44 protein-coding genes and 1 pseudogene (1 of these 45 running past the window's edge) are annotated in these 57671 nt (G+C 60.7%); 20 read left to right on the forward strand and 25 right to left on the reverse strand.

From position 1 onward, the window contains the following. The first annotated feature begins 199 nt into the window (after positions 1–199). Positions 200–1405: an SAM-dependent methyltransferase gene (locus HV675_RS21360; protein ID WP_175113091.1), complete on the forward strand. Its 1206-nt coding sequence runs from the start codon at positions 200–202 to the stop codon at positions 1403–1405. A 483-nt stretch (positions 1406–1888) separates the two neighbouring features. Further along, the gene (locus tag HV675_RS21365; protein WP_246270454.1) at positions 1889–2470 is read left to right on the forward strand and encodes an NADPH-dependent FMN reductase; all 582 of its coding nucleotides are present in this window, start codon (positions 1889–1891) and stop codon (positions 2468–2470) included. Positions 2471–2536: 66 nt separating this feature from the next. Here HV675_RS21365 and HV675_RS32985 read toward each other — a convergent pair whose 3' ends face one another. Continuing rightward, the gene (locus HV675_RS32985) at positions 2537–2878 is read right to left on the reverse strand and encodes a SymE family type I addiction module toxin (RefSeq protein ID WP_377700536.1); all 342 of its coding nucleotides are present in this window, start codon (positions 2876–2878) and stop codon (positions 2537–2539) included. Positions 2879–3020: 142 nt separating this feature from the next. After that, entirely contained in the window at positions 3021–3731 is a 711-nt protein-coding gene (locus HV675_RS21375) for a hypothetical protein (RefSeq protein WP_175113093.1), read from the reverse strand. 514 nt (positions 3732–4245) lie between these two features. Here HV675_RS21375 and HV675_RS32570 point away from each other — a divergent pair. From HV675_RS32570 to maiA, 7 genes are all read left to right on the forward strand, one after another. Then, positions 4246–4605, forward strand: coding sequence for a YdcF family protein (locus HV675_RS32570; RefSeq protein ID WP_246270455.1), 360 nt, complete (start codon positions 4246–4248; stop codon positions 4603–4605). Between the two features lie 348 nt (positions 4606–4953). Continuing rightward, positions 4954–6357: a KamA family radical SAM protein gene (locus HV675_RS21385; RefSeq protein ID WP_175113094.1), complete on the forward strand. Its 1404-nt coding sequence runs from the start codon at positions 4954–4956 to the stop codon at positions 6355–6357. Beyond that, on the forward strand, positions 6354–7238 hold the full coding sequence (locus HV675_RS21390; protein WP_175113095.1) for an N-acyl homoserine lactonase family protein: 885 nt from the start codon (positions 6354–6356) through the stop codon (positions 7236–7238). The genes HV675_RS21385 and HV675_RS21390 overlap by 4 nt, the downstream gene beginning before the upstream one ends. 10 nt (positions 7239–7248) lie before the next feature. Then, a complete protein-coding gene (locus tag HV675_RS21395; protein ID WP_175113096.1) occupies positions 7249–9129 on the forward strand; it encodes an FAD/NAD(P)-binding protein in 1881 nt (626 codons plus the stop codon). Beyond that, the gene (locus tag HV675_RS21400) at positions 9126–9728 is read left to right on the forward strand and encodes a cupin domain-containing protein (RefSeq protein WP_175113097.1); all 603 of its coding nucleotides are present in this window, start codon (positions 9126–9128) and stop codon (positions 9726–9728) included. Before HV675_RS21395 ends, HV675_RS21400 begins: the two co-directional genes overlap by 4 nt. A 19-nt stretch (positions 9729–9747) precedes the next feature. Continuing rightward, positions 9748–11010: an MFS transporter gene (locus tag HV675_RS21405; RefSeq protein ID WP_175113098.1), complete on the forward strand. Its 1263-nt coding sequence runs from the start codon at positions 9748–9750 to the stop codon at positions 11008–11010. Further along, complete coding sequence (gene maiA / locus HV675_RS21410; RefSeq protein ID WP_175113099.1) at positions 11007–11657, forward strand: maleylacetoacetate isomerase; 651 nt, start codon at positions 11007–11009, stop codon at positions 11655–11657. Before HV675_RS21405 ends, maiA begins: the two co-directional genes overlap by 4 nt. Positions 11658–11704: 47 nt before the next feature. Here maiA and HV675_RS21415 read toward each other — a convergent pair whose 3' ends face one another. Then, a complete protein-coding gene (locus HV675_RS21415; protein WP_175113100.1) occupies positions 11705–12424 on the reverse strand; it encodes an alpha/beta hydrolase in 720 nt (239 codons plus the stop codon). Further along, entirely contained in the window at positions 12425–12736 is a 312-nt protein-coding gene (locus tag HV675_RS21420) for a hypothetical protein (RefSeq protein WP_175113101.1), read from the reverse strand. It lies immediately after the preceding gene. A 152-nt stretch (positions 12737–12888) separates the two neighbouring features. Here HV675_RS21420 and HV675_RS21425 point away from each other — a divergent pair, with 152 nt between their 5' ends. Then, positions 12889–13743: a LysR family transcriptional regulator gene (locus HV675_RS21425; RefSeq protein ID WP_175113102.1), complete on the forward strand. Its 855-nt coding sequence runs from the start codon at positions 12889–12891 to the stop codon at positions 13741–13743. Positions 13744–13806: 63 nt separating this feature from the next. Here the strand turns inward: HV675_RS21425 and HV675_RS32235 are convergent, their stop codons facing one another. The 7 genes and pseudogenes from HV675_RS32235 to HV675_RS32575 form a co-directional block, all read right to left on the reverse strand. Beyond that, on the reverse strand, positions 13807–14574 hold the full coding sequence (locus tag HV675_RS32235) for a carboxymuconolactone decarboxylase family protein (RefSeq protein ID WP_217478196.1): 768 nt from the start codon (positions 14572–14574) through the stop codon (positions 13807–13809). Positions 14575–14666: 92 nt separating this feature from the next. Then, positions 14667–14831 (reverse strand): annotated as a pseudogene (locus HV675_RS32785) (sigma 54-dependent transcriptional regulator); the annotation flags it as partial. A gap of 118 nt (positions 14832–14949) precedes the next feature. Then, positions 14950–15567 carry a hypothetical protein gene (locus HV675_RS21435; protein ID WP_175113103.1) on the reverse strand — a complete coding sequence of 206 codons (618 nt, stop codon included), beginning with the start codon at positions 15565–15567 and terminating at the stop codon, positions 14950–14952. Continuing rightward, positions 15564–16580, reverse strand: a complete 1017-nt coding sequence (locus tag HV675_RS32240) for a DUF2515 family protein (protein ID WP_217478202.1) — start codon at positions 16578–16580, stop codon at positions 15564–15566. Before HV675_RS32240 ends, HV675_RS21435 begins: the two co-directional genes overlap by 4 nt. Next, the gene (locus HV675_RS21445; RefSeq protein WP_175113090.1) at positions 16577–17158 is read right to left on the reverse strand and encodes a PAAR domain-containing protein; all 582 of its coding nucleotides are present in this window, start codon (positions 17156–17158) and stop codon (positions 16577–16579) included. Before HV675_RS21445 ends, HV675_RS32240 begins: the two co-directional genes overlap by 4 nt. Before the next feature lie 4 nt (positions 17159–17162). After that, positions 17163–17783 (reverse strand): hypothetical protein, encoded by a 621-nt coding sequence (locus tag HV675_RS21450; RefSeq protein ID WP_175113104.1) that lies wholly within the window; start codon positions 17781–17783, stop codon positions 17163–17165. A 626-nt stretch (positions 17784–18409) separates the two neighbouring features. Then, on the reverse strand, positions 18410–18700 hold the full coding sequence (locus HV675_RS32575; protein ID WP_246270464.1) for a hypothetical protein: 291 nt from the start codon (positions 18698–18700) through the stop codon (positions 18410–18412). Here HV675_RS32575 and HV675_RS21455 point away from each other — a divergent pair. From HV675_RS21455 to HV675_RS21470, 4 genes are read left to right on the forward strand one after another with little or no spacing between them, the layout of a single operon-like run. Then, positions 18606–26951 carry a hemagglutinin repeat-containing protein gene (locus HV675_RS21455; protein ID WP_246270461.1) on the forward strand — a complete coding sequence of 2782 codons (8346 nt, stop codon included), beginning with the start codon at positions 18606–18608 and terminating at the stop codon, positions 26949–26951. The two genes, HV675_RS32575 and HV675_RS21455, sit on opposite strands and share 95 nt — an antisense overlap. After that, positions 26935–27402 carry a Rossmann-fold NAD(P)-binding domain-containing protein gene (locus tag HV675_RS21460; protein WP_175113106.1) on the forward strand — a complete coding sequence of 156 codons (468 nt, stop codon included), beginning with the start codon at positions 26935–26937 and terminating at the stop codon, positions 27400–27402. The genes HV675_RS21455 and HV675_RS21460 overlap by 17 nt, the downstream gene beginning before the upstream one ends. Next, positions 27383–27763 (forward strand): CDI system lipoprotein BcpO, encoded by a 381-nt coding sequence (gene bcpO / locus HV675_RS32580; RefSeq protein WP_246270456.1) that lies wholly within the window; start codon positions 27383–27385, stop codon positions 27761–27763. The genes HV675_RS21460 and bcpO overlap by 20 nt, the downstream gene beginning before the upstream one ends. A 22-nt stretch (positions 27764–27785) precedes the next feature. Next, positions 27786–29534, forward strand: coding sequence for a ShlB/FhaC/HecB family hemolysin secretion/activation protein (locus HV675_RS21470; protein WP_175113107.1), 1749 nt, complete (start codon positions 27786–27788; stop codon positions 29532–29534). Positions 29535–29766: 232 nt separating this feature from the next. Here HV675_RS21470 and HV675_RS32790 read toward each other — a convergent pair whose 3' ends face one another. The 9 genes from HV675_RS32790 to HV675_RS21510 form a co-directional block, all read right to left on the reverse strand. Next, positions 29767–29895: a DUF8189 domain-containing protein gene (locus tag HV675_RS32790; protein WP_281364094.1), complete on the reverse strand. Its 129-nt coding sequence runs from the start codon at positions 29893–29895 to the stop codon at positions 29767–29769. Between the two features lie 350 nt (positions 29896–30245). Next, positions 30246–31142 carry an aspartyl/asparaginyl beta-hydroxylase domain-containing protein gene (locus tag HV675_RS21475; RefSeq protein WP_175113108.1) on the reverse strand — a complete coding sequence of 299 codons (897 nt, stop codon included), beginning with the start codon at positions 31140–31142 and terminating at the stop codon, positions 30246–30248. Positions 31143–31144: 2 nt separating this feature from the next. After that, complete coding sequence (gene proB, locus HV675_RS21480; protein ID WP_175113109.1) at positions 31145–32272, reverse strand: glutamate 5-kinase; 1128 nt, start codon at positions 32270–32272, stop codon at positions 31145–31147. Positions 32273–32320: 48 nt separating this feature from the next. After that, positions 32321–33547 (reverse strand): benzoate/H(+) symporter BenE family transporter, encoded by a 1227-nt coding sequence (locus tag HV675_RS21485; protein WP_175113110.1) that lies wholly within the window; start codon positions 33545–33547, stop codon positions 32321–32323. Between the two features lie 36 nt (positions 33548–33583). After that, positions 33584–33883 carry a hypothetical protein gene (locus HV675_RS21490; protein ID WP_175113111.1) on the reverse strand — a complete coding sequence of 100 codons (300 nt, stop codon included), beginning with the start codon at positions 33881–33883 and terminating at the stop codon, positions 33584–33586. 256 nt (positions 33884–34139) lie between these two features. After that, positions 34140–36425, reverse strand: a complete 2286-nt coding sequence (recD, locus tag HV675_RS21495; RefSeq protein WP_246270457.1) for an exodeoxyribonuclease V subunit alpha — start codon at positions 36423–36425, stop codon at positions 34140–34142. Then, on the reverse strand, positions 36422–40300 hold the full coding sequence (recB, locus tag HV675_RS21500) for an exodeoxyribonuclease V subunit beta (protein WP_175113112.1): 3879 nt from the start codon (positions 40298–40300) through the stop codon (positions 36422–36424). The genes recD and recB overlap by 4 nt, the downstream gene beginning before the upstream one ends. Then, positions 40297–43884 carry an exodeoxyribonuclease V subunit gamma gene (gene recC, locus HV675_RS21505; protein ID WP_246270458.1) on the reverse strand — a complete coding sequence of 1196 codons (3588 nt, stop codon included), beginning with the start codon at positions 43882–43884 and terminating at the stop codon, positions 40297–40299. The genes recB and recC overlap by 4 nt, the downstream gene beginning before the upstream one ends. 215 nt (positions 43885–44099) lie before the next feature. Continuing rightward, on the reverse strand, positions 44100–44300 hold the full coding sequence (locus HV675_RS21510; RefSeq protein ID WP_175113114.1) for a KTSC domain-containing protein: 201 nt from the start codon (positions 44298–44300) through the stop codon (positions 44100–44102). A gap of 550 nt (positions 44301–44850) precedes the next feature. Between HV675_RS21510 and HV675_RS21515 the strand changes: the two genes are divergently transcribed. Both HV675_RS21515 and HV675_RS21520 read left to right on the forward strand, forming a co-directional pair. Further along, a complete protein-coding gene (locus HV675_RS21515; RefSeq protein ID WP_175113115.1) occupies positions 44851–47025 on the forward strand; it encodes a M1 family metallopeptidase in 2175 nt (724 codons plus the stop codon). 597 nt (positions 47026–47622) lie between these two features. Then, positions 47623–48651 (forward strand): alpha/beta fold hydrolase, encoded by a 1029-nt coding sequence (locus HV675_RS21520; protein ID WP_175113116.1) that lies wholly within the window; start codon positions 47623–47625, stop codon positions 48649–48651. 48 nt (positions 48652–48699) lie between these two features. On the opposite strand, the gene HV675_RS21525 is transcribed toward HV675_RS21520, so the two are convergent. Continuing rightward, the gene (locus HV675_RS21525; RefSeq protein WP_175113117.1) at positions 48700–49065 is read right to left on the reverse strand and encodes an AraC family transcriptional regulator; all 366 of its coding nucleotides are present in this window, start codon (positions 49063–49065) and stop codon (positions 48700–48702) included. Positions 49066–49204: 139 nt separating this feature from the next. On the opposite strand from HV675_RS21525, the gene HV675_RS21530 reads away from it, so the two are divergent. After that, positions 49205–50554: an MFS transporter gene (locus HV675_RS21530; RefSeq protein WP_175113118.1), complete on the forward strand. Its 1350-nt coding sequence runs from the start codon at positions 49205–49207 to the stop codon at positions 50552–50554. Positions 50555–50632: 78 nt separating this feature from the next. On the opposite strand, the gene HV675_RS21535 is transcribed toward HV675_RS21530, so the two are convergent. After that, complete coding sequence (locus tag HV675_RS21535; protein WP_175113119.1) at positions 50633–51502, reverse strand: AraC family transcriptional regulator; 870 nt, start codon at positions 51500–51502, stop codon at positions 50633–50635. A 272-nt stretch (positions 51503–51774) separates the two neighbouring features. Between HV675_RS21535 and HV675_RS21540 the strand changes: the two genes are divergently transcribed. Continuing rightward, on the forward strand, positions 51775–52506 hold the full coding sequence (locus tag HV675_RS21540; protein WP_175113120.1) for an ABC transporter substrate-binding protein: 732 nt from the start codon (positions 51775–51777) through the stop codon (positions 52504–52506). A gap of 79 nt (positions 52507–52585) precedes the next feature. Here the strand turns inward: HV675_RS21540 and HV675_RS21545 are convergent, their stop codons facing one another. Further along, the gene (locus tag HV675_RS21545; protein ID WP_175113121.1) at positions 52586–53623 is read right to left on the reverse strand and encodes a fatty acid desaturase; all 1038 of its coding nucleotides are present in this window, start codon (positions 53621–53623) and stop codon (positions 52586–52588) included. Between the two features lie 317 nt (positions 53624–53940). Here HV675_RS21545 and HV675_RS21550 point away from each other — a divergent pair, with 317 nt between their 5' ends. Beyond that, positions 53941–55341: an ethanolamine ammonia-lyase subunit EutB gene (locus tag HV675_RS21550; protein WP_175113122.1), complete on the forward strand. Its 1401-nt coding sequence runs from the start codon at positions 53941–53943 to the stop codon at positions 55339–55341. Continuing rightward, positions 55338–56138, forward strand: coding sequence for an ethanolamine ammonia-lyase subunit EutC (eutC, locus tag HV675_RS21555; RefSeq protein ID WP_175113123.1), 801 nt, complete (start codon positions 55338–55340; stop codon positions 56136–56138). Before HV675_RS21550 ends, eutC begins: the two co-directional genes overlap by 4 nt. 1 nt (position 56139) lies before the next feature. Here the strand turns inward: eutC and HV675_RS21560 are convergent, their stop codons facing one another. Beyond that, positions 56140–56523: a DUF779 domain-containing protein gene (locus HV675_RS21560; protein WP_175113124.1), complete on the reverse strand. Its 384-nt coding sequence runs from the start codon at positions 56521–56523 to the stop codon at positions 56140–56142. A gap of 62 nt (positions 56524–56585) precedes the next feature. Beyond that, positions 56586–57671, reverse strand: partial view of an aldehyde dehydrogenase gene (gene adh, locus HV675_RS21565; protein ID WP_175113125.1) — the 3' portion only. It continues 435 nt past the right edge of the window; the window shows 1086 of its 1521 coding nt (coding positions 436–1521); its start codon lies off the right edge, out of view — the gene reads right to left on this strand; it ends in the stop codon at positions 56586–56588.

Below are 57671 nucleotides of genomic sequence, written 5' to 3' on the forward strand. Positions count from 1 at the left end.
CCTGCACCATGCGCACTGCACGTTCGCGGACTTCAGCAGAAAACTTGTTCGACTTGTTCATGGCTCCATTCTCTCAAAAGTTGGAGCCTCCACCAAATCCGGGGCGGTTCAAGGCTCGATGTTATTCGGGCCGGTGGACGGTACGGCTATGGACCGACGGGGCGTTCATCGATAGCAATCCAATAAGGAGCAAACAAAAGTGCTGTGGGAAAGAAAGCTAGCGCAATGGGTTAAAGAAGTCCGAACCGAAGCCGACATACCCGTCCGTCTCAAACTCTGGAATGGCCAACATTACGACTTCGGAGGTTTTGCAACTCCGCGTGTCACACTGAAAGTAAATGGCGCAAGCGCATTACCATACCTATTAAACCCAGACCTAAGCAACCTCGGCGAAGCTTACGTAAAAGGCAAGATCGACGTAGACGGCAAGCTCACCGACATAATCGAGTACGCCTACTCTCTCGCCAAAGACACCAGCTCCCGCGCAAGCGCAGGCTTACTAGCCAAACTGCGCAACTTCTACGCTCACACCCGAGCGGAAGACAAAAAGTCAGTCCAAGCCCACTACGACGTCTCAAACGACTTCTACAAGCTGTGGCTCGACGAGAACATGCTTTATTCGTGCGCCTACTTCGAAACCGGCACCGAAGACCTAAATACAGCCCAGCTAAAAAAACTCGACCACATCCTGACTAAAATCCGCGTCCAGCCAGGCCAGAGCCTGCTCGACATCGGCTGCGGCTGGGGTTCCCTGGTCATCCGCGCAGCCGAAAAATTCGGCGCCCAATGCGTTGGCGTCACGCTATCGCAAAACCAATTCGACCTTGCAACAGCCCGAGTCAAAGCAGCCGGCTTGGAAAACAGCATCGAAATCCGCTTACAGGACTATCGCGACGTAAAAGGAACCTTCGACCGTGTCACCAGCGTCGGGATGTACGAGCACGTCGGCCGCGACCACCTGGTCGCCTACTTCGCCAAAATCCGCGACTTGCTCACAGACGATGGCGTCGCGATGAATCACGGCATCACGCTATCCGATCCGGACGCGGCGGAAACGGCGGCCGGTCGGTTTATCGACCGATACGTCTTCCCCGATGGCGATCTGCCGCATGTGAGTCGCGCGCTGCACGCGATGCAGGGCGGCGGCCTCGAGGCGCTCGACGTCGAGAATCTGCGACACCACTATGCCCGCACGCTCGACTTCTGGGCCGACAACTTCGAAGCGCGTGCGCAGGAAGCAAAAGCACTCGTGTCCGACGAGAAATTTCGCATCTGGCGCGTCTATCTCGCGGGCTGCGCCTATGCGTTCCGTCGCGACGACATGGCGCTTTATCAGGTGGTGTGCTGCAAGAGCGGCCGCAACTCTCCAAACCTCCCGTGGTCGCGCCGATACATGTACGAGTAACGTGTGCACCTGCGAGTTTGCGCACCGCTCATGAAGATCGCGTCGGCGGCCTAATGCGTCGGCGCCCTCTCATCAGCGATTCGCTAACGACAACTTTCACCGACCTTCGTATCACCGTCCGTCGTCATATCAGCAATACGCCGACGGGCGGCCGACAGTCGCGACGATCGCTCATCGCTTCCCAGTCACAGCAATCCACAGCGAACGTCGCGCATACCGAAAGTGGGCTATGCGCCCTTACCAAGCGCACGGCTCAACGCCAACATGAAAGCTCTTGAATCGCATTTGCGATGCCAAGCCACTACGCTTACGCCACGCATCGAGACTTCCCCCAGGAGTGCCAATCAGTCTGGAATAAAGCCATTCGATCGGCGTTCTTGAGACGTCGCCCAGTAAACGTGCCGCAATGTTGGACAGATCAAAATCTACGCGCACGGTAGCAACTTGCTGGGCTCTTCCTGCCCTTACTTTAGGAATGCAATCGTGACTAGAATTTCTGTAATCGTCGGCAGCGTACGTCCACAACGCTTCGCCGAGAAGCCGGCTAACTGGATAGCCGAACATCTGCGAAAGCACTCAGCGGTCGATACCCGTATTCTCGATCTGGCTGACTTTCCGATGCCGATGTACGACGACCCTCTCCCGCCTGCGTATCCCGGTCGGGCGCCTTTCACCAACGAGGTCGTCATTCGCTGGACCGCCGAGATCGCCGCATCCGACGGTTTCGTGATCGTGACGCCCGAATACAACCATGGCTATCCGCCCGTGTTGAAGAATGCGCTCGACTGGGTCTACGCCGAATGGAGTCGCAAGCCAGTGGCCTTCGTAGCCTATGGCGAGGTCGAAGGGGCACGAAGCGTCGTGCACCTCAGGGATGTGGTGGCGACCCTCGGCATGGCTTCAATCAAGAGGGATGTGCAACTTCCGTTTTCCGCGTTGATGGCCCACTATCGAGCTGGCGATGTCGCCGCCGAGCTGGCAAAGTTCGACAATGCCGCCACCACCATGGTCGACGATCTCCTTTGGTGGACCAACGCCCTGAAAGAAGCACGTGACAAAACCTGATTGAGGCGCTGACTCTGACGACAAAGCCCGAGGTCGACAAGGACGTTCGGGCTTTGTATCGTCACGCTACCGACGCTGAGAAGCAGACTGCGCGTGATCAAGTTCCTGGGTTGCGGGCGTAATCACCAGCTTCCCCTTCTGAACCTCCACCCGAACCTTGCTGGAAATCGGAAACCCCGCCTCGTTTAGCCATCGCCCCGACAGACGAATCCAGGGCGCAGGCGGATAATCCTCCTTCTCCCACGACGTATAAGGATAGTCGTGTGGTCGAGCCCACGGTTGACGTAGTCGCGATACCGTCAAGTAACGAACCGAAGTGCCTTCTGCTGTTTTATGATTGGCATTAGCCATGGTCAACTCCCGTTTTGAGTTGGTTGTGGTCAGCGGGTCGTATGGGTGGCAGCCCATGCGGCCCGCGCTTCTTCTCCTTCCACTTCTCCTTGTTGCGCCAGATCGTGCTCTCGCGTCGATCCGTTATAGTTAGTGATCCAACGTATTCTCCGTGAATGCGGAGCAAGATGCAATATGGGTGATGGGTGGCTCGTCGGGCCTAGTCGCGGTCCTCGACAGAGAACCGGAATGGTATTTCCGGTTCGGTGAATCGCAGCCGGATTTCGTCGTCGGTTTTTGAGAAGTGTCGATGTTCAAACGTGTAGTACGACAGCAATAGGCCCACGCGAGCCTCGTGTTTGTCGTCGTACAGGTAGCTGCTCTTCGGAAAAGCTATCTTGCCGGCTTTATTCTCCACGACAGCACGGCATGACGAAAGCAAACCGGGCAATTGAAGAAAGGTTGCTTTGCTTTTTGGAGCAAGCGGATCGACGAGTAGATATATTTGCGTATAGCGACCTGCCTCGCCGGATCCGCTACCGTTACCTTGCAAGCAAAGGAGCGCTGGACGGCCATTGGTGCTGGAAGCCTGGAATACGTTAGCGGATTGTGGATAGATAGACGACGGGTGTTCTCCAGGAAAGGTGGTGGCGTTGGCAAACCGATACGTCTTGCCATTTACCGTGATGCGGTCTTCCCAGACCCAGATGCGCAGAGATTTCCCGTCCAAACGGGATTGAAGTTCTGCGAAAACGCCCGGCTTACCTCGGATGGAATACACGACGTCCGAATCGGACTTGATCGGGGCGGCGAACATGGTGTGAGGTTGTGTGGCATAGAACGGGTCGTAGTCTTCGTAGAAGGTAACTGCGAAAACGTTGCGCGCGAAAAAAATCGCCACAACCGCGGCATACCTGACCATATTCTTCATTCGTAGCGGCCAAAGATGTGGATGCTGGCGATGCGGCCAGCCATAACAACGATCGCTCTCAAGCCGATGAAGTCTTTAGCGCTTGCTAGAGAATGTCCAGCGAGCGATTCGAATTTTGACAAAACATAACAAACTGGATGAAGCGGGCAACATGGTTTAGGCGACGCGTTAAGTAAATTCCGCAAGCGTCACGTCGATCGGCCTGAAATTCAGAATGCCATGGCATCCGAAATGATCTTGACGTCTTTCTAAAACGGATCAAACATGCGGTCTGCTGCGAACGACGCACGTGTATATCCAGACAACCGTGAGGATTGGTTTTGAAGCTTTTGAAGTTTGTTGTGTGCGCGTGGCTATTCGTCAGCATTACCTTGACCGTCACCGGTCTGCTGACTCGGCCACAAGTCTCAGACGTCGCTATCGTGTTGGGGAACACCGTGCACCAGGAGGGAAATCCACCACCTCGTCTAGCGGCGAGACTAAACCGTGCCAAACGGTACTACGAAGAACGCCAATGCAAAATCATCTTCGTGAGCGGTGGCACCGGCGCCTCGGGCGTAAACGAAGCCATGTCGATGCGGCGTGGCTCGTCAACGCAGGCATTCCAGCGAACAGCATCATCGTCGACACAGAGGGCAACGACACATGGGCGACGGCGCAACATGCCAGCAACTGGATGCGGAAACATCGCCTATCTAGCGCGATGGTCGTCACGCAGTACTTCCATGTCCCGCGGACCATGTTGGCGCTGAAGCGCTTTGGCGTGTCTGAAGTCAACGGCGCTTATCCGCCTTTCCTGGAAGGCCGTGACGCTTATTCGATCGTGCGTGAAGCACCCGCCTTTCTTTGGTACGCAGTGCGCCCCTTTCCTTGACACGCCCGTGTTCCGCCGTTCGCGGCGAGTTGCTATTCGTACAGCCCATTGGCTCATTGGCTGTCGCTCAATGTCTCACTCCTTCTTGTTCTAACTTCCCCTTCTCAATTTGCATATTCACCATGGGTTCGTTGCATTTCATCAATTGAGAAATAGCGCGGACGAATCACATTAATAACGAACTAGTAGTGTTCAAAGCAGCCAGCTGACTGTAGCTTTGCAACGCTAATTAACTCTTTATCGCCGGCGCAATCGAAAATTAGAACGCCGTCCGCTTGGTTGCTTATATTGCCATCATCGCAATTTTTCATCTATTTCACTTGGCCGTAATAATCCAGGAGTTGAGAAATGCTGAACGATGCAACACTGAAATTCAAGCCGTACACGCGCCAGACGATCCAGCAGGCTCCGGAATGGTCCAAGCTTTCCCGCGAGCAGCAGGAGGCGGTCGACATCGTCGGCCGCGTGTTGCCGTTTCGTGTGAACCCGTATGTGTTAAGCGAACTGATCGATTGGGATCGCGTTCCGGATGACCCTATCTACCGTCTGACTTTTCCGCATCGGGAAATGCTGACGGAAACGGAATATAGCCAGCTTCAAAAGCTGGTGGTCGACGAAAATAAGAAGCACGAGGTGGATGACCTTATCAGATCAATCCGCCTTAGAATGAATCCCCATCCGGCGGGGCAATTGACACATAACGTTCCTCATCTCGACGGCATACCGCTTCCTGGTATGCAACACAAGTACCGGGAGACGGTTCTATTTTTCCCGAGCGCCGGACAGTCTTGCCATGCTTATTGCACGTTCTGTTTTCGCTGGCCGCAATTTGTCGGGATGGACGAATTCAAGTTCGACGCGCGTGAAACAAGCCAACTGGTCGAGTACCTGAAACGGCATCCGGAAGTAACCGATGTGCTCATTACGGGCGGCGATCCACTCGTCATGAATGCGCGGTCGCTCGCGGAATATCTGACGCCCTTACTGTCGCCCGAACTCGCTCACATTCAAAGCATCCGAATCGGCACGAAATCGGTTGCATACTGGCCGCATCGGTTCGTGTCGGACAAGGATGCTGACGATCTTTTGCGAGTCTTCGAGTCGGTGGTCGCGTCGGGGCGCAATCTGGCGCTGATGGGCCACTACAACCATCCCAACGAACTCGAGCCTGCGATCGCCCAGCAAGCGCTCCGGCGAATCCTCGGCACCGGTGCGACGGTGCGCATGCAAGCGCCGCTGATCCGACACATCAACACCGATCCGGACGAATGGGCGCGGCTGTGGACGCTTGGCGTCAAGCTCGGCGCGGTGCCTTATTACATGTTCGTCGAACGCGATACCGGCCCGAGCGAGTATTTCAAGCTACCGCTTGCCGAGGCATACGACATTTTTCAACGAGCATACCGGCAGGTGTCGGGACTTGCGCGCACAGTCCGGGGGCCGTCGATGAGCGCCTTTCCGGGCAAAGTTGTAGTCGATGGGATTGTCGAAATCCGCGGTGAGAAGGTGTTCGCGTTGCAGTTTCTGCAGGCGAGAAATCCTGAGTGGGTGCGACGACCGTTCTATGCGAAGTTTGACCCGCATGCGACGTGGCTCGACGATCTGGTGCCCGCGTTCGGCGAGTCGCGGTTTTTCTTCGAATCGGATGGCGTACCCGCGAGCGATAAACGGCGCGTTATTGCGTTGCATAGGGAGGACGCCGCTCCGTCGCGCGCGCCGGGCATGGCCGAGCAGCTCGAGGCCGCGCAATGAGCAGTCGTGCGCAACCCGACATCGAGCCCTACCACGTCTACGCGCTGCGCTACGCGACACATGAGGGTCGCAGGAGTGCCGAGAACTATCTGGGCCATGATCCGCATGGCAACCGCGGGATGCCGCTCGATTTCTACGTGTGGGTGCTGCGCAATAGCCAGCGCACCGTGCTTGTCGATACCGGCTTTAAGCGTGAACTGGCCGATAAGCGGCGCCGCAAATACTTCGCCGAGCCAACTGACCTTCTCGTCAAACTCGGCGTGGATCCGGCCGCAATCACCGACGTGGTCATCACTCACATGCACTACGATCACGCGGGAAATCTCGACGCATACCCACGCGCGCGCTTTCACGTACAGGAAAGCGAGCTTGCGTTCTGCACCGGTCGATGCATGGAGCACAACGCGTTGAGGGGACCATTTGAGGCCGCGGATGTCGCTCAAGCGGTGTTCAAACTGTTCGAAGGGCGGATCGCGTTTGTCAATGGCGATACTCCACTCTTCCCGGGCATCACCCTGCATCATGTCGGTGGCCACACGCCGGGCCTGCAGGTGGTCCGTGTCGCGACGCCGCGCGGGAATATCGTGCTGGCGAGCGACGCAGCGCATTACTGGGACAACCTGCGCGAACGCCGGCCATTTCCGATTGTGATCGATGTTGGCCGGATGCTCGACGCCCACGCCGCGATCGAGCGTCTTGCCGACGGACCCGACCACATCATCCCGGGCCATGATCCCCTCGTGCGCGCCACGTTCCCAACGCTTGCCGGCGAACCGAACATCGTCGCGTTGCACGAATCTCCCGTCGCCGTTCCGCGCTCGGCCAGCGATGGTGCCGATGCCCCCTTCGTCACCGACGAAGCAGCGTTGGGTTCACATTGAGGAGAGTTCAATGACCGCCACGAACATTACCGTGATCGGCCTCGGCCCGCGCGGAATAAGTGTGCTTGAGCGGATACTCAGGCACGTCGAGCGGCTTCCGGAAGAGGCGCGACTGCATATCGATGTGATCGACCCTGGGGAGGCCGGGCAAGGCTCGCACCCCGAGCGGCAGCCCGATCACCTGCTGATCAATACCATCGCATCTCAGGTGACAATGTTTGCACCCGATAGCGTTGGAGGGGGGGCCAGTTTGCCGACGCTCGTCGAGTGGGCGACGGCGAACGGCTATCGGCGTTTCGGGAGGCGCTTTTTTCGCGTCGGTGACGGATCGGGTGCTGCAATAACGGAATTTGACTACCTGCCGCGCTGCCTCCTGGGAGAATATCTGTCCTGGGTGTATGACTTCGTGACGCGCCAATTGCCGGACCGCGTGACAATTTCCCATCACCGCACCCGCGCGCAGGATGTCGTCCCGGACGGCGACGGTTTCCAGGTGCACCTCGCCAATGGATACGTCGCGCGGGCCGACTATGTGTTCCTGACGATGGGGCACGGCCGCCGGCGACCGACCGGCGATGACCAGCTTGCAGCCGCGTTCGTGGAGCAGCACGTGAACCGCAATCCGGCGCTTGCATTTTTTGGTTCGCCCTACCCGGTCAACACTCTGTCCACAATCTCGACCCGCTCGACGGTGGCGATTCAGGGCTTTGGTCTCACTGCGCATGATGTCATCTCCGAACTGACCGTCGGTCGAGGCGGCCGATTTATTGGACCGGAGGACGCCCTTCGCTACGAGCCGTCCGGGCGCGAACCGAAGTTGCTGATTTTCTCGCGAAATTGCTTACCGTTCGCCGCGCGTGGCGTCAACCAGAAAGGCCTGACGGGTCGTCATCATGCGCATTTCTTTACGCCTGACGCTGTACGGCGACTGGCCGACGAGGCCACTATTGCGAAGGGTGATCGGCGCGTCGACTTTCGCGCGGACGTGCTGCCGTTGATCATCGCCGAGATGGCTTATGCGTACCGGTGCGCGGCATCGCGGACGGCGGTCGACCCCACTACGTTCGTCCCGACAATCGACGAGACGCGAACGATCGAAGCGATTCTGTGGCCGCTCGAGGACCGTCAATTCGCATCGCACGCAGAGTTCCAGGCGTTCTTTGATGAGCGTTTCGGAGATGATTTATCGCACGCGTTTCTTGGCAACTTGTCGAGCCCCGTGAAGGCCGCGACGGACGTCTTGCGAGACGCTCGCGAAGCATTGCGAACCGCAATCGAGTATGGCGCTGCAACGCCTGAGTCGCACCAATTCTTCTGTGAAGAATTCAACGCTATCACTAACCGGATCTCGTTCGGTCCGCCAAAGCAGCGCAACGTCGAATTCAACGCGCTGCGCGCGGCGGGTGTCCTCGAACTCGGAGGCGGCCCCGGCGCACGCGTGCACGGTGACCACGATCGCGCACGCTTCAGGATCGACACGCCCTATAAGGATGGCGAGACACATCGTTTCGCCGATGTATTGATTGCCGCGAGGCTCGATGCATGGTCCCCGCACACGGATGATTCGCCGCTAACCGCGAATCTTCTCGACCGGGGACTGATCCGGCCGTATAAAAACGGCGACTATCACCCTGGTGGTCTCGACATCGATCGACAACTGCGGCCGATCGGACGCGACGGTATTGCGCACCCGCGCATCTGGGCAATTGGATTTCCGGTCGAGGACGCGCATTTTTACACGCACGCCCTGCCGCGTCCGCAGATCGCATCGCGTCAGACGGCCGACGCCGAATGCTGCGCGCTTCAGTTGCTTGACGCCATTGCGCAACGCCGGCCGGCGTTTACCCCCCGTACCGAGACGAGCACCGATGATCTGGAGGCGACGGCATGAGCGCGATCCACGAGCGCAATCAGCATCCAGCGGCGAAATCGAAATCGGCCGTGACGCACGACGGCGGCCTGATTCCGTTTGCGCACTACCTCAGCATTGCTTCGCGCACGCCGCCTCGACCCGCGCACTGGTCGGCAAAAGCGATTGCCGACGCGACCGGGCGATTTCCGCACGGTGAGCGCGGCACCGCAGCGTTGGTGCCGTGTGAAGAGGGCTTTGGAGACCCAGGCAGCGTCGAAGCAGCGCCAGGTATCTCGCTGACACTACAGATAGTCGAGCCTCAGCAAGGCACCCGTCCTCATCGGCACGCGTTCTGGCATTTGTATCTGGTCGTAGCTGGCGACGGAGTCGGACACGTCGCCAGCGAGGGTGACAGGCATGACGCGGCCGCGTATTCCCTCGTAGCAGGAGATGTGCTGTACGTGCCGGCCTGGGCGACACACAGTTTCGTCAATCCGGATTCGACCACGCCACTGATGCTATACGCCCTGCAGAATCTACCGCAATTGGCGGCGTTGGGCACGCTGGTCCGCGAAGCACCAGACGGCGGAATCGAGCACGTGTATCGTGTGTCGTCCGGCGAGTTTCATTCATTGTGATTATCTGAGGGAGCTTTGTGTGAATCCGTCTCAAGCCGAGAGTCGTCTCAGCACAGCGGCGCTGTACACGACCGTGTTTCTGCCATTCGCGTTTGGACACTACGTATCGTTCGTATTCCGTTCGATCAACGCCGTGCTCGCGCCGTATCTCGTCGATGCATTCCAGTTCAGCGCGGCGCAGCTTGGCCTGTTGTCCAGTGCATATTTCGTGTCGTTCGGCATTGCCCAGCTCCCGGTCGGGATGGCGCTCGACCGCTACGGGCCGCGCCGCGTGCAGCTCGTGTTGCTCGGCCTCGCGTCGGCCGGCTCGCTGCTGTTCGCCGCGGGTAACGGCTTTTGGCCGCTCTTCGCCGCCCGCGTGCTGACCGGCGTAGGCCTGTCGGCCTGCTTCATGGGGGCGATCAAAGCGCTGTCATATTGGGTCGAGACGCACAAGCTGCCGTCAATCCATGGGTATCTGCTCGCGGCGGGCGGACTCGGCGCGATGTCGGCGACGCTGCCGGTTGAGCTCGCCGTGCAGCATATCGGCTGGCGTGTACTGTTCGTCGTGCTCGCCGGCATCATACTTATTCCAGCGCTCGCCATTTTCTTTGTCACGCCACGAGAACCGCTCGCGCACCGCGTCGCGCGCTGGCCGACCTTAGCCTCGCTGATCGAGGTCTATCGCAACCCCGCATTTCGACGCACGATCTCACTGCTGCTGCCGGCGCACGCGGTCGCGTTCGGGCTGCAAGGGTTGTGGATGGGGCAATGGCTGCAGGACGTCGGTGGACGCAGCACGCAAGACATCGCGGCGCTGCTGTTTGTCGGTATGGGAGCGATCGTGGTCGGCTCGCTTTCCATCGGCAATATCACGGAATGGGCGGGACGACGGTTTGGCGCAAAGCCGCTCGATGTCGCGGGCGTAGGTGTCGGGCTGTTTCTACTCGTGCAACTGCTGGCAGTCTTGAACATCGTCGCGTGGATTCCGGCACTGACCATAGCCTTCACGCTGATCGGTACCATTGCGGGCCTGGAGTATACGATCGTCGCTCAGAGTGTTCCGCCTGCATTGACGGGCCGCGCCGCAACTTGCCTTAACCTGCTGATCTTCTCCGGCGCGTTCATCGTGCAAAGCGGCTTTGGTTTCGTCATCAGCGCATGGAAGCCGGATGCCGCTCGCCACTATCCGGCCGTCGCCTATCAGACGGCCTTCGCTATCGCGATAGCGTTTCAACTTCCGGGGTTTGTCGGTTGGCTGCTGCGCGCCGCGACGCGTCGCTCGAGGCAGGAGGCCGTATGACGACACTGCATGGCTTCTATCGTTCATCGGCATCATTCCGCGTGCGGATCGCACTGAACCTGAAGGACATCTCCTACGACACAAGGTCGTACGACATTCCATCCCTCAAGCATCAAGATCCGGCTTATGTCGCGATCAATCCCCAAGGGTTGCTTCCCACGCTTGCAATCGACGGCTATCTGCTTACCCAGTCGCTGGCGATCATCGACTATCTGGAGACGACGCGCCCGACACCGCCGCTCTACCCAGCGGATTCAGCAGGTCGGGCGCGCGTCCTGAGTCTGGCCATGAACATCGGCGCGGATATCCATCCGTTGGGTGTAGCGCGTACCGTGCGCTATCTGCGCAATACCGCTGGACTCGACGAGTCGCAGTCGACCCAGTGGCAACGGCACTGGATAGAAAACGGCTTCACTGCACTCGAGGCGAGCTTGCGCAGAGGCTCGGAAGGCCGTTTCAGTCATGGCGATAGTCCCAGCGTCGCCGATCTTTTTATCGTGCCTCAGGTATTCACAGCGCGGCGTCTAGGTGTGCATGTGGAGCGATATCCAACGATTGCCTCTATCGTCGAAGCATGCTTGATGTTGCCGGCTTTTCAGAAGGCGCTTCCGGACCAGCAGCCGGATAGTCAGCAGAATGTGCCCTGACATGACCTGCATATCCGCCTCGCCATCCGGTACCTGGAGTCGCCGTATCAACAGATAGGCATTCGGCCCATGATGATGCAGTCGGCAAGGCGGTCGCACAGGGCGGCATCGCGTTGCGACTGCGCGATAACGTGGTGGTCCTGTCCTGTTAGATCGACGATGCGTTTTCGGCAGGCGCTCCGCGCATGATGTTCGATCAAGTCCGCGACGGAATGTGGGATCACATGATCATTGGTCGCTCTCACGATGGTGAGCGAACCGGTGAACGACTCGATCGCCGTAAGTGCGTCGGACTGGCGCCAGCTCTCTGGCTGTCGGATCACGTCTGAAAAGGCTTGACCGAAAGGCACCTCAAAAGCGTTGCGATGGTAGATGGCGGCTGCCAGCAGCACCAGATGTACCTTGGCATCGCGTAGGGTTGCGGCGAGGCGGATGGCGATCTCGCCGCTCATGCTGTTGCCGACGACAGTGTGCACAGGATCCGGTAGCCAGCGTAATACCGCTTCAGCCTCGACCAGGCGCCTGGCTAATGATCCCGGGCTGTTGTTGCTGCTTTCGCCATGACCTGAGAAATCGAAAGCGGCACTGCTAAAGCCGCGTTTTGCGAGGCTTACGCGCAACGGAGTAAAGCCAGAGCGCCAGGCTGCAGCGCCGTGCAGAAGCAAGGTGCCGACGCGGCCGTCAGGTGTCATCCTGTCGAGCGCGAGCGATTCTGGCGGGACATTGAGCAGTTGGCGGTAGGGTTGGAATCGCGCGCAGGGCGACATTCAATATTCCGCCAGCTTTCCGGATGCTGGTTCAACGTGGAGCAGCGCATCAAGGATCTGAATGCGCGGTGGCGACCCGTACATCGTTTGCACCATCTGCCGGTATTCCGCGCCATGCCAGCGCTCGGCTGCTTCTCTATCTTTCCAGATGTAGACTCCGCCGCCCAGTGCGCGCTCCGGGTCAAAGAAATAGTACTTCTGTATCAAGTCGGGATTCGTTAGCCATTTTTCAGCCGTCTTTCTATACAGCGCGAGTACGGCTTCTCGCGTGATGTCCGGCGGCAAGTCGAAGAAGACAAGTTCAGTAATCACAAGCGGCTCCTTAACGATGGACCGACGCAGCCCGTTTCATGACTTCTGATTGGATAAATCGCCCACGAATAGCTTGCATGCTAACGCCATTGTTACTTAACAGACAGTTATGCTAGGATATTTCAATCATAATTAACCATTATTAATAGACCATGCGTGACTATCTGGATGTTTCGGCAGTCGAGGCGTTCGTGCTGGTAGCCGATCTGCGAAGCTTCACGCGCGCAGGAGAGGCGCTAGGATTTTCACAGGCGGGAATTAGTATGAAACTGCGCCGCCTTGAGACGTCGCTTGGCCGGAGGCTGCTGGTGCGCACGCCGCGTCGGGTACGTCTAACGGAGGAGGGTGATGCGTTCTTGCCGCGTGCCCGAGCTTTGCTGGGCGCACACGAGCTCGCTGTTTCTTCCGCCGGGCAGCCCACCCGGCGGCTGACATTGGGCATTAGCGAACACGTGGCGGGGCCGGAGTTGCCAGACATTCTGGCCAAGGTCAAATCGTACGACTCGGGCCTGTTGATACAGGTACGAGTCGACTCTTCCGCCACACTGATTGACGCCTTTGAGCGCGACGAACTGGATGTAGCAGTCGTGCGGCGTCAGCGCCGGCGACATGACGATGACGTATTGTTTCCCGATAGCTACGGTTGGTTTGGCACATTGAAATACGAGACGCTGTCATTGCCGCTGCCGTTGGTCAGCGTTGAGGAGGCATGCGGCGTTCGTTCGATCGCGACACGCTTGTTGACGCAAGCGAAGATCGAATGGCTCGATGCGTTTATCGGGGGCGGGATGGGAGCTGTGCTGGCCGCTGTCAGCGCGGGTATAGGCGTTGCGCCGCTGCCGAGACGGCTTGCTACGACAGGGCTGATCGATGTTGGCGATCGATTTGGATTGCCACCGTTGCCTAAAGCCGACGTGGTGATGCTCTCTCATCCGACGCACGCTCAGACAACGGCGACTCTGCGAGTGTTAGGTGCGGCATTCCGCAGCAGTGTCGCCGAAGAATGACTAGCGGTCATCTGCGTGCCTGACGCGCGAGAACCGACACTTAACGGTTCAAAGTTAGGCCGGCTAGGGCTGAGTAACTACCGAGCGAAACGCATCGTGTTGCCACGGTGCCGGGAACGGAGGAGTCACTCCTGTGGGCAAGGGCGTTCGAGCGACATTGAGTTCTTGAGCGAGCAGACTGAAATAGCTGTCGATGCCGACGAGATCCACAAGACCCTGTTCGCCGAATCGCGAAGTGGCGCGTGCAAAGGTCGCATCGCTGACGTTGTGGTCGCGATGAAGTTCGCTAAGCACGTCGTAGACTATCGCTTCGTCCGCGCTCATGTCGGAAGGGCGCTGCCGATTCGCCAGTGCCTGGACGATCGAAGGTGCCACGCCAGCGCGCAGCGCAATCGGCTCGTGGATGTACCACACATAAGGCGATTCCATCGCGCGGCCCGATATAAGGACGGCAAATTCACGCAGTTTGGGCGGGAGGTTCGCGTGGAAACGCAGGTACTCTCCTAGCAATTGCGCGCGCGTGAGGAGCTCTGGGCTGCGTAGCAGGACATCGAACGGTCCGAAGATGCAGCCGCGTGGACCGGCAGCAATGCGCGCTGCCGCCTCTCGTTGCGCGGCGGTCATTTTATCTTGCGTAAGCCGCGGCATTCGTTCCGCCGCAGCATCGCGCTTCGCCACGCCGGTGTTGCTGCATTGACTTGACCAGCTCAGCGCGTCGCTGGGAGATGACTGCGTCGCCCAACTGACGCATGCCGTGCATGTCAGCGCGAAGGCAGCGCCAAGACGCATATATCGAGAACGTAACCGCGCAAATCGAAGCGTCGTCGCCATGAAAGCCATTGTTTGTCAGGGGACCGCTACGTTAGCAGCCGCGGCGAGTTATTTCCAGAGCGTGTTAGTACTTTCAGTTAAGCCTGGTATCCCGTAATCCGCCCTGCGTCCGCCAACGTAGCCATCCGCGTAACCGACGCCGACAGCTCCCGAAAATTCCCCGTCCACGCCGCGCGTGACGAGGTAGCAAACGCCACATACTTCCGCTTCGCCTCAACGTTAAACCGCACCTGCTCGCCCTCCTCACGTCCGAAGCGAAAGTGATGCATACGTTGAGACAGGTGGCGTGTGTGAAAGGGTCGTGTGGCGCGCGGCCAAGGGCAAGAGTGGCCGCGCGCAAAGAATGAGGGAATTGCCCTACCGAATCCAACGGCCTCAATGATCCGCTCCCATGCTGACATCAATCAGATAGCGCGATTTCTCATTTGGCGCGGGACTACACTCAATCCAGCACTTGAAGTTGAAATACATCACGTATTTGTGCGGCACCACCAGCTCCCGCGTGCTGCCCCGGCGAAGCCTGGCGAGCCCGGCGGCGGACGCGGTGTCGAACCACGACGGCGGGCGTTCGCCGGATCGTTCGATCGGCTCCCACCCACCGCGCCTGAAGTCGACCTGTAGCCGGCTCACCAAAGCAATCGCGTCATCGAAAGGCAACGCCTCAAGCATTGGCGACGTGGTGATCGTTAGGACTTTGCCGTCTAGAAACGTAACGCCAGCGAATTTGGTCGGCGGAAGTGTAAAACCGTGGTCAGGATCGTTGAAAACGATAACTACCGCTGGCTTATCGACATCGATCGTGCCGAAGCCGTTGCCCGGAGGCATTGAGTTCTTCGCGACTGGATAGGTCGACCCCTTTAGTACATCGTCGTAAGTTTCGCCTACCCCAACGGAAAGCGTCGTCGTGGTCGCAAGGTAGTCGCGCTTCGTCCATGCGACCACCGCCAGGACGGTGACGGCGGCAACCGCCGACCAGGCATAACGGCGCTTCACGAGATACCACCGCCAGAGCCAATAGCCTGGATTGATCTTTCTACCTCCGCACGCTGCTGCCCGTGAAGAAGCACCTTGAAACGATTTGCGGCACGTATCACGAAAGCCATTCGTTGATCCTTGTCTGCCAGATTCGCGCTGAGGGTACGAGGGAAGTTTTCGGTCATGCTGGATACGGGACTGCATTGCGCCGACAGAGTTAGCTGGATATCCGCAGCGATACCGGACGGCATGTCGATTACCCACTCTGCCTGATTGGCCCGTAACAACGCCTGCATGTCTGCACGGTTGTACATGATTGTCTGAAGTACATTGAGTTGTTCGTGTCGCGCAATTATCAATACGCTATCGCTAACTCGTCCTTGGTCAATCAGTTCGAAACCCTGGAGAGGTTCGTCGAACGGATAACCGAATGGCAACAGTTTCTGGTCAACCGGCCACAGCACTTTGCCCGCCAGGTTTTGACGGTCCTTGAAGCACGTCTTGAAACGCTCGATACCATAGCGCTGGTAGAACAGATGCAGCGGATAAATATCGAGAAACAACGCGGTGTTGCCTAGCGCCAGCAACTCGAACATCTCTCCCGAAGACGCCGCAATCGCGTCGTACGCGAACGACGCCCCAACGTCCCCTCCGGATACCCGATCGTACTGGCGCGCGCGTTGTGAGAGTGTGTTCGCATGCAGCAGTCCGCAGCCGACCTGCTTCGACGCGAACGCCGCCAGCCCTGCCCACTGGAAACGGTTATCACTGAGCCAGAGTTTCGCATAGGCCGAGTTGATACGCGCGTTACGTGCCCTCGGGTCAGCGATTAGCCGACCGCCCGGCGCGACGATCGCTTCGGCTTCTTTCTGCACTTCAAGCCAATGGTTCGCGCAGGTCTTGACAATGACTTCCTTTGGCGTCGTGTCCGTGGTCGGAGTCGTTTTGCGCGTCGCGACATAGAACAACGTTTCGCCGCTCGGGCCTTTGATGGTTTTCGGAACGCCTGGCGGTGGATTGATGTCGCTCATGCTGCACTTCCCACGTAGATATGAATGTCTTCCTGGCTGGCGGCTTTCGCCAGTAGATGCGTATGACCCTGGTCGTCGGTCGTGCCGCTTTCCGACGCACCTTGACCGCGTCGGAGCGTATAACGCGTGTTACGGATTGGCATTCCATATCCGTCGTGCAGCACATAGTGGTCATCGAACGACTGGTCAGTCTGCTGCGCGCCACTGGCCGCCGCTGCCCCGTCTGTTGCTGCGCTCGCGCGCCCGCCCCCGCCAGTCTCGATCACCCAGCTACGGCCATAACGCGCGATGACGACCGGACGCTGTGCGCACTTGCACATTACGAGGTCGCCGCCCAGGGCCTGCGACGCGTTTAGCTCTTCGTCGTACATCCGGTCGGTATCTGGCGAACCAGGAGCGGCCACTATCACGCCAAGACTCTGGCAGGCGTCGCACCAGGCCCGCTGGCCCAAGTAGGTCTGCGGCCGTTCGCGCCCGTCCTCGCCCTCAATCGTGCTGCCTCGCCAGCCCTCGATAACGCGGCTGTTCCCACCCGTGCTGAGCGGATCATCTTTGACCACGCTGTAGAAAATCGCCATTGCGTTATCCTTTGGCCGCCGCGACGCTGGCCGCGCGTGCGACGTAGATGTGAACGCTCCCGGCGCGGCTGGCGGTGGTAAGCCGTTGTGCGGGTCCGGCAGTACAGGTCCGTCCGTGCACGGATGAATCCGTTTCACGCTGGATCGAATAGCATGCGCCAAGGTTTGGTCGGCCAGTGCCGTCGAGTACTGCAAACTGTTCGTCGAACTGTTTGCCTGCAGATGGCGCAACAGTGGATTGCGCCGCTCTGCTCGCGCTTGCTGAATCGCTGTCGTCCTCGTAGAAGCAGCCGGGATTGAGGCCAGCCAATACACGACTCTCGCCGCACAGATACGGCACACGATCGCTTTCGACAACGCCTGCCGTGTCCGTGATGGTGTCGCCGTTGCACAGGCGGGAGCCGACCAAGGCAAATGGCGTGTTATCCCACAGGGCAGCGGAGGCTGCACCGTCAATGTTGGTGGCCTCGGTGCCGTCGTCGGGTGTGAGGGTATCGCCCACACGCGCCGGCGCCATTCCGCGATATTCAGCTTTGGTCGCGACGTGGCTTGCGCGGCCGCCGCGCATGGTGCGCGAACCGGTCACGAAAAGATGCTGTGTTCGGTCTGCTGTCTGCCGCTTCATGTTCGACTCTCCAGTTGGGTTAACCGCTAGCCCAAGCTACTAAAAAGCAGGGTGCGAGTAAATCAGACAAGTATCAAGAAGTGTCAATCGCCGGTTTCTTCAACTAATCAGCGCTGTCCAATGGGCGAGGAGCCGGGAGCGGAGAAATCCGTCGAAAGGAAGATTGCAGTTCCCTCTTCCACATTTCTGCTATCCGACTTTGCATGTCTATCGGCGAAATGTCTTACGCTGATAAGCACGACCATCAATTACCCGTGCCGGCCAAAGCGATACCGGCACCTATGCGAACGTAGGCCCGCATTACCGACTACTTGATCTATGCGTCGCAGTTCCAGGCGTATTCGTCAAGGAGGCGCTTCTTAACCGACGCTGATGTTAGGTCTGAATTGAAAGCCTTTTTTGAAGGTCATTGAGATCCCTCCCCGGTCGCTGTTTTGAACAGATAACCGGAGCGATATTTTCGATTCTGTAAGCCGCCTATTCCAATGCAGGACTACCGACATTTACCGCCTTCATCAACAAGGCAACCGGCTTTCTCTAAAGGATCGCCGGACAAAGCCGTTATCTACTAAATCAGGATGTCGATTCACGCAGCCTCCGAATCCGGATATTCAATTCAAATAATTTCAATGCGCATCGCATGAAATCGCTTGATAGAACACCTCCAATCCTGCAAAACCGTCGTATTCAATGGGCAAATTAACAATCGTTGACTGTTCCTGGTCGCGTTTTCGAAGAAGATCAGCGGCAAGAGATTTCGCTGGACGAACAAAGAAAATGAATAAGAGAACGTACCGGCTGGTATTCAGCCGTGTAAGGGGTATGTTGGTCGCGGTCGAAGAAACAGCCACCGGGACGGCCAAGGCAAATCGGGGAGAATCCAGCGCTATCGGGCAGACGCCAACCCCGTGGCGCATGCCAGGATTCACGCAACGTCTGACGGCCATTGCCGTTATGTTGCTGTTCGGCACCGCATCGACATTGACCGATGCCCAAGTGGTTGCAGGCGGCTCACATGCACCCTCGGTCATCCAGACCGCCAACGGCCTGCAACAGGTCAACATCAACAAACCCGCCACCGCAGCCGGTGTTTCCGTCAATACGTATTCGCAGTTCAACGTCCCGCAAGCCGGGATCGTGCTGAACAACTCGTCTGTCCTGACGAACACGCAGCAGGCCGGCTATATCAACGGCAATCCGAACTTCGCTTCAGGCCAGTCGGCAAAGATCATTGTCAACCAGGTCAACAGCGCGTCGGCGAGCGCGATCAATGGCTACATCGAGGTGGCAGGCGCCCGGGCCGAGGTGATCGTGGCGAACCCCTCGGGCATTTCCGTCGATGGTGGCGGTTTCATCAACACCTCGCGCGCCATCCTCACCACCGGCACACCCAACTATGCCGCGGACGGCAGCCTCGCGAACTTCAGCGTCAACAGCGGGACCATTACGGTCCAGGGCGCGGGCTTCAATGCGTCGAACGTCGATGAGGTCGATCTTCTCGCACGTGCCGTGCAGGTCAATGCATCGCTGTATGCGAACAACCTGAACGTGATCACCGGCTCGAACCAGGTCGATCACAACACGCTCGCCGCTACTCCGATCGCAGGCAGCGGTCCCGCTCCCGGCTATTCAATTGACGTGAGCCAGCTGGGCGGCATGTACAGCGGAAAGATCGTGCTGGTCGGCACCGAACAGGGCGTGGGCGTTTCGAATGCGGGCGTGATCGCCGCACAGGCGGGCGACCTGACACTGACGAGTTCCGGTCAACTCGTCCAGAGCGGCCAGATGAGCGCCAGCGGCAACGTGGCGATCAGCGCGGCGAGCGTAGCCAATAGCGGCACGATCTACGCGCAGCAAACTGCGTCAGTCGGAACGTCGGGCACGCTGACAAACAGCGGCACGCTTGCGGCACAGCAAAACACCGGCATCAACGCAGCGAGCGTGGCCTCCACAGGCACACTCGGCGCTGGCGTGAACAACGACGGCTCGGTTGGCACGAGCGGTGACCTGTCGGTAGCGGCATCCGGCCAGTTGAACGCGACCGGCGAGAACGTTGCAGGCGGCAACGCGTCATTCTCGGGCAGTGGCGTGAGTCTCGCCGGTAGCCAGACGGCGGCCAGCGGCAACCTGTCGCTGACTGCAACGGCAGGCGACCTGAACCTGACTGGCGCGACGACGAGTGCAGGCGGCGCCGTCAATGCGCAGGCGGCAGGGACGCTCACCAATGACCGCGGCACGCTCACGGGCGGCGGCGTGACGCTCACCGCAGGCAACCTGTCGAACCAGGGTGGCGAGATCTCGGCACAAGGACCGCTCGTCGCGCAGGCGTCGGGGCAGATCGCGAACCAGGGCGGCGAGTTCGTCTCGCAGGGCGCGATGCAGATGCACGGCGGCGCCATCGCGAATGACCAGGGGACGTTGCAAAGCGCGGCTGGTCTGTCGGTATCCGGCACTTCGCTCGACAACACGGCAGGGCGCATCACGTCGTTGAACGGCGATGGCCTCACGGTGACGACGACCGGTCAACTCACGAATGTTGCCGGGACCACCGCGGCCGGCGCGCAGGGTGGCGTGATCGGCGGCAATGGCGCGGTCACGCTGCAGGGCGGAAGCATCGTCAATCAAGGCGTCGTCACTGCGCAAACGGACCTTGATGTTGCCGCACAGTCGATCGACAACAGTGGCGGATCGCTCCAGGCCACGGACAATGCAACGGTCAACGCGGGTGCGCATCTGACCAACAGCGGCGGCACGATTGCCGCGGGCCAGACGGCCTCGGTGACCGCGACGACGCTCGACAACAGTGCGGGAACCACGCAGGCCGTGCAGCTCTCGCTGAACGCGACCAACCTCGTCAATCACGCGGGCACGATCACGCAGACCGGCAGCGCAGCGATGAATGTGGCGGTGTCAGGCACGCTCGACAACTCGGCGGGCGGCACACTGCAGACGAACAGCACCAACCTCACCCTTGCGCCTGTCACGCTCGACAACGACGGCGGCACAATCCTCGACGCCGGAACGGGCACGCTGACGATTGCACCGGGCAACGGCGCAGGTTCGATGTCGAACGCCGGCGGAGAGATCATTGCGGCAGGTCAGATCGCCGTACAGGCGGCCAGCCTGAACAACGCGACCGGTGTGCTGGCCGCAGACGGCAATATCGCGGCGAACGTTGCGGGTGACATCAACAACACGCAGGGGGCGATACGTTCGCTCGCGTCCCTGTCGCTCAGCAGCGGCGGCGCGCTGACCAATACGAACGGCCAGATCCAGTCCGGCACGGGTGCGACGGGCGATGCGAGCACGCTCGCCATCCAGGCTGCTTCCATCGACAACACGGGCGGCCTCATCAGCAACCTCGGCGCGGGCAACACGACCGTGCAGGGCGGCAGTCAGACCGTCAACAGCGGCGGCCAGATCACGGGCAACGGTAACGTGAGCGTCGTTACGTCGACGCTCTCGAACACGCAGGGCGCGCAGCTGAGCGGCGCAAACGTCGCGGTGCAGGCGAACACGGTGGACAACAGTGGCGGCCGGATCGGCAACATCGCCAGCTCGAATGGCGACGTCACGATCACGACGACAGGCGCCATTGCCAGCACGAACGGCGCGATCGGCGCCACGCACGACCTGACCGTAAATGCGGCGACGCTCACGGGCGGCGGCGCGTACAGCGCGACCGATAGCGCGACGGTGAACATGCAGGGCAATTTCGCGCCGACCTCCGGGTTCCAGTTCAATGCCGGGAACAATCTGGCCTTCACGCTGCCCGGCACTTTCACCAACAGCGCGCTCCTGGAAGCGGCTGACAACCTGAGCGTTACCGCTGGCGCTATCGCCAACAGCGGCGAGATGATGGCCGGCGGTACGCTCACCACGCATTCGAACACGCTGCAGAACACAGGTTCGATCGTCGGCGGCAGCGTGTCGCTCAACGCCACGCAAAGCCTGTTGAATGTGGGGCCGGCCGCGCTTATCGGCGCGACGAACAGCAATGGACTGCTCGAGCTGCTCGCACCTGATATCGAAAATCGCGACGACACCACGATGACCGATACGCAGGCAACGACCGCGATTTTCGGTCTCGGCAGTATCATGCTGGCGGGCGGCAAGGATGCGAACGGCAACTACACCAACGCGAATCTGATCCGCAACCAGTCGGCGCTGATTCAATCGGCGGGCAACATGACGCTCGACGCGAGTCAGGTCACGAATACGCGGACGACGATGACGACGACGGGCTTCAACCAGCCGGTTGATCCGTCGCTGCTCACGCAGCTGGGCATCAGCCTGTCCGGATGCACAGCGGTCACTATGGCGGCCTGCTCCGGCCAGTATGTGGGCTGGTCCGATGCGACTCCGGATATGATCGGCGGCGTCGATACCGAACCGCCGCACGGCGGCCAGTGGAACAGCGGCTACCAGTACACGACTTATACGGGCGTGGCGCTCGCTAACGAGATCGCGTCGATCAGCCCGCAGGCGCAGATGATCGCGGGCGGCAACCTGGATGCGTCGAAGGTGGGCCTGTTCCAGAACTACTGGAGCGCGGTCGCGGCGACCGGCAACATCGCCACGCCGGTCACGCTGGACCAGAACAGCTGGCAGGGACAAACCGCGCCTGAAGTGCAGGTGACGTACTCCGGCTACTACCACTACACGAACTACGACCACAGCATCGGAGACTGGACGCTGCCGTTCGGCGACGTCCCGTTTGTCGGCTCCAATCCGGGCGGCTACGCGCAAGCGGCGCCAGCCGATATCCGCACTTACGCGCTGCCGGCCTATGAGTCCACCTTCGTCGCGGGCGGCACGCTCTCCGGTACGGGCGTAAGCATCAACAATACCGCGGGCAATGCGGGCATTCCGTCGCTGGGTCTTACCGCCGGCCAGTCCGTGAGTGGCGTGAGTGCCGGCGGGGTCAAGGGGAGCACGGGGCTCATCGATCCGATCATCGCGGCGGCGACGGCGGTGAATGTGCTGAACAACCTGACGATTCCGCAGGGCGGACTCTTCAAACAGGCTACCGCACCGGGTGCCGAGTATCTGATCGAGACGAATCCGGCCTTCACCATCCAGACGTCGTTTGTCTCGAGCGACTACTACCTGTCGCAACTGGGCCTGAATCCGCAGACGACGGAAAAACGTCTGGGTGACGGCTTGTACGAGCAACAACTGGTGCAGGATCAGATCACATCGCTGACCGGAAAGTCTGTGCTGGGCCCCTATACGGACACCCAGTCGATGTACCAGTCGCTGCTCGCGGCGGGCGCGTCGCTCGCGCAGTCGCTGGATCTGCCGCTTGGAGCGAGCCTGTCGGCTGCCCAGGTGGCGGCGCTCACCACTAACGTGGTCATCATGCAGACGGAGGTGGTCGACGGACAGTCGGTGCTGGTGCCGGTCGTTTATCTCGCGCAAGCCAGCCAGCAGAACGCGCAGGGGCCAGTTATCGCGGCAACCAACGTCGACTTGCAGAACACGCAGACCTTCACGAACAGCGGCACGGTGCAGGCCAGCAATACGCTGTCGATTCAGGGCCAGCAGATCGACAATGCGCTCGGCACGTTGCAAAGCGGCGGCCAGATGTCGCTGATCACCACGGGTAATGTCGACCTGACCTCGGCGACGGTGAACGCCGGGAGTCTCGCGCTGAACGCGGGCGGTAACCTGATTCTCAACACGGCGGTGAATACCGTTAGCCAGGTTAGCGCGAGCGGCGCCACGCGAACCACGACCACGCTCGGGGCCATCGCGAATCTGAACGTGACCGGCGACGCAGCGATTACGACGGGCGGCAACTTCGAGCAGAACGCGGGTGACCTGAACGTGGGCGGGTCGCTGGGCTTGAGCGTCGGCGGCAACTGGGATCTCGGCTCGGAGCAGAGCGGCGAGCATCAGGTGGTCGAGCGCGCGAACGGCGTGTCCAACACGAACATCAACACCTCGACCGGCAGTTCGGTGACGGTTGGCGGCGTGTCGGAAATCGGCGTGGGCGGCAACCTGACGGCGACAGGCGCGAATATCAATCTTGCCGGCGGGGGCGTGATTGCGGCGCAGGGGGATGTGACGCTGCAGGCGGCGACTACGACCTCGACGGTTGACAGTAGCAGCTCGGGTAGCGATGGCCACGGTAGTTACTCGGAGTCGTCGCACACGTCGGACGATGCGCTGACTGGGACGACGCTTAATGCCGGTAACTCGCTCATCGTGGCAGCGGGTAACGACATCAACGTGATCGGTAGCACGATCAATCTCGACACGGGGACGGCGACGCTCGCGGCAGTGGGTAATGTGAATATCGGTGCGGCCACTGGAACGCATGTCGATGATTCGCAGGAACAGCACAGCCACAGTGAAGTGGTGAGCGGCAAGGAGGTATCGAGTTCGAGTGACACGACCACGACGCTTTCGCAGGGCAGCCTGATTTCCGCCGATGCCGTGTCGATTTCAAGCGGCAAGGACATCAATGTGGTGGGCAGCGCTATCGTCGGCACGAACGCGGTATCGCTGGGTGCTGCACACGACGTGAATATCACGACCTCGCAGGACACCATGCAGTCGTCCGGCAGCTACCAGGAAAAGGATTCAGGCTTGGGGACGAGCGGTCTGAGTGTCACTATCGGCAGCAGGGAAACGGCAACGACCGATCAGGAGTCGAGCGTTACGAACAACGCGAGCATCATTGGCTCATCGACCGGCAACGTTTCTATCACGGCGGGACACGATCTCGGCATCACGGGCAGCGAGGTTGTAGCGGGCGGTAACGTGGCGTTGACTGGTCAGAATGTCACGGTCAATGCTGCCTACGATACCTATAACGAATCCCAATCGCAGCAAGTTAGCCAATCAGGGCTGAGTGTGGGTCTGGGTGGCGGCCTTGTGAGTCTTGGGGAGTCGATGGCAAATTCGGTTCGCCAGGGTGCGGAGTCGGGAGATTCGCGCCTTGCAGCGGTCCAGGGCGTAGCAGCGGCCGAAATGGCCTATCAGAATCGCGGCGCCATCGGCAATGCGGCCAGTGGTCTCGAGAACGGTGACGCCAGCTCGGCGACGCAAGGTGTCCAGTTGCAGATCAGCATCGGGTCGAGCCACAGCAGCAGCAATTCCAGCACGTCGATTACGACCGCCAAGGGTTCGTCCATCATCGGTAACGGCAATGTGACCGTAACGGCGACCGGCGCGCCCGATGCGAACGGTAGCGCGCAGGCGGGCACGGGAAACATCACCATGACCGGCGCAACCGTGACGGGGAAAAACGTTACGCTGGATGCGAATAACGCGATAACGCTGCAAAGCGCGCAGAGCACCGAGCAGGATAGCAGTTCGAATAGTTCGAGCGGCTGGAATGCGGGTGTGGGAATTGGTGTGGGCAAGAGCACCGGGATAAGCGTTTTTGCCAGCGGGTCGAACTCGCACGGCCAGGGTAACGGTAGCAGCGTGACGCAGAACAATACGACCATCGCAGCGGGCGACACGCTGACGATGAAGTCTGGCGGCGATACGACGCTCGCGGGCGCGCAGGTTTCAGGCAATACGGCCAACGTGGATGTAGGCGGCAACCTCACAATGACGAGCCTCCAGGACACATCAACCTACGGGAGCAACCAGCACAGCAGCGGGTTCAGCGGTACGCTGACCTATGGCTATGGCGGTAGCGTCGATGCCTCGATCAGTCATACCAGCATCGACAGCAACTATGCATCCGTCAACCAGCAGACGGGGATCGTGGCGGGCACAGGCGGCTTTGACGTGAACGTGGCTGGCCATACACAGCTTAACGGCGCAGAGATAGCAAGTGCCGCCCCCGCGGAAAACAACAACCTGACTACGGGAAGCCTGGGCTTTACCGACATCCAGAATACGATGTCGTATTCAGGTTCGTCGGAGGGCTTTTCGCTATCGGGTGGCCCGAGCTTTGCGCAAACAGGTGCCAGTGCGAGCGGTACGACCTATGCGGCGGTCAGTCCAGGTACGATCACTGTAAAGTCCGATCAGCAAAGCGGTACCGACAGCACGGCGGGCCTGTCGCGCGACACGGCTAATGCGAACCAGACGGTGCAGAACACGTTCAATCTGCAACAGGTTCAGAATAACCTCGCGTTTGCACAGGCATTCGGCAAGACCGCAACCTACGCGGCGGGACAAATCGCGGACGAGCTTGAAAACAGCATCCCCGCGTTTGCCGAGGGTGGCGTCGCGCGCGATGCGATGCACGCGGCAGTCGCTGCCATCGGTGCGGCGCTTTCGGGTGGAAACATTGCGGGTGCTATCGGTGGTTCGCTTGCGGGCGATGCGTTGCAGTCGCTGGCGCAGCCGCTCATCGAGCAGGCTGTCGCGCAGGTACCGGTGGAAGATCAGACCGCTCTGCGCAATGCGCTGAATGAAATCGTGGCGGCGGCAGGAGGGGCCGCAGGCGGCGCACTTGCTGGCGGCGGCTCGTCGGGAGCAATCGCCGGTGCGGGTTCTGCCGCGAACAACGAGGTTTATAACCGTCAGCTTGACGATAGCGAGCGGCAGTGGGCTTCGAACAATGCAACGGCATTTGCCCAGTTCTACGAACAGCAGACCGGCCAGACCATCACGACAGACCAAGCGCAGCAAATGTTGCTGGTCAACGGCTATATGATGGTGGATGCCGCTGCCGCGGCGGGTGGCTCGGGCTATAACGCTACCGCCGCGCAGTACATCAGTGCCAAGAGCAATGGCCTGTTCGTCGCGACACCCGCTGACTACAATAATCCCTTCGCAAACGGTAGCAGCAGCGGGCTTTCGCCAGAGCAGCTTGCGATGCCGGGCGGAGTGCCCGCAGTGCCATCGCCGGACTATGTGTCCGCTAACGGCTCAGGAATGACAATGGCGTATGGAACTGCGCTCAACCTGCACGATGGGCAAATATATCTTAATCCTGGAGCGAATTTGCCATTTGCACCTTCTGGATCGATTTTATGGGGTTTTATCATAGGTAAGGGTGCCGATGCTTCGAGCGCGACGAATAGTTTGTTGAATGGCGGCGCTTACGTTGGCGGCGGGTGCTTTCTCATATGCGTCGGACTTAATCATTCAATCGGCGGCAACACTGCAATCGAGGTTGGTTTTGGCTTGCCAGGCGCTTCCGTCGGTACATCCGTTGGTATTCCGATTGGAGGCCCGCATGGGAAAATTCAATAATCTCTTGTCGCTTGCCGGATTCATCCTGATAATTTGCGTAGTTGCTTTAATTGTTCGGACATGTGCTAATGAACCGTCAATATCGCCTGAGCGGTTCACATCAACCTTGGTGATGATGCGTGCCGACATGAATGCGGCTCTGGCTGTCGGTGGTGTCAAGATTGCATTTGACAATAATAGAAAAACGCAAATAAATAGAGTATCAATTTCGGCATCTATCCGAGGGGATACATGGAACATAAACTTGCAAAATGAGTACGTCCGAACTCTGTCGCAGAGAGGTTGGAGGGTGATCGATGATTCGAACGCCCCAATCTTGATGTGCAAAAATGGAGCATTGGCGACTATTGCACGTGATACCGCCCGTCGCGGCATTCATTCCGGAGATGGATATATCACGATGAGTCTTTCACCGGCGACGATTATGCAGTGTGACCACGCCGCTCATTAAAACTGATCTGAAACCTTCAGCCTGTCGAATTAGGCCGTGGCTAACTGGCGACTTAACAGATCAGTCGCGGAACGTCAGCAAGATGGCGGCATATTGCCAATCATGTTTGGCATTTTTCCACTATCAATCACCTCAAAAACAGACCGTTAAAACAATGCGCAATTTATATCCGCTTGCAACGCTCATGCTGTTGACGGCGTGTCAGAACCTGCCGCCTGGTGCGCCGCCCATGCCGCCGCCAAAACCTGAAATGCAGCCAGTTCTAGCGCCTGATTCCAACTCGTTCTGGGTCATGGGCTACTGGAAATGGAGCGGGACGGAGTGGGTCTGGATTCCCGGGCATCTTGCTCCGAAGCCGTAGAACGAAACCGCCATAACAATAAATGAAAATCCACGCGCACCTTGTATTGCTGTTGGTTGCGTTGCTTGTGCCCTATGCCGTAGTCGCTCAGCAGACCCCGCCGGATGCAGCAGCGGCCGCCCGCGCGAACGCCGAACAGCAACAGCAGGTCCAGCAACAGCTCGACGCGCAGCAGCGCGCAGCGGCCGTTGCCGCGCCCGCTGTGCGTTCAACCACGCCTAAAATCACCGGCTGGCCAGCATTGCCCGTTGAGCAGCCGTGCTTCCTGATCCGCTCGTTTGCGCTCGATGTGCCGTCAACGTTGCCCGACTCAATACGCAAAGAGGGCGCATCCGCACTTCCGCAGGACCGCTTCGCATTTGCACGAGAATGGCTTGACCACTACAGCGGCCAATGTATCGGCATCAAAGGCCTCGACACACTCATCAAAGGCCTGCAGCAGACCATCCTGAGTCGCGGCTACATCACCACGCGCGTGCTGCTTCCCCAGCAGGACTTGTCCGCCGGCACGCTGAAGCTCGCCCTCGTACCGGGCGTCATCCGCAAATTGAAGTTCGCAGATCCAGCAACGCGTGGCACATGGAAAACAGCATTTCCCGCCCGTGACGGCGACCTGCTCAACCTGCGCGATCTCGAACAAGGCCTCGACCAGATGAAGCGCGTCAGCAGCCAGGATGCGGACATGCAGGTGATGCCAACCGATGTGCCCGGCGAAAGCGATGTGGTCATCACCGTGAAGCGCACGAAACCCTGGAGCCTCGTCGCGTCGGTCGACAATTCGGGACAACGCGCCACCGGCAAACTACAGGGCAACCTGAGCCTCGGCCTGAACAACCCGCTCGGCCTGAACGACATTCTCAGCCTCAGCGCAAACCAGGACCTGGAATTCGGCGACAAGGATCTCGGCTCGCACGGCTTCAACGGTTCTTACTCGGTGCCGTGGGGTTACTGGACAGCGACACTCTATGGCAGTACGAACACGTACTATCAGCAGATCGCCGGCGTGAACCAGACATTCGTATCGAGCGGCAACCAGCAGACGGTCGGTGTGAAACTGCAGCGCGTGCTACGCCGCAGCCAGGACGACATTTTTGGGCTGGAATTCCAGTTATCCAAGCGCTGGGGAGCAAGTTTCATTGATGACACAACCATCCCGACACAGGACTACAACAACACCTTCATCGAAGGCGGTGTCACCGATCGGCACTATTTCGGCGCTGCGCAGTTCGACGGCACGCTGGCTTACCGCCAGGGCATTGGGGACCTCGGCGCAACACCTGACCCTTACCCCACCGGCCCGACCTACCGGTTTCACATGGGCGTGGTGGATGCAAACCTGTCGGTGCCCTTTGCAGTAGGCCAGCAGCCGCTGCTGTTCGTGACGACCCTGCATGGCCAGTACACTGGCGACGCGTTGTTCTATGTCGATGATCTCGCCATTGGCGGCCGTTATACGGTGCGCGGTTTCGACGGCGAACAGATGCTCGCGGCCGAGCGCGGTTTCTACTGGCGCAATGAATTGCAGGTGCCGATCGGGCACACGGGGCAGATGCTTTACGTGGGGCTCGACTACGGCCACGTGTTTGGTCCGAACACGGAGGTGCTCGCAGGCACGCAGCTAGCCGGTACGGTGATCGGTATCCGCGGTGGCATCCCGACGCGAATTGCGGGGCTCTCCTATGACCTGTTTGCAGGCACACCGATCTACAAGCCCGCTGGATTCGATACTGCGCGCGTCACGCTCGGCTTCCAGGTGACGGCGCAATTTTGATGAGCCTTGAGTCAGTGACGCGCTAATTGGGCGCCTTCAGTGAAGTGATGAGAAACTTCTTCGGATTTTGATGCCACCACTGAAATGAAAACATTTGATCTTGAGAAATCGAAAAAAGCTCGTGTTTGGCTTAACGAACTTCCTGAATGCGAATATGCTTCGTCGCAAATTTTGATACACATTACCGGGTTGCGGAAGCACCGAATTTTCCAACGCTTCCGCTCCACAGTGATCACGTCAACTTGTTCCACCCACTCCACGACCCCGCATGCGGCGCGGTCTGCCAGTTGTTGTACGCGGCGTTATCCGTGCCGATGCTGAAAATCTCGAGCCGGCAATCAGGCCTAATCGCAACCCCCATATCGGCTCCATCGAATCTGTTCCCACCGCGGCGAACGCTGAACGCTCAGTAGCCAGTCGAGTGCCGCGCGCCCGCGCGCCGTAATGCACCAATGCAAATGCACCCCGTCGATACCACCACCAGCGCAATCACCCTGCTCACAGGCAAGCAACCCGCCGCATCCACATTCGATAAATTCCCGTCGCACCAACTCCGCAAAAACCCTCGCACGAACATGCGCTTCCGGCTGACGAACACAAGCAGCCCGAAGCGCGTCGAGCACCTCCGCATGGGTCGCAACCTCGGGCGGTGCAAAGCATTGAACGAACGTGTCGGACATGAGCGGCGGCCAATCCCGATCGAGCAGCGGATCAGTAAATGCCCCTGCGCAACGGAAACCGTTCATTCATCAAGCGTGAACCGATATAAAACCTCTGCATCTTCTCGCAATGCTCGACGAGGTCTTGCCGTCGAGTCATTTTCGCGACCTCCGTCAAATTCTTGTAGATATCGCTAACCGGCGATTCAAACCGCAGATGCACCTTCGACAGTTTGACGAGGATATGCTCCGCGTCATCCTTATCGTTGAAGGACGTCGACAGCAGTTCGAGGTAATCCTGCAGATCCTCAGCCTCGAGCTTCGTACGTGACACGAGTGCCGGCCTGATCGATTCATCGCGAATCGACGGGTCCTTGAAGATCAGCGAGTAATGCGGGTTCAGTATGTCCGCATACTGAAAGTCCAGACTCAGAATGCGGCGGTTGTCGGACGTAAGGTTGAGCGCACCATGCGGCAGCGTGGACTCCAATATCCAGATGTCGCCTTTGCGCATCCGGAACACGCCAAAATTTTCCTCCGTGTGATACGAATCGATGCATGTTTCAAGCGGAATCAGAATTCGAATATACCTGTCCTTTTCTTCGGATAGCTCGAGGAAGTCGGTGTGCGGAATGACCAGCCCATCAACGAGGTTGCGCACGCGAGCCATGCGCAGATGCTCGATATCGAAACATTCCTCGATGATCTTGCTGAGGTACGGCGTCGCAGCCCCTGCTTGCGTGCGGATCGCGGGATGGTCATAGTCCGAATACTGCGTGTCGGTCCATTCTCCGGTTCGGTTCCACAGCGAATGATTGATCCATGTCCCCGAACCGAACTCGTCATATTGCTCCCTCAGAAGCGGCAGTTCGGACAGCACTTTCAGGTCCTGTTTCAGCAGCGCATCATCGAATTTGACGCGTCCTACGAGGCGGGTCGCCGTCACCATGTTTATGTCCTCCTGTTGTAAAAGTCCAGAACGATGTTTCCGCGATTCACCAACTCGGTAACGTGTTGATCGGGCGGGGCGGCGTGCGCAGATGCACTCCAGCGGTCAACGATGCGACTCATCTCCCGTGCGCTGTAATTGCTGATACCCTTCGCCAGCACGCGTTCATGCGGATCGGTGATCTCGATGACTTCATCTCGTTCGAACGTGCCGCGCACCCGCAGGACACCATTGGGGCGCACGCCCCGGTGGCGCCGCACGACCGCGTCCGCGGCTTCAGCATCGAGCACGATCGTGCCGTGTGTGACGAGCTGCCCAGCGAGCCAACGGTCGGTTTCGACAAGGCGTTGTCGGCCAGGACGCAACTCTGTGCCGACAGCGACGCCAGATCGAATCTTTCCGAGCACGCCGTCGATATGCCCGCATGCGAGGGTCGTGATGCCACCGGACAGCGCGAATAGTCTTGCGGATTTGACCTTGCTCAACATCCCGCCAGCACTTGATCCAGCTGCCGCAACGCCGCCGGCGATACCGAGAAGAGCGTCGTCGTCCACGCAGGCCTCGCTGATCAATCCGGCGCGCGGCTCGGTCCTGGGATCGCCGCACAGCAGACCGGCCTGGTCCGTCAGAATCACAAGGCGGTCGGCCGCGACCATGTTGGCGACGAGCGCGGCCAGCATGTCGTTGTCGCCGAAGCGGATTTCCTCGGTGCTGACCGTATCGTTCTCGTTGATGACGGCCATCGCGCGCATCTGGACAAGCTTGCGCAGCGTGGCCTGCACATTCAGATACCGCTGGCGGCTCGCGAAATCTTCATGGGTGAGCAGAACCTGGGCCGCGCAGATCCGCCGAGCCCGGAAGCTCGTTTCGTATGCATGCATCAGACCCATCTGGCCGATCGCGGCCGCGGCCTGCAAAGCGGAAATATCGCGCGGCGTCCTGCACCATCCGAGCCGGCTCATGCCTTCGGCCACTGCGCCGGACGAGACGATGACGATTTCCAGACCCGCATGATGCAGTTCGGCCATCTCGTCCGCCCATCGGGCAAGCGCCCGATGGTCAAGCCCCTTGCCGTCGCTGGTAAGAAGGGCACTGCCGATTTTGACGACCCACCTGGTCTCATTTGGCATGATGTCTGGAACGTCATCCGTTTCGAGGTGCGGTGCGATATGGCACGGTCACGTGCGTTCTGATTGAACCGCCGCGGCTTCGCTTTTCGACGGCGCCACCGGGGTCAAAGCCGGCTTCTTCGCAAGGGCAAGTGAGAAAACCACGCCGGCAACGAGTCCCCACAGTGCAGACCCGAGACCGAAGAACGACATGCCGGACACCGTCACCACGAACGTGATGACGGACGATTCCCGATGCTTTTCGTTTGCGACAGCTGACGAGAGGCTGGAGACGAGCGTGCCGAGCAGCGCGAGGCCCGCAAGGGTGCTGGTGAGGCCGTCAGGCAATTGGGCAAAGAGTGCGACGACGGATGCGCCGAACACGCCGATGCACAGATAGCCGATGCCGCAGACGACGCCCGAAATGTATCGGCGCCGCGGGTCCTCGTGACACTCCGGGCTCGCACACATCGCACCGACGATTGCCGCCGGGTTGATGCCGGAGTTCCCGAAAAGGGACAGCGGGATGGACATCAGCCCACTTGCCCCCACTACCGATCGTGGCGAGATCGCGTATCCCGCGCTACGAAGAATATGGATCGATGTCGCGTATTGGGTAAGCGCGAGCAGAAGCAGCGGCAAGCCCAGGCCGATCAGCGATTCCGCGGAAACAGTGGGAAGGGTGGGCTCGGGCGTCACGATGCTGAGGTCGAGCCCATGCCGGCTGAGATGAGCGCCTGGAAGCGCGACGATCACGCCGGCCAGCAGCGCGAGCGCGACCGCATAGCGCGGGATGACTCGCCGGCAGACGACGTACACGACGACGACGGGCAAGACGACGGCGGGCGTCGATTCAATCGATCGGAAAATGCCTGCGCAGAATTCGAAGAGCACGCCGGCGATCATCGCGGAGAGCAGATGTGCTGGCAGATGCTCGATCAATCGCGTGAAGAGGCCGGACAGTCCCAGCGCCGCGACGATAATCGACACCACCAGATAGCAGCCGACTACATCGGTGAACGGATAGTGAGCAAGGCCCGTGATCAACAAGGCGACGCCAGGTGTCGACCATGCGCCGATCACGGGCATGGTGTGCCGCAGGCTGAGCCAAAGACCGAGTAGACCGGCGCCGATGGAGACCGCCCATATCCAGGTGGACAGCAGATTGTGCGAGAGATGCCCCGCCTGCGCTGCCTGCACGACGATCAGTACCGGGCCGCTATACGTTGCGACAAGGGCGATCAGTCCTGCAATGGCGGCGGATGCCGAAAAATCTGCGCGTATTCTGGCGAACATCGTATCTCTCTCCGACAGCGCGGTACGACGGAGTCGTCAGATTCGGAAGTCGAGCCGCAACGAGATGTGCGGAAATGGCTGACTTGTCACGCTGACAATGACGTCGCCGGGTTTGATCCAGGCCCCGCGTTCTTGTGTGGAAACCAGTGCTTCGACGCTGGAATCGATGGATCCGGCAGTGGTCACGCGTCGCGCCGACATACTCAAAGCGACATTGAGCCGATGAGAAGGATTCCGTATGGACTGGAATACCCGTTTGCCACCATCAATCGTGCCGAGGCATAGGCCAACGTCGAAGCTGCGACGATTAGACCCGAGATGGTTTTCGAGATACACGTGTCAACCGGGGAGGTTGTTAAGAGATATCGATGTGATACGGGTGCGCGAGTGCTCAAATTCAGTCTCGGGGCATCGCTGAGTTTGGCGACGGCACCGGACGAACGAGATGACAGGATGGGATCAAGACGGGGTGCGTCGATCGAAATCGTGCGTGTGTGGCATCACGCCGGACGGCGTAAAGGTTCCGGCGATTCTTGCTTGTCGCGTACATGGCGCCGGCGGCCCGCGATGGCTCGAAATATCACTATCGCGGTTAGTACGTGGAGCCGGCGGTCGGGTCGCGTGTCTCGAATGCCGCCAGCAGTCCGCTCGCCCGCTGCACCTTTGCCGTCACCGCTTGTTCCAATACGGCCTTTCCTTCCGGTACCGCGAGCGTCAAAAACGTCCTGGCCCGCGTGACGCCCGTGTACACGAGCTCGCGCGTGAGAATCGGACTAAACGAATCCGGCAGCACCAGTGCCGCATGCGCAAACTCCGACCCTTGCGACTTGTGCACGGTCAACGCAAACACGGTTTCAACGGCCTGCAACCGGCTCGGCAACACCCACTTGATCCCACCCGACCCATCGCCGGAAGGGAACGCCACACGCAACGCGCCACGCCCGTTCGCCTCGCCCGGCACAGCAAGCGTGATGCCGATGTCGCCATTCATCAGCCCGAGGTCGTAGTCGTTGCGGGTGACGAGCACCGGCCGGCCCGCATACCATTCGCCGTGCGCATCGATCAGGCCTTCTTCATGCAGCAGTCGCGCTATCCGCTTGTTGAGTCCATCGACGCCCCATGGGCCGCGGCGTACTGCACATAAGATCTGGAATGCGTCGTGAGCGGCCAGTACATTCGCTGCCCATGCCGCGAATGTGGCGGGATCGGCGTCGTGAGCGGGCTCGCCGCCGCGCATCGTCTCGAGATAATGACGATAGCCATGCCGCGCCGCCGGCGACGAGCCTGAAGTCGAAGCCGCACGCCGGCCAACAATTTCGCCCCCAACCTGCCCATCGATAACAAGCGCCTTGAACGCCGCGTCGTTACCCGCTGAACAAGCCAGCAATCCGAGATCTGCGCGAGATTCACCCAACACTCGCTCGACGCCTGCCGCGTCCCCTTCATTTACCCGCTGCGCCAACTCGCCGATTCCGCTCGCCGCGGAAAACCGGTGGCTGTGCCGCAGCATCGCGATCGCCTGGTCCAGCGCGGTGCCGTGCTCGTCGAGCATCGCTTCATCAATGCGCTCTCCCGTCGCCGCCTGCAACCAGTCGCGCGTTTGCGGCGTGTAGTGGCCGCCAGCTGCGCGTTCGCACAATTCGCCAAGCACCGCGCCCGCCTCGACGGACGCAAGCTGATCCTTGTCGCCAAGCAATACCAATCGCGCTGACGGCGGCAATGCTTCGAGCACAGCGGCCATCATCTCCAGATCGACCATCGACGCTTCATCGATCACCAGCACATCGACTGGCAGCGGATTGCGCGCGTCATGGCGAAAGCGGCGGCTATCCGGGCGCGTCCCTAGCACGCGATGCAGTGTCATGACGACGGTTGGAATCGATGCGAGTACGTCCGCGCCGCGAGCCAGGCTATCGATGGGCAAGCTCGCAATCGCGCCTGCGATGGATTCATTCAACCGCGCAGCAGCCTTGCCGGTCGGCGCAGCGAGCTTGATCCGCAACGGTCGAATGCGCCGCGTTGCCGCAGCGGCGTCAGCACCAGCACCAGCACTAACGCCCACGCCCTTACCCTCACCCAACGCAATCGCCTGCAACAGCGCAAGCAATCGCACGACCGTCGTCGTCTTCCCCGTCCCCGGACCACCGGTGATGATGCTGAACGCACTACGCGCAGCCAGCGCGCACGCGAGCTTCTGCCAGTCCGCGCCGCGCTTTTCCGCGTTCCGCGGCGGCGGAAACAGCGTATCGAGCGTAGCCCGTACCGCATCCGTATCCAGCGCGGCAGCCTGCGCTTGCGACATACGCAATCGGCGTTCGATACCGGCACACACATCCTGTTCGTATTGCCAATACCGCCGCAGGTAAAGACGCGTCCCAACAAGCACGAGTGGCGTATTGCCTGCTCCCGCATCGACAAGCGCCGCGTGATCGAGTGCAGCGAGCCAATGCTCGAGCGTGACGCCGGCGAGCAAATCGGCAGGCGAGCGCATCGGCGCATCGATAATCCGCTCGATCACATCATCGGGTGGAAGAGACAACACGAACGTCGGATCATTTAACGCCGCGTGCAGATCGAGACACGCGTGTCCACGGCCGAGCTGATGGCTGGCCAATGCGGCGGCGAGAATCACCAACGGCGCGACGTCCGACGATTCACGCGCGAGAAAACGCGCGAACGCCGCATCGAGCGGTCGCAGCCAGCCGCGCTTCACCCAGTCGTCGAGCACGCCGAGCATCGAGTGCACATTGGTGATCTCGCCAACTTCGACAACCTCGGCGGATACGCGAGGCGTCGCCGCATCATCGAGCCCGGCAAACAAATCGCCAGTGGTATCGTCACGGGCTTTTCTGGACCCAGTGACACGGGCTTTCGTCATGCGATCTCTCCCGCCAATTCCATCCCATCCGCACGTTTAGCAAAGAGCGCATCCAGTTGCTCAATCAACTCGCGCGGCGGCCGGTCGACATGCAGCCCCTGGCTTTGCGCATGACTGCCGCGCAGAAACAGATACACCGCACCGCCGACGTGCCGGTCATAGTCATAATCAGGCAGACGCGTCTTCAACAGCCGATGCAGCGCGAACAGATACAACACGTACTGCAGTTCGTAGCGCGAATGCAGGATCTGCGCGCGCATCTTCGCCGGCGTATACGCGGCGTTATCGGGGCCGAGCCAGTTCGACTTGTAGTCCGCAACATAGAAGCGGCCGTCGTGCTCAAACACGAGATCGATAAAGCCTTTCAGCATCCCGTTCAACTGTGCAGGCTCCAAAGCGGGACGTGCCGCTCCATCGAGCGTCATCTCGCAGACCATGCGATCAAGCGCTTGCGCATTGACGTTATGCGTCGCGACCCAAAACTCCATTTCGGGCACATACGTCTTCAACGCGGCAAGCGTGACGGGCCCAACCGGTTTTCCGCCAGCGACCGACGATACTGACGAAATTCGCAGCGGCTCTTTCAACAGATGCAGCAACCAGTCGGACAACGGCTTGATCCACCGCTCCCAGCCGCGCACACTGCAGCGGCGCGCAATCGTGTCGCGTAGTTTCTCCGGTTGATCGACGATTTCGGCAAAACCTTCGTTCGCGGCCCACTCCATCAACTCATGGATGAAGGTACCGGCATCCGCGCCGCGTGGAAGAGCATGCAGCGTCTGATCGATCTGCGCACTCGCATGGTCGCTCGTCGATGCCTGCGCTCGTTCCCAGGCGGCTTCGGAAGACTCGTCCGGCGTCTCGGCGCCCGCGAGTTCCTGATAGACGTCCTGACCACGCGTGTCCGGCGCCGGATGCTGCTCGCCCGTGCCGGCCGCGGCATAGGGGCTCACAGCAGGTTCCGCGGCGGCAACACCGCCAATTACACCGTCGACCTTGCGCAAGCTCGAATAACTGGCAATCCACCAGTGTTCACGCACCACGCGCGACAACGTCCGCGCCGCACCGCGCACAGCATGCGAGTCACGCGACACGAATATCTCATTGCGCGGCGCCGGCGCTTCAGCCACGCTGATATCCGCATTGCCCTCACGCAGATGTTCGAGCAATTCGCCGAGCGCGTCCGGCACGATCGCATTGCCACCGGAGAGCAAATACCCCAGCGCGCTCAGTTCGATGCTCGCGATAGGCGCAATCCCCACCCATGTCGCGTATCGCGCACGCGTAAGCGCGACATAGAGTTTGCGCAGATCTTCGCCCAGCCGCTCGCGATCAACCTGTGGCAAGACGTTCAAGTCATCGAGCGTCACATGCAGTTGGCCCGCGTCGTCGTGCCATTTGAGCGGCATGTCTTTCGCATTGGCCGGCCGGTAGTTGCCGGCAAACGGCAGAAACACGAGCGGATATTCGAGCCCTTTCGATTTATGAATCGTCACCACCTGCACGAGGCCCGCGTCGCTTTCGAGCCGGATCTGCCGCGCGTCGCCGCCCGCACCGCCGGCTTGATCCGCGAGTTCTTCGTCGACGTAACGAATCAGCGCGTGCTCGCCGTCGAGTTGCGTGCTCGCCTGCTGCAAGAGCTCGGCCAGATGAAGCAGATTCGTCAGCACGCGCTCGCCGTTCACCGGCGCGCCCGCCGTGCGTCCGATCAGCCGCTGCGGCACGTGAAAATCGTGCAGCAACTGACGCAGCATCGGCAGCACGCCCTTGCTGCGCCAGCTATCGCGGTAGCCGCGAAACTGCAGCACACGCGTTTCCCACGCGATTTCATCGTGCGTCAGCGCATCGAGGTCGGCCCAATCGAGCCCGAGCGTCGTCGTGGCGAGCGCGGCGCGCACGAGGCGGCCGTCGTCGGGTTCCGCGCAGGCGGCGAGCCAATGACGCAATTCGATCGCCTGCTCGGTCTGGAACACCGAATCGCGGTCCGACAGATACACGCTGCGTACGCCGCGTTCGGCAAGCGCCGTGCGGATCGCGCGCGCCTCTTCGCCGTTGTTGACGAGCACCGCCATATGCGCGGGTTGCAGCGGCGTGAAGCCGCGCGCACTAACAAATCCCGCATTGTCTGCCTGGCCGGCGTTCAACAGACGCACCATCTCCGATGCGCAACTCGCGGCCATGCCGCGCATGTAGGCGTCCTTGCTTAGCGATATGCCGCTTTGAACCGGTGGCATCCACCAGGCGTTGAGCGCAGGCAATTCGCGGCCTTCCATCTGAAGCGCTTCATCGCGGCCTTGCGCATCGGCGGCGACGAACGGCAACGGATTCTCTCCGTTGTCGGGATCGCGGAACAGGAACGCGCCCGGTGCATCCGGCCGCGCCTCGGCCGCTTCAAAGCAGCGATTGACCGCGCTCACCATCGCGACTGTCGAGCGAAAATTCTTCTTGAGCGTAAAGAGCCGGCCCGCGCATGCGCGGCGCGCCGCGAGGTACGTGTAGATGTCCGCGCCGCGAAACGCGTAAATCGCCTGCTTCGGATCGCCGATCAGGATGATCGCCGTCGCCGCGTCGTTCTCTTCAATCCGATAGACGGCGTCGAAGATTTCGTACTGCACCGGGTCCGTGTCCTGGAACTCGTCGATCAGCGCGACCGGGTATTGCTTGCGGATGATGTCGGCGAGGCGCTCGCCGTTTGGCGCGCGCAACGCGTCGCGCAGACGCGTCAGCAGATCGTCGAAGCCCATTTGCGAGCGTTTCTTCTCCTCGACGGAGAAGCGCCGTGCGACCCAGTGCGCTGCGTGGCACAGCAGATCGTAGTAAGCGGTCGGTTGTGCCGCGAGTGCTGCGGGCAAGGCTTCCATTGCAGTCAGTGCCGGATGCGTCGGCGGATCGCCGACCTTCCAGATTTCCGCAAGCCCGGCGTGCGTTAGGCGGGTCCATACGGCCGCCTTATCGTCGAACGCAGGTCTGGCCATCAACGGATCTTCGGCCCATGCGCGCAGCTTGTCGAGCCACGCCTGACAGTTCGCGCGATTCAGGCGCTGTGCGTTGAACTGTTTCTTGTCGCGCGCTTCATCAAGGATCGCCTGAAGTTCGTCGCACCACGTCGTCCAGTTCTTTTTCAGGCTGGCAAGCTGCGCGCGTTGCTTTTCGCGGGCTTCCTTTAGCGTGAACTCAGGCGCCAACGGTTGCGGCAACAGGTCTTCGTGAGGGAGTAGGCGCGCGACCTTTAACTGCAAATCATGCGGACTCGCAAACCATTGACGCACTTCATAAGCCGACTCCGCATCGAGCGGCGTCAGAAACGTTCGCCAGTAATCGCGCACGACTTCCGCGTGCAGCGCGCTTTGATCCGTTTCGAGCGTTTGCGAGAACAGGCTGTCGCTATCGAAAGCGTGCTCGCTGAGCATGCGGTTACACCAGCCGTGAATCGTCGAAACGGCGGCCTCGTCCATCCATTCGGCCGCCAGTTGCAGCCGGCGCGCGCATCCGGGCCAGTCTTCGGGCGCATAGCCGGCGCGCAAGTCGTGCAGCAGGTCTTCGCCAGCGGGACGCTCGGCGTCGACCTCGTCCTGCTCCGCGCGGAAATAGTCCGCCGCTTCCACGAGACGTGCGCGAATCCGCTCGCGCAGTTCTTTCGTTGCCGCATCTGTGAATGTGACGACGAGAATCTCCGGCGGCGTCAACGCACGCGCGGTGGTGTCGTTGTCGTCGCCGCCGCCGTGCCCAAGCACGAGACGCACGTACAGCATCGCGATGGTGAAGGTCTTGCCGGTGCCCGCGCTCGCCTCGATGAGGCTGCTGCCGCGCAACGGAAACCGCAGCGGATCGAGTGCCTCAGCGGTCGCGGCGGAGTTCGCCAGATTCTCGCTCATTGAGCCTCTCCGTCATCTTTCGCGCTGTTCTTCTGCCGGGTGGTCGATGGAATCGCAAGATGGAGCGGCAGCAGCAGTTCGACCGCGAATCGTTCGAATTCGCCGCTCGCGGTTAGCGCATCGAAGTCCGGGTACACGCGATACACATACGCATTCATATCGCGCTCGCCCGGCTGCCACGACGTGCCGTCATACGCAGCGCGGGCGGCGTCCCGTGCCTCCGGTTGATCGGCGCCGGGCTCCGGCGTCCGCTTGCCTAGCCATGCAAACGCAGTATTGACCGCGAGCGGCAACGGCCGGCGCATGCCATCATCCCATGCGCGCAGCAACGCGAGCAGATGCGCGCGAGCGTCTGCTTCCGCCAGCGGCGCCAGTTCGACGCTGCCTATCTTGCTGACGACAACCGTCGTCAACGGCCCCACCGCCACCTGCGCGGCCAGATGGGCGACCCAATGCGCAATCATTCTGTCGCGTCGATATTTGTTGTCCTTGATGAGCGTGCTGGCTTCAAGAACCACGCGGCCGAGCGCACCGTCCTCATTCGTGCGCACGTCACCGATCCAGTCATCCATCGAGCGCACGCGCTCGTCTATTACATCCTCGACCAACAGTTCGTGCTGTTGTTCGTCAAGCATGTGCGGCCAACGCGCGAGCGCTGCCCTGTAACGTTCGAACAGGTCCGGCATCGGCTCCATCAGTTCGTTGCCGAGCAGTTCGCCGAAGCCGCCGGTCGCGAGATCGCCGCTGCGGTGCATGCGCGTGAGCCGGGCCTGCGCCGCGGACGTCAAATCTTCGTCGCCGCGTTCGAGTGCCGCGGTTTGTGCGCGGATCAACTCGTTTTGCAATTGCCAGGACCGCAAGCCGTCGAGATCGAACGGTTCATCGTTTTCGCTTGCCATCGCGTCGGTTTCGAACGCGACGCGTAGGCGCTGACGGAAGAAGGACTTGACCGGATCCCTCAAAAAGTCCGCAAGCTCGCGTATGGATAGCGGTTCATCGCGTTCAAGCGGTGGCAACAGCGTGGTGGACAAATCAACTTTCGTTGTATCTGCAACCGTCGTGGCTCGCCATTCGTCCGCGAACGTGAACAGCTTCGACCCATCCGGATCGGTGGGGAAGTAATCGGCGCTGAACGGCTGCAACCGGTGAACGACAGTCAGCTCATCGAGCAACGCATGCGGCTTGCCGCTTTCGTCGCCGTCGAGACGCCAGCCGCCCGCCAGATGCTCGCGCAACTGCCCGACCAGCACCGACGGCGGACGGGGCGTGTTATCCGTCACACTGCGGCCGACCCACGACACATGCAGATGCTCGCGCGCCGACAGCAGCGCTTCGAGGAACAGATAACGATCATCCTCGCGGCGCGACCGATCGCCGGGCCGGTAGTTTTGCCGCATCAGGTCAAAGTCGAGCGGCGTTTGCGTGCGCGGATAGTCGCCATCGTTCATGCCGAGCAGACAGACGCGGCGAAATGGAATCGCGCGCATCGGCATCAGCGTCGCGAAGGTGACGGCGCCCGCGAAAAAGCGCTGCGACAGACTGCCTTCCTCGAGTTGCGACAGCCAGTGGTCCGCGACGATCGACAACGGCAGCTCGCCGGCCAACGCCGCATCGTCGCATGCGTCGCGCCATGCTTCGAGTGCGTTGTCGAGACGGCCGAGCGTGTACGCGTCGTCGCTATCGACCGGCGCGAAGAACGTGTTCTTGAGTTCGCGCAGACGCTTGCACCATTCGTCGACAGTGGCGGGCGTACGCAGCGTTTTCCATGTGTCGTCGAGCGCGTCGATCAGGCGCGTCAACGGCCCTAACAAGGCCGCATCGAGGCCGCCGATCTCCGCGTACGGCTCGATGTCGCGCCAGGCGTCCGACTTGTCGCCAACCGCATAGCCGAGCATCATCCGGCGCAAGCCGAACGCCCAGCTATTCGGCGCATCGTCGTTGCCGGCTTTCGGCAAGTCGAGACTCGCGCGCTGCTCGCCATGCAATCCCCAGCGGATATTCGCGCCGCCGATCCAGTTGTGCAGCTTCGGCAAATCGTCTTCGGCAATCTCGAAGCGTTCGCGCAATGCGGGTACTTCGAGCAGATCGAGCACGTCGCTGACGGTCACGCGCGATTGCGGCAGCGCGAGCAGCGTTTCGAGCGCGCCGAGCAGCGGATCGAAGTCGCGTTGACCGCGGTCCGCGACGCTGAACGGGATATAACGCGGATCACTCGCGTCGAGCAGGCCGAACACGGCCTGGATATGCGGCGTGTAGGCTTCGATGTCGGGCACCATCACGATGACGTCGCGCGGACGCAGCGTTGGATCGTCAGCAAAGGCGGCCAGCAGCTGGTCGTGCAGAATCTCGACTTCGCGCTGCGCGCTGTGTGCAACGTGGAAGCGGATCGAGTGGTCCGCGTGCGGATCGACCTCGGGCCACGACTCGCGTGTTTCCTTGAGCGGCCGCAGATCGCGAATATCGTCCTGCAACTGCTGCAGCATCGTCTCCGTGCCTTCGGCTTCGAACAGATCGATGCGCTGGCCGATGTTCGCAAAGCGCGACGCATAGCTGTCGCGCGCGGTATCGCTATCGTATTCGTCGAGCAGGCCGATAAAGTCGCGGCCCTGCTTGCCCCATGCGGCGAGCAGCGGATGCGCGTACAAGTGCAGTTCCGCTTCGTTGACGATCGCCGGTGTGCCGGCGCGGCGATGCTGGCGTTTGCGTTCGGCGCGCAGCAAGTCCTGATCGGCGACGATGTCCGCCCAATAGTGCGCGCAAGGGTTGTGCACGCACATCAGCACCTGCGTGAAGCGGGCCAGGGCAGCAAGCACTTCCAGCGATTGCCGCGGCAGACTCGAAATACCGAACACGATGACCCGCTGCGGCAAACCCTTCGGCCGCTTGCCTTCGGGCAGCGCGGCGGCGTGCTGCATGAACGCTTCATGCACGGCGGCGCGGCCGGCCGTCGATGCGGAGAGGCCGACACGGCCGACGCGGCCGTGCGTGGCGACGTCGTCGAGCAGCGCGCGCCACAACGCCGCCTGCCAGCGATGCTCATCCGGCAGCGGCGTGCGGCCGTCGCGCGCGTCGATCAGCACGTCGTTGCCTGCGGCCCATTGTGCGAGCCAGTCCGCACGATAGACCTGGTACTGGTCGAACAGATCCGCGACGCGCTGCGCCAGCTGGAACCGCTTGCGCTGGTCGTCGTCATGCGCCATGAAGCGCTTGAGCGGTGCGTAGTCCGGTTGATCGAGCAGCTCGGGCAACAGACGCGTGAGCCGCCAGACGAGGCGCGATTTATCGAACGGCGAGACGGCCGGCACCGCGTCGTTGCCGAGTACGGCGCGATAGACCTGCCAGAGAAAACGCGCAGGCAAGGACAGATCGAGCGCCGCGGAAATGCCGCAACCGCCATCGACGGCGTCTGCGGCGAACGCGAGCTTCAGCCACTGCGCAATGCCGTTGCTCTGCACGAGGATCACTTCGTTTTCCAGCGGCGCCAGCGGATATTGCGTGATCCATCCGATCATCAGGTCGCGCAGGCGCTCGGGCTGGTTGCCATGCACCAGCATCAGCCCGGCGGGAAGTGATGGTGTCGTCAAGCGAAGCTCCATCGAGAGGGCACGGGTTTCGTCATGGTCGCGGATGGGGTCGGTGAAGGCGGTTGGAACGGGGGCGCATATTGGGGTGGTATTCGGCGGAGGCTGGACCCGTACTTATCTTGAATGATACAAGCAGCGGTTGATGGGCTGGTCGTAAGACCGGCCGCGGACGCATGGCTTCAGGGCAGTAGTGATGCTTAGCCGTCGAAATGCGATTAACAGGGGTACTTGTCTTTGATGTGTGCGTTGTAGTAACTGCCTTTCGAGTGAGCGTTCATCAATCCGCGATAGACGTGCACTGGAACTTGGCAAAAGTCGTAGAAATGTCCCTGATGGAAGAGTATTCGCATACGCATACTGCCGGGATCGTAACCGACTGCTCGAATCGCACTGGATGTCACTGGAGTCATTTCCATGTGTGTCTCCCCCTCGCGCCCTCGTCAAGTTATGACCTATGGTACTCGGGAGAAGTGCGGTCCAATCTATCGAATGTGCCACTTCGAAAGTGATGCAATTGGACTCATGCGTTAAAGAATGCAATTTCAATAAATCCGAATCGAATGCCAATAATTTACAAAGCATAATTCAAACAAAGCATCGAAATATTTTGTAACTATCCGTTGACACGCTAACGTTTGCCCAACTAATCTACCGCCATCGTAAGCTGGTAGTCATATGAAGAAAGGGCGTTTGAATTCATGCGTCCTCAGCCGGCCTGCGAGTCTGCTCGCACACGGTAGCCCCCCCGCCGTGTGCCAGATAGTCACGCCGTAGCGATCCTTAAGTTCACGTCTTGAACACGGCAATATCGGCAATTCGAGCTGAGGCTCGCGTTCGCCCTTTTTATTGTCGTTTTTCATTCGCCTTCAGGCGCGTGAGGAGAGATTTTTTCTCAATTTTTATTCAATAGCGACGAAAGGCGTAGCCCCACATTTTCAAAGCTGCTTTATCCGACAGGGAACAACAATGCGTACACATTTTCGGTTAAAGATGCAGTGCCTGTTGTTAGCCGGCACGCTCGCGTTGAGTGCGTGCGGTGGAGGAGACGATGCAGGCCTCGGCGCCAGCAAAGCGGCACAGGTGGGCGCAGCGGCCGGGGCGCCCGCGTCGCAACCTGCCCCGCTCGCACCGGCCGCGCCGGTCGCCGCGGACAAGACCATCAAGAAAACGGTAAAGCCCGTCGAGCTGCAGGACACCGTGCAGCCGGTCAACTACCGGCTATGGTTCCGTCCGAACCCCGACCTGTCAGCATTCGACGGTCGCGCGGACGTCGAGATTCAGGTCAGGAAAAGCGTCAACCATATCGAAATCGCCGGCCATCGGATCAAGTTCCTCAGCGGCAAGATCATCCTGCAGCCGGGCAATATCCAGCTGATCGCGACGCCGCAGGACGACGGCGACTTCTATCAACTGCGTCCGCCGAGCGGCCAGATTCCCGCCGGCAACTACTCGCTGCATATGGAGTGGACCGGCATCATCAACTTCAAGACCTATGACGACCCAGCGACGCAAACCGGCGGCAGCTGCGGCGACGATCCGTACCCCGGTTGCTCCGCAGCGGAAGGCGTGTTCCGCGTCGACCTGAAGGCGACCGACGGCACGACGAGCGGCGCGATCCTCACGCAAGGCGAAAGCAACCTCGCGCGCCAATGGTTCCCGGGCTGGGACGAGCCCGCATTCCGGCCGACCTATGAAGTGTCGGCGGAAGTGCCGCAGAACTGGCGCGTCGTATCGAACGCCGCCGAACTGCCGCCCGTTCCCGTCGATAGCGGCTACAAGCGCGTGTCGTTCGAGAAGACGCCGCCGATGCCGTCGTACCTGCTGTTCTTCGGCGGCGGCATGTTCGACACACTGGAAGACGACTTCGCCAGCCCGCTGCCGGATCGCAAGGGCCTGCATCTGCGCATTTTCACGCCGCCCGGCATGCGTGACTGGGCCGTGCCCGCGATGCAACAAACCAAGCAGGCGCTCGACTACTACTACCGCTACACCGGCATTCCGCTGCCGCTCACGAAGTTTGACACCGTTGCCGCGAATGATGCATTCAAGGCGCAGAAGGACCTGAACTTCGGCGGCATGGAGAACTGGGGCGCCATTCTCGAGTTCGCGGACGACATCCTCCCTGCACCCGGCACGACGATGTCCGATTACGGCGTCACGGTGCTCACGCATGAAGCCGCGCATCAATGGTTCGGCGATCTCGTCACGCTCGACTGGTGGGATGACGTCTGGATGAACGAATCGTTCGCGACGTTCTTCGAGAACAAGACGAAGATTCTGTTCTTCCCCGATCGCTTCAGCTGGGTCGACGAAGTGCGGACCAAGTACGCCGTGATGTCGCGCGACTTGCGCAGCACCGCGTTCCCGATCCAGCCGAACTTCAACGACTGGGCGTCGAACGACTTCGTGCTGAGCGCAAGCGCGTTCACGTACGACAAGGGCGGCATCGTGCTGAAGACGATCGAGAACTATCTCGGCGAAAACGTGATGCGCAAGGGCCTGCAGTCGTATCTGACGGACTACTCGTTCGGCAACGTCACGCCCAAGCGTCTGTGGAAGGAACTGTCGAAAGCGAGCGGCGAGCCGATGGAAGCGATCGGCGACAGCTACGTGCGTCAGACGGGCGTGCCGCTTATTTCGCTCGACACGCAGTGCGACCTGACATCCAACCAGACCATTGTCACGCTCAAGCAACAGCCGTATCCGAGCCAGAACCAGTACCCCGGCATTCAGTGGACGGTGCCGCTTACGCTCGCGTTTGGCGATGGCTTGATGAAGCGCAAGACCGTGGCGCTGGCGGATACGCAGATGCAGGTGCGGTTGAACGGATGCTCGGGCGTCGTCGCGGATCCGAGCGGACTCGACTACTACGTAGTCAACTATGGCGACAACGCATGGAGCCAGCTGCTTGCACAGAGCCGGTCATTCACCGACCCGGTGTTGCTGACCAACCTGCAGATGGAAGCGAAGATGCTCGTGAACTCGGGCCTCGCGAATCCGTCGCGCGCCACGACGATCGGCTCGATCATGCCGCCGACCGTCACCGCGCGTCAGCTGATGACGGTGACGCCGCAAGCGCAGACGGTCCGTCCGGTGCTGCGCTTCCAGGGCAAGCTGAAGCCGCGTAGCCAGACGGAGTAAGCGGTAGGAGTGGCCGGCCCGATCGTGCACGAAGTTGTTGATCGATTGGGACGGCCACCGCAATAAATGAATCTTCCATTTCGCGCGCGGCGTGCTCGACTCAATGACGCGCCACGCGTCTCGTCCTTCCTGCACCGCAACAGCCGCAGCCCGCGCAAACACCGGCAAACGCTCCCCACGTGATCCACTCGAACGGTCCTGCCGCGATCGCCTGTCCTTCTTCCTCCACGCGTAGCCTCGTGCGCGTTCGCTGAAACGCGCATCAGCTAGCCGTCCGTGAAGTTCCAATACGCGGCGAACCCAGTCGGATCGGGTCGCGTCGCGCGTCCTTTAATTGAAGGCGTACAGATCGCACGTTCAAGTTCAGTCGCGCCGCCAGGCAGCGGCCCGGATTTTTGTGTCCAAGGATTGCGCAGATACATTGGGACATAAACTGAGCGTGTCTTTTCGCTATAACCCAAGGTTTCTGCCCACCGGTTCGATCGACTTCATCAATCATCGACGGTCGACCCGGTTCGGGCGAGCAGCTGATTCTGATCGAAGTCCAGGACGCGTCGATCGCGGCGCTTATCCAGCAACTTGAAAAGAGGAAGAGTCATGTCCGACACTGTGAATGTCCGCCGTCGCCGCCTGCTCGGCACAACCGTCGCGAGCCTCAGTTTGCTCGAACTGGGCTTGGGCGATCTCGCGCACGCCGCGCAGCCGAAGCAGTCCGCCGCGAGCAGCGCGTCGTTCGACGAGATCAAACAGATCGACGCCGGCACGCTTAACGTCGGCTATGTGGACGCAGGCCCGGGCAACGGTCCGGTGGTGATTTTGCTGCACGGCTGGCCGTACGACATCTACAGCTTTGTCGATGTCGCGCCGATCCTCGCGTCTCATGGATACCGCGTGATCATCCCGTATCTGCGTGGCTACGGCACGACGCGTTTCCTGTCGGCCGATACGCCGCGCAATGGACAGCAGGCGGTCGTCGCAGTCGACATCATCGCGCTGATGGACGCGTTGAAAATCGACCAGGCCGTGATCGGCGGCTACGACTGGGGCGGACGCACTGCCGATATCATTGCGGCGCTGTGGCCGGAGCGCTGCAAGGCGCTGGTGTCGGTGAGCGGTTATCTGATCGGCAGCCAGGAAGCGAACCGCAAGCCGCTTCCGCCGAAGGCCGAACTCGCGTGGTGGTACCAGTTCTACTTCACGACCGAGCGCGGTGCGGCAGGCTATGCGGCGAACACGAAGGAATTCAACAAGCTGATCTGGCAACTGGCGTCGCCGAAATGGCACTTCAGCGATGCGGTCTACGACCGCTCGGCGAAGGCATTCGACAACCCGGATCACGCGGCGATCGTGATTCACAACTATCGCTGGCGTTTGGGGCTCGCGCAGGGCGAGTCGAAGTACGACGACCTCGAAAAGCGTCTCGCGGCATTCCCGACCATTTCCGTTTCGACCATCACGATGGAGGGCGACGCGAACGGCGCACCGCATCCGGAGCCGTCCGCCTACGCGAAGAAGTTCACCGGGAAGTATCAGCACCGCACGATTAACGGCGGCATCGGTCACAACCTGCCGCAGGAAGCGCCGAAGGCGTTTGCAGAGGCGATCCTGCAGGTGCAGCATATTTGATTGATGCGGGTGGGGGAGACGGGCGGCGGGTGATGTGCGGTGTTCGTGTCACGCATCATCCGCCGCCACACCACTCACCCCATTCACCAGATGTGACGGCGAAAACCCCAACGCATTCCTGAATATCGTCGTGAGTGCGGGCGGGTTCGCATAGCCGTCCTGACGCGCCACTTCGGCGAGCATCACGACCTCGTGCTCGACGCCTGGCGGAATCCGCACCGCGCGGTAGCGCGGCTCGATCCACATCATGCCCGCGACGCTGATGCGAATGCTGCCTTTGCGAGGACATGCCAATTGCCCCCATGCATGCGTGTGCGAGCGGATCACGCCGTCACGCTTTTCGTCATATACGTCACGGCTTTCAGGTCGAAAGTCGGTATATGAATGCGCCTGCGCGATGTGCGAACGCAACATTCATGCGGCACGGATCGCACTCACGTTTTCCCGCATGAAACACGCGATCGACTTCTATCGTAAGCGTTCAAAGAGTAGTCTCCTCGTTTAGACATCCGAACTCGTATCCCCACTCGATCCCAATTCGGAGGAGACACCGATGGATCTTGAAGCTCGCACCATGAAGCGCGTGATGTCCCGGCTCGTGCCGTTCCTGATCGTCTGTTATTTCGTTGCGTATCTGGACCGGGTCAATGTCGGGTTTGCAGCCTTGCAGATGAACAAGGATCTCGGTTTCTCCGCGTCGCAATTCGGCTTTGGCGCAGGCGTTTTCTTTATCGCTTACTTTTTCTTCGAAGTCCCGTCGAATCTGCTGCTCGAGCGCTTCGGCGCGCGGCGATGGATTGCGCGGATCATGTTCACATGGGGTATCGTCGCCGCGGCGATGGCCTTTATTCCGCACATTTCCCGCTATACGGGCATCCCGAACACCGAGGTGTTTTACGGACTCCGTGTTTTGCTTGGCATCGCGGAAGCAGGTTTTTTCCCCGGCATTATTTTCCTGCTGACGCTGTGGTTTCCCGCGGTCTATCGAGGGCGCGTGGTCGGTTATTTCATGGCGGCGATTCCGCTGTCGACGGTGATCGGTGCGCCGATTTCCGGTGCATTGCTATCGCTGGACGGTCGCGCGGGACTCGCGGGCTGGCAATGGCTGTATCTGCTCGAAGCGCTGCCCGCGTTGCTGCTCGCGTTTGTCGTGTACTTCTATCTGACCGACAAACCGAAGGATGCGCACTGGCTGGCGGCGGATGAACGCGACTGGCTCGTCGCGCGCCAGGCCGACGAACGCAAGCATCGCGAAGCGGTGCACGCGTTCAGCGTGAAGGAAGCGCTGGTCAACCCGCGTGTTCTCGCGATCGCGCTGATCTATTTCGGTGCCAATGCAACCAATTACGGCTTGAGCTTCTTTCTGCCGCAAATCGTCAAGTCGTTCGGCCTGAGCAATGTGCAGACCGGTTTCGTCACGTCGCTGCCTTATATCGTCGGCGTGATCAGCATGGTTGTGTGGGCGCGTCATTCGGACCACAAGCTCGAACGCAAGCGCCACGTCGGCATTGCGCTGTTCGTCGCGGCCGCCGGCATCGCGGCGTCCGCGGCACTCGACAATCCGGTGCTCAAGATGATTGCGTTGTCGATCGCAGGCTTCGGCATCTTCGGTTGCCTGCCGGTGATCTGGACGTTGCCCGCAGCGTTTCTGTCCGGCGCGGCGGCGGCCGGAGGCATCGCCGCGATCAACTCGTTGGGCAATCTCGCCGGCTTCTTCGGTCCGTATGCGATGGGTTGGATCAAGGACAGCACCGGCGGATTCGGCGCGGGTCTGATTTGCCTCGCCGGCGCGGGGTTGATCGGCATGGCGGCGGCGCTGTTGCTGCATCACGACCGGTCGCTGGAGGTCGCTCTGCACGGCGACCTGGACACGAACGGCGAAGCGAGTGTCGTGCGGCCCTGACTGATGGGTGGGCGCACTGTCGGCGGTAGTCGCCCGGCGCGCCCGTCCTTTCTCGTGCGTTGTGACGGATGGGCTTGCCTACGTCGCGACATGCTGCGCGAGCGGCACATAAATCTCCGTCAGCAATTCGGCTGGCGCCGTGTGCTTCGGATCGTTCAGATATTCCTCGAACACCGGCGCGTCGGCCGGCTCGTGTCCCGACTTGACGAGCCATTCGCCGAAGAGCCATTCGTAAGCCGCGTGCATATCGGCATACGGTCCCTTGTGCCGCAGCACCGCATACCGGCCGCCTCGCACCGGCGTCATGTCAAACGGCGCCGCTACGTCGACCCGCCGCGGCAGCAACACGCCGGCCTTCGCGCGCAACTGCGCTTTCTCGACGACACCCGGGTCGTCGTAGTAGATGCCGATCATCCGCATATCGGCGCTCAACAGATTGCGCGCGGCGAGCCACGCTTCGAGCGCATCGAACGCCTTGCCGATCTGCATATAGTCGCCGACGTGTGCGATCGACACGACTTCCATCGCGGGCACATCCCGTATCTCCACATCCCGATGTTCCATTTCAGCGTCTCCTGAAATTGCCGGTCGAAACCGGCGATGACTGCCTTCCTTGCGATACCGCGCGGGCGGCGTCCCATACACCGCGCGAAACGTCCGTGTGAACGACTGCAGGCTGCTATAGCCCGATAGCGCCGCGATGTCGGCGATCGGTTGCGTGCCGTTCGCCAGTAAGCCCGCCGCGCGATGCAGCCGCAGACGCCGGACTGTCGTCGCGATCGTCTCGCCGTACAGGCCCTGGTAGATCCGGTGCCAGTGATACGGCGACAGGCAGGCGATCCGCGCAAGCCGGTCGATATCGAGCGGCTCGTCGAGATGATCGTAGATGTAGTCCAGCACACGCTGCAGTCGCGCAAGGTAGCGGGACCGATGGCTCAGGTCGTTCATCGGAGTTCCATCAACGTAATCGCGTTGAAAGCAAGGTAGCACGGGTCGCTTTAACAAATCCTGCGGAGTTGATGGCGGTGAGAGCGGCCCAGGAGCGGCGCCGATGTGTGCCGCGCCTGAGCGGGCCGCCAGAAGCGCGGGTCGAATCGCGCACTCGTTGGACGAATCGGCAGCAAGCGGGACGGGTGACGTAACATCGGGCGTGTGCTGTCGTCGAAGCCGTTGCTGTTGCGCGCAGCGCGTCCCCTTCCCTTACGAACCGCATTCGATCCATGAATCCAGATACCGTCCGTTCCGCCTTCGCGCCGCAAGGAAAACTGCGCGCGTCGATCAACCTCGGCAATCCGATCCTCGCGAATCGCAATCCGCAGACGGGCGCGCCCGGCGGCGTCTCCGTCGATCTCGCTCGCGCACTCGCGCAGCAACTGGGCGTCGAGCTTGAACTCGTCGTGTTCGACACGGCTGGCAAATCTGTCGAAGCGGTATCCGGCGAACGCGCCGATGTCGGTTTTTTCGCGGTCGACCCGGCGCGCGGTGCGAGCATCGCATTCACCGCGCCGTATGTGTTGATCGAAGGTTTTTACCTCGTGCGCAACGAATCGCCAGTTCGCCGCAATGAAGAGGTCGACGTCTCGACGCATCGCGTCGCGGTGGGGAACGGCAGCGCATACGATCTGTTCCTGACGCGTGAATTGCATCACGCGACGATCGTGCGCGCGGCGAGCTCGCAGGCTGTCGTGCAGACGTTTCTCGAGCAGGGGCTTGAAGTCGCGGCGGGGGTGAAGCAGCAACTCGAGGCTGATGCCGCGCGTACCTCAGGACTGCGTCTGCTCGATGAGCGCTTTATGGTGATCCAGCAGGCGATGGGTTTGCCGAAAAGTCGCGGCGAGGATGCGGCCGGTTTTCTTCGGGCGTTTGTCGAGGAGCAGAAGCGTTCTGGTTTTGTTGCGGCGGCGCTTGCGCGTCATGGCATTACCGGTGCGTCGGTCGCGCCGGCTGCGTAAGCGCGGCGCTCGCAATTTTCCGCGGTCGGTGTGCGGCGTTGCTCACCCGTTCGTCACCACGCGTTTGCGTGAGGCCGTCTTACCCGGAAATCGCGTCAGCGCCTGCATGGCTTGCGGCACGATCCGGCCCGCGAAACTGCCGCAATAACGCGCGCAGATATCCACCGCCATCGCTCAGCACGCTTGCATCCTCCGCATCGGCCGCGAGCCGCGGCAATGCCGACCACGGCAAGGTCGGATGCAGATGATGCAAGCAATGCAGATGATGATTCATGACGACGGTTTGCCACGCGCGCGCGAGCTTGAAATTGCGCGCGCGGCCCGGACGGTCGAGCTCGACGCCGTAATGCGGCATGTTGTCGGCAAGCGAGATCCACGCGCCGCGCAGGTAGCCGATCAATAGCAGCACAGGCCACCAGCGCCCGTACAGTGCACATGCCGCACCGTACATCGCGAGCGTCGCCGCGAAATCACGCCGCGTCTGCTTGCGGCGCCGCTCGGACCCGGCGAAATCGACAAAGCGCCGGCGAATCTGGTCGCCGTGCTCGCCGTCCGCATTGAACTGCTCGTTCAATAGCCGCTGAACGAGCTTGACCGGCAAGAATGCGACACAAGGCGTCAGCACTTCAGCCAGATAGAACCCGCCGCACAACATGCCGAGATAGCGCAATCGCGCAAGCCCATACCGCTTGCCGGACGCGTGAATATCCGGCTGATCGTACGGTTCGCGCGTGAACCGATGATGCATCAAGTGGCCGAACCGTACCGCGTCGAAAGGCAGCGCAAGCAGAATGGACAGCCCGCGGCCGGCATTTTCGTTGGCCGAGCGCTGCGGCAGCAACTGGCCGTGAATCGACTCGTGAATCAGGCCCCAGTGCGTCGGCGTCAGCATCACGATCGGCACGACCAGGCCGAGCGCGACGGCGCCCGCATGTCGCAGCAGCAATGCCAGGCCGACGAGTTCAATACCCATCGCAGTGACGACTAGCGCGATCAGCGCAAAATTGATCGAAACCCCGATGCCTCCAATGCCCCCGATATTCCCGATGCCCAGCTGGGCGACGCCCCGCAACGTGTTTTCTCCGGTTTCGTCGTGCACCGGATTGGCTCGATTCATATCCTTTGTCCTTATCCTTGTTTGTGGCGCCAGCCAGGCCGACCGTACCCTCGCACATTTCGGGGGCAACAAAATGAATGCCTGCCGCGACGGGTTTATTCCTGGAAACGCTCACCGCAAGATCGGCAGGTTTTTGATGGCGCTGGAATTTCAGCGCCCGTAATATCGGCTCTCGTACGCATGAGTGCGTGCCGGGTGTCGACGGCACCGTCTGGCTCGTGACGATCCCCCTATTTGGCGCTATCGTGGTGAGCAAGCCGGCACGCAAGCGTGGCTTAGACCACCCGCACCGGCCGATGCCATCAAGGAGTCCAGCGATGAGCTTCACGGAGACCATCGGTCCGCGCACCTACCGCTTCGCGGACCTGAAGACGCTGCTTGCCAAAGCGAGCCCATTGCGCTCCGGCGACCAACTGGCCGGCATCGCCGCGGCAAGCGAGGAAGAGCGCGTCGCCGCCAAAATGGCGCTCGCGAATGTCCCGCTGCGCACGTTCGTCAACGAAGCGCTCGTGCCGTACGAAGACGATGAAGTGACGCGCCTGATCGTCGACACTCACTCGCCCGACTCTTTCGCGGAGATCGCGCATCTCACGGTCGGCGATTTCCGCAACTGGCTGCTGGCGACCAACACCGATACCGCCGCGCTCGAACGTGTGACCGCGGGCCTCACGCCGGAGATGGTCGCGGCGGTGTCGAAGCTGATGCGCAACCAGGATCTGATCGCCGCGGCGCGCAAGCGGCCGGTCGTCACGCGCTTTCGCAATACGATCGGCCTGCCCGGCCATCTGTCGGTGCGCCTGCAACCGAATCACCCGACCGACGACGTAAAAGGCATTGCCGCTTCAATGCTCGACGGCCTGATGTACGGCTGCGGCGATGCGGTGATCGGCATCAACCCCGCTTCGGACAGCCCCGCAGCGATCACGAAGCTGCTGCGAATGACCGACGACTTCCGGCAGCGCTACCAGGTGCCGACGCAATCGTGCGTGCTGACGCACGTCACGAACACGCTCGCCGCGATCGAAAAGGGCGCGCCGGTCGATCTGGTTTTTCAATCGGTCGCGGGCACCGAGCAAGCCAATGCGAGCTTCGGCATTTCGCTTGCGCTACTGCAGGAAGCCTACGAAGCGGCGCTGTCGCTTCGACGCGGCACGGTCGGCGACAACGTGATGTACTTCGAAACCGGGCAGGGCAGCGCGCTATCGGCCAACGCGCATCACGGCGTCGATCAGCAGACCTGCGAGGTGCGAGCGTATGCCGTCGCACGCCGGTTCAAACCGCTGTTGACGAATACCGTGGTCGGCTTTATCGGCCCGGAGTATCTGTACGACGGCAAGCAGATCACGCGCGCGGGCCTCGAAGACCATTTCTGCGGCAAGCTGCTCGGCGTGCCGATGGGTTGCGACATCTGCTATACGAACCACGCGCAAGCCGATCAGGACGATATGGACAACCTGTTGACGCTGCTTGGCGCCGCGGGCATCAACTTCATCATGGGCGTGCCCGGTGCGGACGACGTGATGCTGAACTATCAGAGCACGTCGTTTCACGATGCGCTTTACCTGCGCGACGTGCTCGGCTTGCGGCGTGCGCCGGAGTTCGAAGCATGGCTGGAGTCGATGCGCATTACCGATATGCGAGGCGTGTTGCTGAACAGCGCGGCCGCGCGGCAGCCGCTGCTTGAAGGCGCGCGCGAATGGGTGGGAGCGGCGCCATGAGCGATAGCGTCGAGAAGAATCCGTGGGACGGGTTGCGGGCTTTCACGAACGCGCGCATCGCGTTGGGACGCGCGGGCAACAGCTTGCCGACCGCGCCGTTGCTCGCATTCGATCTGTCGCACGCACAGGCGCGCGATGCGGTTCATCATCCGCTGGATGCCGATGCGCTGCACGACCAATTGCATGCGCACGGTTTTGCAACGACGCTCGACGTCCACAGCGCGGCGCCGGACCGCGAACACTATCTGCGCCGGCCCGATCTCGGACGCCGGCTGTGCGACGAGAGTCGCGAGGTGTTGGCGAAGGCTTCGCTCGATCAACCGGATGTCGTATTCGTGATTGCGGACGGTCTGTCCGCATTCGCGGCATCACGCCAGGCGGTTCCCATGCTGCAAGCGATTCACGCGAGACTGCGGGACTGGAAGATCGGCCCCGTTGTGGTGGCGCGTCAGTCGCGCGTCGCGCTGGGCGATGAAATCGGCGAACTGCTGCGCGCGCGGATGGTGGTGATGCTGATCGGCGAGCGGCCCGGCCTGAGCTCGCCGGACAGTCTCGGCATCTATTTGACCTACGCGCCCAAAGCGGGCTGTAGCGACGCGCAACGCAATTGCATTTCGAATGTGCGCCCGGAAGGATTGTCCTTCGAAGCGGCCGCGCACAAGCTGCACTATCTGCTGACTCATGCGCGCCGCCTCGGGTTGACCGGCGTCGGTCTGAAAGACGAGAGCGACGTGTTGCTCGAAGACGCGCCGGCTGCCGCGGCGAGCCTCGACGCAAGCGCGCCGGACGCGCATTGAATTACGCGTCCGCCCGCTCGACAGGATGCGCGGCGAGCCATTCGTTTTCCGCATCGTCATAGAGCCGCGAGCGGGTTAGAAATCGCAGGCCTGTCGGGCGCTCCAAAGAAAACATGCCGCCATTGCCGGGCACGACATCGATAATCAACTGCGTGTGCTGCCAATACTCGAACTGCGATTCGCTCATATAGAACGGCACGCCGGCAATTTCGCCGAGCTTCACATCCGATCCGCCGACCATGAATTCGCTTGTCGGAAAGCACATCGGTGCGCTGCCGTCGCAGCATCCGCCTGATTGATGAAACAGAATCGAGCCATGCTCCGCAGCGAGTTTCTGAACCAGCGCGACAGCAGCATCGGTCGCGACTACACGTTCAATGGCCATCCGATCACCTCGCAAAAAGAAGCAGGCCGCATGCGCGGCCCGCCCAACAGGAGACTCTGTGCCTAGAAGAAGCCGAGCGGCTTGTCGCTATAGCTGACAAGCAGGTTCTTCGTCTGTTGATAGTGATCGAGCATCATCTTGTGCGTTTCGCGGCCGATGCCCGATTGCTTGTAGCCACCGAACGCCGCGTGCGCCGGATACGCGTGATAGCAGTTCGTCCAGACCCGGCCGGCCTGAATCTGCCGGCCAAAGCGATAGGCGCGTGAACCGTCGCGCGTCCAGACACCGGCGCCGAGTCCGTATAAGGTGTCGTTCGCAATTTCCAGTGCTTCATCTTCGTTCCTGAACGTGGTCACCGATACGACCGGCCCGAAAATCTCCTCCTGGAAGATGCGCATCTTGTTGTTGCCGCGGAACACGGTCGGCTTCACGTAGTAGCCCTTCTTCAACTCGCCGTCGAGCCCGTTGCGCTCACCGCCGATCAGGCATTGCGCACCTTCCTGCTTGCCGAGATCGATATACGACAGGATCTTCTCGAGCTGTTCCTGCGACGCTTGCGCGCCGATCATCGTTTTCATATCGAGCGGATGGCCTTGCGAGATCGCATCGACACGCTTGAGGGCGCGCTCCATAAAGCGGTCGTAGATCTTTTCGTCGACCAGCACGCGCGACGGGCACGTGCACACTTCGCCCTGGTTCAGCGCGAACATCGTGAAGCCTTCGAGCGCCTTGTCGAAGTAGCTGTCGTCGTGATCCATCACGTCGGCGAAGAAGATGTTCGGGCTCTTGCCGCCCAGTTCCAGCGTGACCGGAATGATGTTCTGGCTCGCGTACTGCATGATCAGGCGGCCCGTCGTCGTTTCGCCGGTGAACGCGATCTTCGCGATGCGTTTGTTCGACGCGAGCGGCTTGCCGGCTTCGAGACCGAAGCCGTTCACCACATTGATGACTCCCGGCGGCAGCAGGTCCTGAATCAGATCCATCAGCACCAGCACGGAGGCCGGCGTTTGCTCGGCCGGCTTCAGCACGACGCAATTGCCGGCGGCAAGCGCGGGCGCGAGCTTCCACACCGCCATCAGAATCGGGAAATTCCACGGGATGATCTGACCGACCACGCCGAGCGGTTCGTGAAAGTGATAGGCGACGGT

This window comes from Paraburkholderia solisilvae, from assembly GCF_902859875.1.
Taxonomy (GTDB): domain Bacteria; phylum Pseudomonadota; class Gammaproteobacteria; order Burkholderiales; family Burkholderiaceae; genus Paraburkholderia; species Paraburkholderia solisilvae.

Excerpts from the sequence above, each read along its gene's own strand:
- HV675_RS32985 (WP_377700536.1), bottom strand. The coding sequence starts at position 2,878 with ATGGGCTGCCACCCATACGACCCGCTGACCACAACCAACTCAAAACGG.
- HV675_RS21375 (WP_175113093.1), bottom strand. The coding sequence starts at position 3,731 with ATGAAGAATATGGTCAGGTATGCCGCGGTTGTGGCGATTTTTTTCGCG.
- HV675_RS32570 (WP_246270455.1), top strand. The coding sequence starts at position 4,246 with ATGCAAAATCATCTTCGTGAGCGGTGGCACCGGCGCCTCGGGCGTAAA.
- HV675_RS21385 (WP_175113094.1), top strand. The coding sequence starts at position 4,954 with ATGCTGAACGATGCAACACTGAAATTCAAGCCGTACACGCGCCAGACG.
- HV675_RS21390 (WP_175113095.1), top strand. The coding sequence starts at position 6,354 with ATGAGCAGTCGTGCGCAACCCGACATCGAGCCCTACCACGTCTACGCG.
- HV675_RS21395 (WP_175113096.1), top strand. The coding sequence starts at position 7,249 with ATGACCGCCACGAACATTACCGTGATCGGCCTCGGCCCGCGCGGAATA.
- HV675_RS21400 (WP_175113097.1), top strand. The coding sequence starts at position 9,126 with ATGAGCGCGATCCACGAGCGCAATCAGCATCCAGCGGCGAAATCGAAA.
- maiA (WP_175113099.1), top strand. The coding sequence starts at position 11,007 with ATGACGACACTGCATGGCTTCTATCGTTCATCGGCATCATTCCGCGTG.
- HV675_RS21415 (WP_175113100.1), bottom strand. The coding sequence starts at position 12,424 with ATGTCGCCCTGCGCGCGATTCCAACCCTACCGCCAACTGCTCAATGTC.
- HV675_RS21425 (WP_175113102.1), top strand. The coding sequence starts at position 12,889 with ATGCGTGACTATCTGGATGTTTCGGCAGTCGAGGCGTTCGTGCTGGTA.
- HV675_RS32235 (WP_217478196.1), bottom strand. The coding sequence starts at position 14,574 with ATGGCGACGACGCTTCGATTTGCGCGGTTACGTTCTCGATATATGCGT.
- HV675_RS32240 (WP_217478202.1), bottom strand. The coding sequence starts at position 16,580 with ATGAGCGACATCAATCCACCGCCAGGCGTTCCGAAAACCATCAAAGGC.
- HV675_RS21445 (WP_175113090.1), bottom strand. The coding sequence starts at position 17,158 with ATGGCGATTTTCTACAGCGTGGTCAAAGATGATCCGCTCAGCACGGGT.
- HV675_RS21450 (WP_175113104.1), bottom strand. The coding sequence starts at position 17,783 with ATGAAGCGGCAGACAGCAGACCGAACACAGCATCTTTTCGTGACCGGT.
- HV675_RS21455 (WP_246270461.1), top strand. The coding sequence starts at position 18,606 with ATGTTGGTCGCGGTCGAAGAAACAGCCACCGGGACGGCCAAGGCAAAT.
- HV675_RS32575 (WP_246270464.1), bottom strand. The coding sequence starts at position 18,700 with ATGCGCCACGGGGTTGGCGTCTGCCCGATAGCGCTGGATTCTCCCCGA.
- HV675_RS21460 (WP_175113106.1), top strand. The coding sequence starts at position 26,935 with ATGGGAAAATTCAATAATCTCTTGTCGCTTGCCGGATTCATCCTGATA.
- HV675_RS21470 (WP_175113107.1), top strand. The coding sequence starts at position 27,786 with ATGAAAATCCACGCGCACCTTGTATTGCTGTTGGTTGCGTTGCTTGTG.
- HV675_RS32790 (WP_281364094.1), bottom strand. The coding sequence starts at position 29,895 with ATGGGGGTTGCGATTAGGCCTGATTGCCGGCTCGAGATTTTCAGCATC.
- HV675_RS21475 (WP_175113108.1), bottom strand. The coding sequence starts at position 31,142 with ATGGTGACGGCGACCCGCCTCGTAGGACGCGTCAAATTCGATGATGCG.
- proB (WP_175113109.1), bottom strand. The coding sequence starts at position 32,272 with ATGCCAAATGAGACCAGGTGGGTCGTCAAAATCGGCAGTGCCCTTCTT.
- HV675_RS21485 (WP_175113110.1), bottom strand. The coding sequence starts at position 33,547 with ATGTTCGCCAGAATACGCGCAGATTTTTCGGCATCCGCCGCCATTGCA.
- recD (WP_246270457.1), bottom strand. The coding sequence starts at position 36,425 with ATGACGAAAGCCCGTGTCACTGGGTCCAGAAAAGCCCGTGACGATACC.
- recB (WP_175113112.1), bottom strand. The coding sequence starts at position 40,300 with ATGAGCGAGAATCTGGCGAACTCCGCCGCGACCGCTGAGGCACTCGAT.
- HV675_RS21510 (WP_175113114.1), bottom strand. The coding sequence starts at position 44,300 with ATGGAAATGACTCCAGTGACATCCAGTGCGATTCGAGCAGTCGGTTAC.
- HV675_RS21515 (WP_175113115.1), top strand. The coding sequence starts at position 44,851 with ATGCGTACACATTTTCGGTTAAAGATGCAGTGCCTGTTGTTAGCCGGC.
- HV675_RS21520 (WP_175113116.1), top strand. The coding sequence starts at position 47,623 with ATGTCCGACACTGTGAATGTCCGCCGTCGCCGCCTGCTCGGCACAACC.
- HV675_RS21525 (WP_175113117.1), bottom strand. The coding sequence starts at position 49,065 with ATGTTGCGTTCGCACATCGCGCAGGCGCATTCATATACCGACTTTCGA.
- HV675_RS21530 (WP_175113118.1), top strand. The coding sequence starts at position 49,205 with ATGGATCTTGAAGCTCGCACCATGAAGCGCGTGATGTCCCGGCTCGTG.
- HV675_RS21535 (WP_175113119.1), bottom strand. The coding sequence starts at position 51,502 with ATGAACGACCTGAGCCATCGGTCCCGCTACCTTGCGCGACTGCAGCGT.
- HV675_RS21540 (WP_175113120.1), top strand. The coding sequence starts at position 51,775 with ATGAATCCAGATACCGTCCGTTCCGCCTTCGCGCCGCAAGGAAAACTG.
- HV675_RS21545 (WP_175113121.1), bottom strand. The coding sequence starts at position 53,623 with ATGAATCGAGCCAATCCGGTGCACGACGAAACCGGAGAAAACACGTTG.
- HV675_RS21550 (WP_175113122.1), top strand. The coding sequence starts at position 53,941 with ATGAGCTTCACGGAGACCATCGGTCCGCGCACCTACCGCTTCGCGGAC.
- eutC (WP_175113123.1), top strand. The coding sequence starts at position 55,338 with ATGAGCGATAGCGTCGAGAAGAATCCGTGGGACGGGTTGCGGGCTTTC.
- HV675_RS21560 (WP_175113124.1), bottom strand. The coding sequence starts at position 56,523 with ATGGCCATTGAACGTGTAGTCGCGACCGATGCTGCTGTCGCGCTGGTT.